54 protein-coding genes (2 of these 54 running past the window's edge) are annotated in these 55,551 nt (G+C 69.6%); 25 read left to right on the top strand and 29 right to left on the bottom strand.

The window, feature by feature from the left end; all coding sequences use genetic code 11:
- The 3 genes in view from ACEN9J_RS10955 to ACEN9J_RS10945 are tightly spaced (at most 45 nt apart) and all read right to left on the bottom strand, a layout consistent with a single transcriptional unit that may run on beyond the window.
- A protein-coding gene (locus tag ACEN9J_RS10955; RefSeq protein ID WP_413764052.1) for a Bug family tripartite tricarboxylate transporter substrate binding protein crosses the window boundary here: on the bottom strand, window positions 1–143 show its 5' portion. The gene continues 829 nt to the left of window position 1, outside the view; only the first 143 of its 972 coding nucleotides appear in the window; it begins with the start codon at window positions 141–143; its stop codon lies off the left edge, out of view.
- A 22-nt stretch (window positions 144–165) separates the two neighbouring features.
- Window positions 166–1,224, bottom strand: a complete 1,059-nt coding sequence (locus ACEN9J_RS10950; RefSeq protein ID WP_261210404.1) for a 3-keto-5-aminohexanoate cleavage protein — start codon at window positions 1,222–1,224, stop codon at window positions 166–168.
- 45 nt (window positions 1,225–1,269) lie between these two features.
- Entirely contained in the window at window positions 1,270–2,118 is an 849-nt protein-coding gene (locus tag ACEN9J_RS10945; RefSeq protein WP_413764051.1) for a TauD/TfdA dioxygenase family protein, read from the bottom strand.
- 158 nt (window positions 2,119–2,276) lie between these two features.
- Between ACEN9J_RS10945 and ACEN9J_RS10940 the strand changes: the two genes are divergently transcribed.
- A complete protein-coding gene (locus ACEN9J_RS10940; protein WP_413764050.1) occupies window positions 2,277–3,269 on the top strand; it encodes an AraC family transcriptional regulator in 993 nt (330 codons plus the stop codon).
- Here ACEN9J_RS10940 and ACEN9J_RS10935 read toward each other — a convergent pair.
- The 5 genes from ACEN9J_RS10935 to ACEN9J_RS10915 form a co-directional block, all read right to left on the bottom strand.
- Window positions 3,256–3,489, bottom strand: a complete 234-nt coding sequence (locus tag ACEN9J_RS10935; RefSeq protein ID WP_412179323.1) for a hypothetical protein — start codon at window positions 3,487–3,489, stop codon at window positions 3,256–3,258. The genes ACEN9J_RS10940 and ACEN9J_RS10935 overlap by 14 nt on opposite strands.
- A gap of 193 nt (window positions 3,490–3,682) precedes the next feature.
- Entirely contained in the window at window positions 3,683–4,141 is a 459-nt protein-coding gene (locus ACEN9J_RS10930) for a nuclear transport factor 2 family protein (protein WP_057589684.1), read from the bottom strand.
- Between the two features lie 216 nt (window positions 4,142–4,357).
- Window positions 4,358–5,461: a phosphatidate phosphatase App1 family protein gene (locus ACEN9J_RS10925; RefSeq protein ID WP_413764049.1), complete on the bottom strand. Its 1,104-nt coding sequence runs from the start codon at window positions 5,459–5,461 to the stop codon at window positions 4,358–4,360.
- Window positions 5,458–5,967 (bottom strand): dihydrofolate reductase, encoded by a 510-nt coding sequence (locus ACEN9J_RS10920; protein ID WP_296735856.1) that lies wholly within the window; start codon window positions 5,965–5,967, stop codon window positions 5,458–5,460. Before ACEN9J_RS10920 ends, ACEN9J_RS10925 begins: the two co-directional genes overlap by 4 nt.
- Window positions 5,968–6,037: 70 nt before the next feature.
- A complete protein-coding gene (locus ACEN9J_RS10915; RefSeq protein WP_172705376.1) occupies window positions 6,038–6,871 on the bottom strand; it encodes a thymidylate synthase in 834 nt (277 codons plus the stop codon).
- Between the two features lie 132 nt (window positions 6,872–7,003).
- Here ACEN9J_RS10915 and ACEN9J_RS10910 point away from each other — a divergent pair, with 132 nt between their 5' ends.
- The 6 genes from ACEN9J_RS10910 to ACEN9J_RS10885 all read left to right on the top strand — a co-directional run bounded on the left by ACEN9J_RS10910 (window position 7,004) and on the right by ACEN9J_RS10885 (window position 12,779).
- Window positions 7,004–7,543, top strand: a complete 540-nt coding sequence (locus ACEN9J_RS10910) for a sigma-70 family RNA polymerase sigma factor (RefSeq protein ID WP_413764048.1) — start codon at window positions 7,004–7,006, stop codon at window positions 7,541–7,543.
- A complete protein-coding gene (locus ACEN9J_RS10905; protein ID WP_413764047.1) occupies window positions 7,540–8,556 on the top strand; it encodes a FecR domain-containing protein in 1,017 nt (338 codons plus the stop codon). Before ACEN9J_RS10910 ends, ACEN9J_RS10905 begins: the two co-directional genes overlap by 4 nt.
- A gap of 112 nt (window positions 8,557–8,668) precedes the next feature.
- Window positions 8,669–11,098 (top strand): TonB-dependent siderophore receptor, encoded by a 2,430-nt coding sequence (locus tag ACEN9J_RS10900; protein WP_413764046.1) that lies wholly within the window; start codon window positions 8,669–8,671, stop codon window positions 11,096–11,098.
- A gap of 24 nt (window positions 11,099–11,122) precedes the next feature.
- On the top strand, window positions 11,123–11,755 hold the full coding sequence (gene nthA / locus ACEN9J_RS10895) for a nitrile hydratase subunit alpha (RefSeq protein ID WP_172705377.1): 633 nt from the start codon (window positions 11,123–11,125) through the stop codon (window positions 11,753–11,755).
- Window positions 11,752–12,411, top strand: a complete 660-nt coding sequence (nthB, locus tag ACEN9J_RS10890) for a nitrile hydratase subunit beta (RefSeq protein WP_413764045.1) — start codon at window positions 11,752–11,754, stop codon at window positions 12,409–12,411. The genes nthA and nthB overlap by 4 nt, the downstream gene beginning before the upstream one ends.
- Window positions 12,408–12,779, top strand: coding sequence for a nitrile hydratase accessory protein (locus ACEN9J_RS10885; RefSeq protein WP_413764044.1), 372 nt, complete (start codon window positions 12,408–12,410; stop codon window positions 12,777–12,779). Before nthB ends, ACEN9J_RS10885 begins: the two co-directional genes overlap by 4 nt.
- 9 nt (window positions 12,780–12,788) lie before the next feature.
- Here the strand turns inward: ACEN9J_RS10885 and ACEN9J_RS10880 are convergent, their stop codons facing one another.
- On the bottom strand, window positions 12,789–14,225 hold the full coding sequence (locus tag ACEN9J_RS10880) for an FAD-binding oxidoreductase (protein WP_413764043.1): 1,437 nt from the start codon (window positions 14,223–14,225) through the stop codon (window positions 12,789–12,791).
- Entirely contained in the window at window positions 14,222–14,689 is a 468-nt protein-coding gene (locus ACEN9J_RS10875) for a DUF2069 domain-containing protein (protein WP_409976509.1), read from the bottom strand. The genes ACEN9J_RS10880 and ACEN9J_RS10875 overlap by 4 nt, the downstream gene beginning before the upstream one ends.
- A gap of 14 nt (window positions 14,690–14,703) precedes the next feature.
- Here ACEN9J_RS10875 and ACEN9J_RS10870 point away from each other — a divergent pair, with 14 nt between their 5' ends.
- Window positions 14,704–15,915 (top strand): YihY family inner membrane protein, encoded by a 1,212-nt coding sequence (locus ACEN9J_RS10870; RefSeq protein WP_261210433.1) that lies wholly within the window; start codon window positions 14,704–14,706, stop codon window positions 15,913–15,915.
- 9 nt (window positions 15,916–15,924) lie between these two features.
- Here ACEN9J_RS10870 and ACEN9J_RS10865 read toward each other — a convergent pair whose 3' ends face one another.
- Entirely contained in the window at window positions 15,925–16,269 is a 345-nt protein-coding gene (locus tag ACEN9J_RS10865) for an Mpo1-like protein (RefSeq protein ID WP_057592409.1), read from the bottom strand.
- 101 nt (window positions 16,270–16,370) lie between these two features.
- Here ACEN9J_RS10865 and ACEN9J_RS10860 point away from each other — a divergent pair, with 101 nt between their 5' ends.
- Both ACEN9J_RS10860 and ACEN9J_RS10855 read left to right on the top strand, forming a co-directional pair.
- The gene (locus ACEN9J_RS10860; protein ID WP_057592410.1) at window positions 16,371–16,766 is read left to right on the top strand and encodes a thioredoxin family protein; all 396 of its coding nucleotides are present in this window, start codon (window positions 16,371–16,373) and stop codon (window positions 16,764–16,766) included.
- A 46-nt stretch (window positions 16,767–16,812) separates the two neighbouring features.
- Window positions 16,813–17,484 (top strand): epimerase, encoded by a 672-nt coding sequence (locus ACEN9J_RS10855; protein ID WP_413764042.1) that lies wholly within the window; start codon window positions 16,813–16,815, stop codon window positions 17,482–17,484.
- 12 nt (window positions 17,485–17,496) lie between these two features.
- Here the strand turns inward: ACEN9J_RS10855 and ACEN9J_RS10850 are convergent, their stop codons facing one another.
- The 3 genes from ACEN9J_RS10850 to ACEN9J_RS10840 form a co-directional block, all read right to left on the bottom strand.
- The gene (locus ACEN9J_RS10850; RefSeq protein WP_057592412.1) at window positions 17,497–18,306 is read right to left on the bottom strand and encodes an alpha/beta fold hydrolase; all 810 of its coding nucleotides are present in this window, start codon (window positions 18,304–18,306) and stop codon (window positions 17,497–17,499) included.
- A 49-nt stretch (window positions 18,307–18,355) separates the two neighbouring features.
- Complete coding sequence (locus tag ACEN9J_RS10845; RefSeq protein ID WP_413764041.1) at window positions 18,356–20,638, bottom strand: hypothetical protein; 2,283 nt, start codon at window positions 20,636–20,638, stop codon at window positions 18,356–18,358.
- A 61-nt stretch (window positions 20,639–20,699) separates the two neighbouring features.
- A complete protein-coding gene (locus ACEN9J_RS10840; protein ID WP_413764040.1) occupies window positions 20,700–22,007 on the bottom strand; it encodes an O-acetylhomoserine aminocarboxypropyltransferase in 1,308 nt (435 codons plus the stop codon).
- Between the two features lie 146 nt (window positions 22,008–22,153).
- Between ACEN9J_RS10840 and ACEN9J_RS10835 the strand changes: the two genes are divergently transcribed.
- Window positions 22,154–22,603 (top strand): CBS domain-containing protein, encoded by a 450-nt coding sequence (locus ACEN9J_RS10835; protein ID WP_057592415.1) that lies wholly within the window; start codon window positions 22,154–22,156, stop codon window positions 22,601–22,603.
- 27 nt (window positions 22,604–22,630) lie between these two features.
- On the opposite strand, the gene ACEN9J_RS10830 is transcribed toward ACEN9J_RS10835, so the two are convergent.
- From ACEN9J_RS10830 to ACEN9J_RS10800, 7 genes are all read right to left on the bottom strand, one after another.
- On the bottom strand, window positions 22,631–24,184 hold the full coding sequence (locus ACEN9J_RS10830) for a sugar ABC transporter ATP-binding protein (RefSeq protein WP_413764039.1): 1,554 nt from the start codon (window positions 24,182–24,184) through the stop codon (window positions 22,631–22,633).
- A complete protein-coding gene (locus ACEN9J_RS10825; RefSeq protein WP_413764038.1) occupies window positions 24,181–25,284 on the bottom strand; it encodes a strictosidine synthase in 1,104 nt (367 codons plus the stop codon). The genes ACEN9J_RS10830 and ACEN9J_RS10825 overlap by 4 nt, the downstream gene beginning before the upstream one ends.
- Window positions 25,284–27,410, bottom strand: a complete 2,127-nt coding sequence (locus ACEN9J_RS10820; RefSeq protein WP_413764037.1) for an ABC transporter permease — start codon at window positions 27,408–27,410, stop codon at window positions 25,284–25,286. Before ACEN9J_RS10820 ends, ACEN9J_RS10825 begins: the two co-directional genes overlap by 1 nt.
- 22 nt (window positions 27,411–27,432) lie before the next feature.
- Window positions 27,433–28,458, bottom strand: a complete 1,026-nt coding sequence (locus ACEN9J_RS10815; protein WP_057592418.1) for a sugar ABC transporter substrate-binding protein — start codon at window positions 28,456–28,458, stop codon at window positions 27,433–27,435.
- A 94-nt stretch (window positions 28,459–28,552) separates the two neighbouring features.
- The gene (locus tag ACEN9J_RS10810) at window positions 28,553–29,530 is read right to left on the bottom strand and encodes an ABC transporter permease (protein ID WP_413764036.1); all 978 of its coding nucleotides are present in this window, start codon (window positions 29,528–29,530) and stop codon (window positions 28,553–28,555) included.
- A gap of 17 nt (window positions 29,531–29,547) precedes the next feature.
- Window positions 29,548–31,827: an AMP-binding protein gene (locus ACEN9J_RS10805; RefSeq protein ID WP_413764035.1), complete on the bottom strand. Its 2,280-nt coding sequence runs from the start codon at window positions 31,825–31,827 to the stop codon at window positions 29,548–29,550.
- 196 nt (window positions 31,828–32,023) lie between these two features.
- Window positions 32,024–32,698, bottom strand: coding sequence for a GntR family transcriptional regulator (locus ACEN9J_RS10800; RefSeq protein ID WP_413764033.1), 675 nt, complete (start codon window positions 32,696–32,698; stop codon window positions 32,024–32,026).
- Window positions 32,699–32,954: 256 nt separating this feature from the next.
- On the opposite strand from ACEN9J_RS10800, the gene ACEN9J_RS10795 reads away from it, so the two are divergent.
- From ACEN9J_RS10795 to ACEN9J_RS10775, 5 genes are read left to right on the top strand one after another with little or no spacing between them, the layout of a single operon-like run.
- Complete coding sequence (locus tag ACEN9J_RS10795; RefSeq protein ID WP_057592421.1) at window positions 32,955–33,740, top strand: SDR family oxidoreductase; 786 nt, start codon at window positions 32,955–32,957, stop codon at window positions 33,738–33,740.
- Between the two features lie 11 nt (window positions 33,741–33,751).
- Window positions 33,752–34,885, top strand: a complete 1,134-nt coding sequence (locus ACEN9J_RS10790) for a pyridoxal phosphate-dependent aminotransferase (RefSeq protein WP_296730165.1) — start codon at window positions 33,752–33,754, stop codon at window positions 34,883–34,885.
- 13 nt (window positions 34,886–34,898) lie between these two features.
- Window positions 34,899–35,780 (top strand): alpha/beta fold hydrolase, encoded by an 882-nt coding sequence (locus ACEN9J_RS10785; RefSeq protein ID WP_413764032.1) that lies wholly within the window; start codon window positions 34,899–34,901, stop codon window positions 35,778–35,780.
- A complete protein-coding gene (locus ACEN9J_RS10780; RefSeq protein WP_413764031.1) occupies window positions 35,777–37,027 on the top strand; it encodes a M20 family metallo-hydrolase in 1,251 nt (416 codons plus the stop codon). The genes ACEN9J_RS10785 and ACEN9J_RS10780 overlap by 4 nt, the downstream gene beginning before the upstream one ends.
- A gap of 25 nt (window positions 37,028–37,052) precedes the next feature.
- Window positions 37,053–38,369, top strand: coding sequence for an MFS transporter (locus ACEN9J_RS10775; RefSeq protein WP_057592425.1), 1,317 nt, complete (start codon window positions 37,053–37,055; stop codon window positions 38,367–38,369).
- A 33-nt stretch (window positions 38,370–38,402) separates the two neighbouring features.
- Here the strand turns inward: ACEN9J_RS10775 and ACEN9J_RS10770 are convergent, their stop codons facing one another.
- The 7 genes from ACEN9J_RS10770 to ACEN9J_RS10740 all read right to left on the bottom strand — a co-directional run bounded on the left by ACEN9J_RS10770 (window position 38,403) and on the right by ACEN9J_RS10740 (window position 45,418).
- Window positions 38,403–39,548, bottom strand: coding sequence for an acyltransferase family protein (locus ACEN9J_RS10770; protein ID WP_413764030.1), 1,146 nt, complete (start codon window positions 39,546–39,548; stop codon window positions 38,403–38,405).
- Window positions 39,545–40,354: a class D beta-lactamase gene (blaOXA, locus tag ACEN9J_RS10765; RefSeq protein ID WP_413764029.1), complete on the bottom strand. Its 810-nt coding sequence runs from the start codon at window positions 40,352–40,354 to the stop codon at window positions 39,545–39,547. Before blaOXA ends, ACEN9J_RS10770 begins: the two co-directional genes overlap by 4 nt.
- 111 nt (window positions 40,355–40,465) lie before the next feature.
- Window positions 40,466–40,837, bottom strand: a complete 372-nt coding sequence (locus ACEN9J_RS10760) for a VOC family protein (RefSeq protein ID WP_057592428.1) — start codon at window positions 40,835–40,837, stop codon at window positions 40,466–40,468.
- A gap of 34 nt (window positions 40,838–40,871) precedes the next feature.
- Window positions 40,872–41,594, bottom strand: coding sequence for a helix-turn-helix transcriptional regulator (locus ACEN9J_RS10755; protein WP_413764028.1), 723 nt, complete (start codon window positions 41,592–41,594; stop codon window positions 40,872–40,874).
- A gap of 11 nt (window positions 41,595–41,605) precedes the next feature.
- Window positions 41,606–43,231: a phospholipase D family protein gene (locus ACEN9J_RS10750; RefSeq protein ID WP_413764027.1), complete on the bottom strand. Its 1,626-nt coding sequence runs from the start codon at window positions 43,229–43,231 to the stop codon at window positions 41,606–41,608.
- Between the two features lie 67 nt (window positions 43,232–43,298).
- A complete protein-coding gene (locus tag ACEN9J_RS10745; RefSeq protein ID WP_413764026.1) occupies window positions 43,299–44,294 on the bottom strand; it encodes a Bug family tripartite tricarboxylate transporter substrate binding protein in 996 nt (331 codons plus the stop codon).
- A gap of 8 nt (window positions 44,295–44,302) precedes the next feature.
- Window positions 44,303–45,418 carry an adenosine deaminase family protein gene (locus tag ACEN9J_RS10740; protein WP_413764025.1) on the bottom strand — a complete coding sequence of 372 codons (1,116 nt, stop codon included), beginning with the start codon at window positions 45,416–45,418 and terminating at the stop codon, window positions 44,303–44,305.
- Between the two features lie 76 nt (window positions 45,419–45,494).
- Between ACEN9J_RS10740 and ACEN9J_RS10735 the strand changes: the two genes are divergently transcribed.
- The 9 genes from ACEN9J_RS10735 (at window position 45,495) to ACEN9J_RS10695 (ending at window position 55,046) form a co-directional block, all read left to right on the top strand.
- The gene (locus tag ACEN9J_RS10735; RefSeq protein WP_413764024.1) at window positions 45,495–46,508 is read left to right on the top strand and encodes a LysR family transcriptional regulator; all 1,014 of its coding nucleotides are present in this window, start codon (window positions 45,495–45,497) and stop codon (window positions 46,506–46,508) included.
- Between the two features lie 80 nt (window positions 46,509–46,588).
- A complete protein-coding gene (locus ACEN9J_RS10730) occupies window positions 46,589–46,948 on the top strand; it encodes a hypothetical protein (protein WP_413764023.1) in 360 nt (119 codons plus the stop codon).
- 134 nt (window positions 46,949–47,082) lie between these two features.
- A complete protein-coding gene (locus ACEN9J_RS10725; protein WP_082321981.1) occupies window positions 47,083–47,727 on the top strand; it encodes an aspartyl/asparaginyl beta-hydroxylase domain-containing protein in 645 nt (214 codons plus the stop codon).
- Between the two features lie 3 nt (window positions 47,728–47,730).
- Complete coding sequence (locus ACEN9J_RS10720; protein WP_413764022.1) at window positions 47,731–49,524, top strand: hypothetical protein; 1,794 nt, start codon at window positions 47,731–47,733, stop codon at window positions 49,522–49,524.
- Entirely contained in the window at window positions 49,521–50,645 is a 1,125-nt protein-coding gene (locus tag ACEN9J_RS10715; protein ID WP_413764021.1) for a hypothetical protein, read from the top strand. Before ACEN9J_RS10720 ends, ACEN9J_RS10715 begins: the two co-directional genes overlap by 4 nt.
- Window positions 50,646–50,654: 9 nt before the next feature.
- Window positions 50,655–51,026, top strand: a complete 372-nt coding sequence (locus ACEN9J_RS10710) for a capsular biosynthesis protein (RefSeq protein ID WP_413764020.1) — start codon at window positions 50,655–50,657, stop codon at window positions 51,024–51,026.
- Window positions 51,023–52,579, top strand: coding sequence for a phosphotransferase (locus tag ACEN9J_RS10705; protein ID WP_413764019.1), 1,557 nt, complete (start codon window positions 51,023–51,025; stop codon window positions 52,577–52,579). Before ACEN9J_RS10710 ends, ACEN9J_RS10705 begins: the two co-directional genes overlap by 4 nt.
- Window positions 52,580–52,582: 3 nt before the next feature.
- Entirely contained in the window at window positions 52,583–53,299 is a 717-nt protein-coding gene (locus tag ACEN9J_RS10700) for a glycosyltransferase family 2 protein (RefSeq protein WP_413764018.1), read from the top strand.
- 70 nt (window positions 53,300–53,369) lie between these two features.
- Window positions 53,370–55,046, top strand: coding sequence for a Mur ligase (locus ACEN9J_RS10695; RefSeq protein ID WP_413764017.1), 1,677 nt, complete (start codon window positions 53,370–53,372; stop codon window positions 55,044–55,046).
- A gap of 1 nt (window position 55,047) precedes the next feature.
- Here the strand turns inward: ACEN9J_RS10695 and ACEN9J_RS10690 are convergent, their stop codons facing one another.
- Window positions 55,048–55,551 carry the 3' end of a polyhydroxyalkanoate depolymerase gene (locus tag ACEN9J_RS10690; RefSeq protein ID WP_057592441.1) on the bottom strand. It continues 717 nt past the right edge of the window, so 504 of the gene's 1,221 nt are visible here — the last part of the coding sequence; its start codon lies off the right edge, out of view; its stop codon occupies window positions 55,048–55,050.

Genomic DNA, 55,551 nt, shown 5'->3' with positions numbered 1-55,551 from the left:
CGCGCGAGCACGTCGATGGTGCCGCCCGGCGGCGCGGGGACGATCATCTTGACCGGCTTGTCGGTGTAGGCATGGGTCCAGGGCGAGCCCAGCGCCGACGCGGCGGCGACGAGCAGGGCGGCGAGGTGCGTGAGGCGCGGCATGGCTGCTCCGGTGCGTGGAGGTTCAGGCGGCCTTGCGCAGGAAGCCCTGCTGGCCGCCGTTGCGGTTGGGCGCGAAGCCGTTGGCCCGCAGCGTCTCTTCCACCGTGTCGTGGAACACGCCGATCCGAGAGATCTCGCGCGCCTGTTGCGCGGTCGCGATCGGGCGGCCGAATTCGCGCGCGATGCGCACCAGCTGCTCGACCTGTGCGGCGGTGCCGATCTTGGCGGTGCGCGACTGGTTCCAGAGGTTGTCCTCGGTGCCGCAGCGCACGTGCAGGCCCATGGCGATGCCCATCATGTTGACCGGCAGCACGTTGAGCACCGAGCTCTCCACCGTGAGCACCGCGCCGTCGGGCACCGCGCGCACGAAGTTCGCGAGGTTGTAGATGTTCGGCGCGTCCATGCCGCCGCCGATCGCGACCCAGTTGAGCACCAGCGGGCCCTTGTAGATGCCGCGGCGCATCAATCGCTCGACCGACTCGAAGCTGTTGATGTTGTAGCACTGGAAGGCGCTCTGGATGCCCGCGGCGCTGAGGCGGCGGATGTGCTCCTCGGCCCAGCCCGGTTGCGCCGGCACCGTCATCTCCTTGTAGGCGTTGAAGACGACCGGGTCCTCCATCGAGGTGCCGCGGATGTCGCGCAGGTCGAACTGCTCGAGGATGTTCATCTGCGAGGTGTTGACCGTCACCGTGACCTGGTCCGGCTTGGGGTCGAGCTCGGCCAGCATGTGGCGCGTGTCGTCCGACAGCCACTTGGCGGCAGCGCCCTCGCTTTCGGGCGCGAACGAGATCGAGCCGCCGACCTGGATGATCATCTCGGGCACGCGGGCCCGCACGCCGGCGATCAGCTCGTTGAACTTCGACAGGCGCTTGGAACCCTTGCCGTCGAGTTCGCGCACGTGCAGGTGCAGCACGGTGGCGCCGGCTTCGTAGCAGTCCACCGCCTTCTGCACCTGCTCCTCCATCGTCACGGCGATCTCGCCGGGGAAGTCCGAGGGCAGCCAGGATGGCGCGTAGGGGGCGGCGGTGATGATCAGCGGCTGCTGGTTTTCGGGGAACAGGTGACCGTCTAGGAAATTCATCGAGGGCTCCGGGGATGCGGGTGGTGCGAAGGGGGAAAAGGCGGGTCAGGCGGTCGGCGTGCCGACGATGCCGGCGCGTTCCATCTTGCGGTGGCAGGGCGGGTAGTCCATCACCGCGTAGTGCTGCGTGGCGCGGTTGTCCCAGATCGCCACGCTGTCGGGCTGCCAGCGCCAGCGCACCTGGTATTCGGGGATGGCGGCCTGGTTGACGAGGTACTGCAGCAGCGCCGACGCGCCCTGCGTGAAATCCTGGCCGTAGCGCACGTTGGCGGGCGTGTGGAAGTTGGTGAAGTGCGTCGTGAAGCCGTTGACGTACAGCACCCGCTCGCCGGTTTCGGGATGGATGCGCACCACGGGGTGCTCCGCATCGGGATAGCGGGCCTTGAGCGCGAGGCGCTGCGCGATCGGCATCGCCGCGCCGAAGGTGCACTCGATGCTGTGGCGGGCGCGCAGCGGCGCGATCAGCTCCTTCACCGGGTCGGGCAGGCGCTCGTAGGCCAGCGCCATGTTGGCCCACATCGTGTCGCCGCCCACGGGCGGGCACTCGACGCAGCGCAGCACGCAGCCCATCGGCGGGGTCTCGCGCCAGCTGGCGTCGGTGTGCCAGCTGTTCTCGTAGCGGTCGTTGGGCGCGTCCGGCGTCTTGTAGATGCGCACCAGCCCCGGGTGCTCCGGATCGCTGCCCGCGACCGGGTGGTCCTCCAGTTCGCCGAAGCGCCGCGCGAAGGCCACGTGCTCGGCCCGGCTGATCTTCTGGTCGCGCAGGAACAGCACCTTGTGCCGCAGCAGCAGCGCCCGGATTTCCTCGAACAGGCCGTCGTCCCGGGCCGCATCGGCCAGGCTGATGCCATCGAGCCGCGCGCCGATGGCGCAGGTCAACGCTTCGATCCGCATGTCTTGTCTCCGTGCTTTTTCTTGGGTCTTTCCGCCCCGGCCTCCGGGGTGCGGGCATGGGGGCGACTGTAGGAGCGAGGGGGCGGCGCCGCTTTGCATTCCGTGCCATTCGCTGTGCATTTGGTGCCAGAATTTCCGCCACCCTGGAAAGGCCCGGCATGACGGCACTGATTCGCGCGGCGGCGCTGACGAACTTCTCGGAGGTTGCGCAGGAACTCGGTCACGACCCCGGCGCGGCGCTGCGCAGGGCGGGACTGCGCGCACGGATGGTCCGCGAGCCGGACCAGTTGATCGAGGCCGATCGCGTGGCCCGCCTGCTCGAGGACGCGGCGCGCGACACGGCCTGCGAGTCCTTCGGCCTGCGCATTGCCGCGCGGCGCCAGCTATCGAACTTCGGGGTGGTCAGCCTGCTGCTGATGCACCAGCCGACGCTGCGGCAGGTGCTGCTCACGCTGATCGAGCACCTGCACCTGCTCAACGAAAGGCTGGCGATCCAGGTGGAGGATGTCGGCAAGCTGGTGCTGCTGCGCGAGGAACTGGTCATGTCCATGCCGGCCCGGCAGTCGATCGAGCTGGCGATCGGCGTGCTCTACCGGATGTGCGCGGCGCTGCTGGGCGACCGGTGGCGGCCCGCCAGCGTGAGCTTCACCCACGGGCCGCCCGTCGACGCGGCCTTTCACCGCCGCTTCTTCCAATGCCCGGTCGAGTTCGACGGCAGTTTCAACGGGCTGGTCTGCCGCGCGGCGGATCTGGACGTGGCCAATCCCGGGGCCGATGCCGTGCTCGCCGCCTATGCGCGCAAGCTGATCGATGCCGTGCCCGGCGAGCGCGAGCGCTCGATCGACCAGGAGGTGCGCAAGGCCATCTACCTGATGCTGCCGGCGGGGCGTGCCACCTGCAAGTCGGTGGCGCAGGGGCTGGGGCTCAGCATGCGCACCCTGCAGCGCCAGCTCGATGCGCGCGAGCTGACCTTCAAGCAACTGGTCAACGACGTGCGCCAGGAACTCGCGCGGCGCTACGTGGCCAATGGCCGCCACAGCCTGGGCGAGGTGGCGGCGATGCTGGGCTACAGCACGCACAGTGCCTTCACCCGGTGGTTCGGCGCCCAATTCGGTTGTTCTCCCGAAGCCTGGCGCGCTACAGCTCGATGAACGCCGAGGTCGCCTTGTTCAGCGCGAGCATGCCCTTGGCCGTGATGCTCTCGACCTGGGCCAGCTGGCGGATCGCGCGGCCTTGCGGGTTGCGCTCCGAAGGGGGAATGAAGGCCGTCACGAGGTCCGCCGCGCGCAGCACGCGCAGCTTGTCGATCTCGGCGGGCGCGTGCACGACGTATGGCAATTTCTGCTCGGCGATGGTCCGAAGAAACTCCATGGGCATATGCCGTCTCCTTGAACGTTGATGGCAATGGGTTCGTGACATTGTGCGCAGAAACTCTTAGGGCAGCCTAAACCCTGCGCCGCTCGTGCCTATGTCAGGTGGTAGTCCGGCAGTACGGAAGCACTCTTTTTCGTAAAGCGTCGCGCGTGGCGCGGCGCTTCGTTTCCAGCGGTGTCGCCAGCGCCTGTCAGAACATGCCGTTCGAATTGGCGCGCTGGATGTTCGGTGCGAGCCAGGGGACCGAATTCTTCGGATGGCCCACGGGCTGCAGCGTGTCCCAATGCTCGATCGCCTTTCCGTCGGCATCCATCTTGTAGATGTCGACGCCGGCAATCCCGGGGTCTTCCGGATCGTCATTGAACAGGTTCAGGAATTCCACGTGGGCCCACACGTGGTCGCCGATGGCGGCGATCTTGTGGACCACGACGCGGGCCAGCACGCGCTCCCTGGTGAGCTTGCCGAAAAATTCCCCCAAGGCCTGCGCGCCATCGCCGATCAGGGGGTTGTGCTGGATATAGGCGGCGCTGACGAACCGGTGCACCGACTCTTCGGCCTTCTTCTGGTTGATCACCAGTTCGTAGAAGCCCAGGATGTTGTTCTTGTTGCGCACGGCACGGCTGTCGCTCGGGTCGACGAGTTCGATCATGTTTGTTTCTCCCTGCATATGAAGCGTTGATCAATTGAAGGAATCCAGAAAAACTCTTTTCGAAGGTTTTTCTGGAGACCGCCAAGGAAGCTATCACCGCGGTTGGCAGGAGGAGAGGGGCCCTCGGCCCCGTGCACGCATCGATCGTGCGGGCCGTCACGCTCGGAGCCAGGGAATTCTTGTGCACCGCAGCGCGAGCGCGCCGTGCACGGAGCCTCAGCGCACGGCCTGGGTCTGCGCCTGCATCGGCCACGCCGTCGTGTCGGGCGCGACGAGGTGCCACATCACCGGGTCGATGCCCTCGAAGGTGGCGCGGTAGCGCTGCGACAGCCGCCCTTCGCCGGTCACGTCGCGGATCACGATGCCGTCGATGCGCCCCGGGTTGTCGCGGAACACCCTGGCGTAGATCTCGGGATCGGCCTCGCCCGAATCGCCGACCAGCACGAAGCGGCGCTGCGGGAAGTCGGCCAGCAGGCGCGCGATCACACCGAGCTTGTGGGCGCGCGAATCCTCGTCGCCCGGGATCAGCGTGCGCCAGGTCGTGCTCTCGCGCAGGTGCATGCTGCCCGGCGGAAAGCCCGCTTCGCGCACGAACTCCGCGAGCGGCGGATAGAGCTGGATCGGGCTGGCCGACAGGTAGTGGAAGCGCGTGTCGGGCGCCTGTGCGAGCGCGCGGTACCAGCCGGCCATGTGGGGCGCGGGTTCGAAGCGGCGCGCGAAGGTGTTGAGCAGCATCTCGCGCCGCTCGCGCACCTGAGTGCGCTTGATGGTGTCGTCGATGTCCGAGATCACCGACAGGCCCTGTGCCGGCACGATCAGCGCGCGGCCGCGGAAACGGTGCAGCAGTTCGCCGGGGCCGGTGACCGCGTGGAACTCGAGCCACTGCTGCGCGGGCGACAGCCGCGGCACCTCGATCACCTGCCGCACGTTCACCCGGCCGTCGGCGCCCGAGGGCGGCATGGTCTTGCGCCCGGGGCTGCCGTCGAATTCCACGTCGAACACCTTGCCGTCCTCCGACTCGGCATGGAACAGCGCGGTGCGCTGGTTGAAGCGCAGCTGCGCGGCCGGCGAGAGCTTCTTAAGATTGAGCCCGAGGTAGCGCGCGAAGGCGGCATTGAGGCCCCAGCGGCGCTCGCGCTCGTAGACCCAGGCATGGATGTCGACCTCGAGCCTGCCGTCGTCGGTGGGCCGCGCGGTGCCGTTCATGAACAGCGCCTCCTCGTCGGGCTCCATCGGCTCGGCCGCCAGCGCGGGCGCGATGCCGCCGGCCGCCAGCGCCGCGCCGGCCAGCAGCGTGCGCCGGCGCAGCGCCAGTGTCATGCGCCGGCCGTGACGCGCTCGTACGTCACGAAGCTGAAGGCCAGGCCGTCCTTGGCCGACACGTGCGATTCGCGCTGCGTCTCGCGCCAGACGCTGGCGTCGAGCACCGGCGCGAAGGCGTCGCCTTCGTAGTCGCGCGCGATCTCGGTGACCAGTGCGCGGCGCGCGAGGGGCTCGGCCTCGGCATAGATCTGCGCGCCGCCGATCACCCAGACATCGGGCGCCTCGAGCCGCTCGCAGGCTTCGATGGCCTCGCGCAGGCTGCCCGCGCGCTGCGCGCCCTCGGCCTGCCAGCCGGCCTGGCGCGTGACCACGATGTTGCGCCGCCCCGGCAGCGGCCGGAAGCGCGGCGGCAGCGAGTCCCAGGTCTTGCGGCCCATGATGACCGGCGCGCCCAGCGTGCGCGCCTTGAAGTGCGCCATGTCCTCGGGCAGGTGCCAGGGGATGGTGTTGGCGGCGCCGATGACGCCGTTGGCGGCGCGGGCGAAGATGAGGTTGAGGTTCATGGCGAGGGGAAGGCGGGTTCGAAGCGGCCCGATTTTGACCGCATCCGCACCCCTTGGCCCCCGCGGACGATCAGACGGCCACCGGCGCCTTGATCGGGTCGTGGTGCCGGTAGTCCTCGAACTCGAAATCCTCGTACCGGTAGTCGAAGATCGAGTCGGGCCGGCGCTTGATGCGCAGCGTGGGATACGGGTAGGGCTCGCGGCTCAGTTGCAGCGCGACCTGCTCGGCGTGGTTGCTGTAGATGTGGCAGTCGCCGCCGGTCCAGACGAAGTCGCCAACGTCGAGGTCGCACTGCTGCGCCATCATGTGCGTGAGCAGCGCGTAGCTCGCGATGTTGAAGGGCACGCCGAGGAAGATGTCGGCGCTGCGCTGGTAGAGCTGGCAGCTGAGCCGGCCGCGCTCGCCGTCGTTCTGTGGCGGCGCCACGTAGAACTGGAAGAAGGCGTGGCAGGGCATCAGCGCCATCTTCGAGAGCTCGGCCACGTTCCAGGCGCTCACGATGATGCGGCGCGAATCGGGGTTGGACTTGAGCGTCTTCACGACCTCGGCGATCTGGTCGATGTGGCCGCCGTCGGGCGTGGGCCAACTGCGCCACTGCACGCCGTACACCGGGCCCAGGTCGCCGTCCTCGCGCGCCCACTCGTCCCAGATGGTGACGCCGCGTTCCTTGAGCCAGTTGTTGTTGCTCGAGCCGGTCAGGAACCACAGCAGCTCCTGGATGATGGACTTCACGTGCACCTTCTTCGTGGTGACCAGCGGGAAGCCTTCGTTGAGGTCGAAGCGCATCTGGTGGCCGAACACGCTCCTGGTGCCGGTGCCGGTGCGGTCGCTCTTGTACACGCCGTGGGTGTCGACGTGGCGCATGAAGTCTTCGTACTGGGAGCGGATGGGGCGTTGGGTCATGGCGGTGAAAACGGCGCGCCCCGGACGGCGGGGCATGGCCCCGAATCTTATTCGGACGCGGACCGGCCTGTCCGGACCCCGGGCGAGCCCTTAAGATGAGAACTATTCTCAACATTCCGCCGCAGCCATCCCGTGTCCGCCCCCGCCATCGACGACAGTCTCCAGGTGCTCTACCGCAGCCATCACGGCTGGCTGCAGGCCTGGCTGCGCCGCCGGCTGGGCTGCGCCGAGGATGCGGCCGACCTCGCGCACGATGCCTTCGTGCGGCTGCTGGTCGCGCGCCCGCCGCAGGCGGCGCCGGTCGAGATGAAGGAGCCGCGGGCCTACCTGACGACGGTGGCGCGCGGCCTGCTGATCGACCGCTTCCGCCGCGCCGACCTGGAGCGCGCCTACCTCGCCGACCTCGCGGCGCTGCCGCCGGCGCTCTATCCCTCGCCCGAGGAGCAGCTGCAGGCGGTGCAGGCGCTGCGTGCGCTCGACGCGCTGCTCGCGAGCCTCACGCCCAAGACCCGCGCCGCCTGGCTGCACAGCCGCCTCGACGGCATGACCCATGCCGAGATCGCGGCGCAGCTCGGCGTGTCGGTGCCGCGGGTGCGGCAGTACCTGGCGACGGCCGCGCGCCGCGGCTACGAACTGCGTTTCGGCGCCGCGCTGCCGGCAGCGTCGGCATGAGCGCGCCGGCCTCGGCGTCGCTGCCGGTGTCCGCGGCCGTGCTCGATGCGGCGATCGGCTGGCAGTTGCGCATGGGCTCGGGTGAGGCCGGCGCGCGCGATGCCGAAGGCCTGCGCCGCTGGCTCGACGCCCACGCCGACCACCGGCGTGCCTGGGCCCAGCTCGGCGAGCTCGACGCGCAGCTGGCGCCCGCGCGCAGCGAGGCCGTGCGTTCGGCGCTGGTGCGCAGCGGCGCCGCGCGGCGCTGGAAGCAGTCGGCGGGCGTGCTGGGGCTGCTGGCCGCGCTGCTGCTGGGGCTCGGTGCCGTCGACCGCTTCGAGCCGCTGGCCACCCTGAGCGCGGACTACCGAACCGGCACCGGCGAGCGGCTCACCGTGGTGCTGCCCGACCGCAGCGTGCTGCACCTCGACACCCGCAGCGCGGTCGACCTGGCCTTCGATGGCAGCCGGCGCGCGATCGTGCTGCGCGCGGGCGAGATCGCCATCGAGACCGCCCATGGCGACGCGGCCGAGCAGCGTCCCTTCGTCGTGCTCACGCCCGAGGGCAGCCTGCGCGCGCTGGGCACGCGATTCGTCGTGCGCCGGCTCGACGACGGCGCCGGCACCCGGCTCACGGTCACGCAGTCCGCGGTGGCGGCACGGCCGGCCGGCTGCGCGGCCGATCCGGCGCAGGCTTGCGAAGGCGAACGCATCGTGCAGCAGGGCCAGAGCCTGGAACTGCATGCCGACGGCGCCGGCGCCCCCGGCCCCGCGCGTCCCGACGCCGATGCCTGGAAGGACGGCATGCTGGTGGTCGACGACCAGCCGCTGTCCGAGGTGGTGGCCGAACTGGCGCGCTACCGGCCCGGCCATCTGTCGGTCGATCCGCGCGTGGCCGGCCTGCGCGTGACCGGCACGCTGCCGCTGGACGACACCGACAGGGCGCTGCTGGCGCTCACCGCCGCGGTGCCGGTCGAACTCGTGGGCGGCACGCGCTGGTGGCTGCGCATCGAACCGAGGCAGGCGCCGCGCTGAAGCCTGGATCGGGGGCGGTACCGGATTTTTTTCGGCCGCCCCTCTCACTTTTCGAACCTCGTCCGGCAAGCAGGAAGAGAACCCTCGTCCTTCCCCTGCCTGGAGTCCTGTCTTGTCCTCGTCCTTCCCGTTCCGTCCGACCCCGCTCGTCGCCGCGCTGCTCTTCGCCACAGCCATGCCGGCCCTGTGGCCGACGGCCGCCAGCGCCCAGGCGCAGGCCGCTCCCGTGCTGCGCGACTACGACCTGCCGTCCGGCCCGCTCGGCGCCACGCTCAACCGCATCGCACGCGAGGCCGGGCTGGCGCTCACGGTCGATGCCGCGCTGGTCGGCCAGCGCGCCTCGGCGCCGGTGCGCGGCCGCTACGACGCACCGCAGGCGCTGCGTCGCGCGCTGGCCGACAGCGGCCTCGAGCTGCTGCCGACCGACGCGGGCGGCTACACCGTGCGCGCGGGCGCGCCGGCCGCCTCCACCGCGCCGCAGGTGGTGGCGCCCGCGCCGTCGGCCATGCTGGCCGAAGTGCGCGTGAATGCCGAGCGCAGCGCCGACGGCGGGCCGGCCGATGGCTACATCGCGCGCCACAGCACGGCCGGCACCAAGACCGACACGCCGATCCTCGAGACGCCGCAGTCGATCTCGGTGGTCACGGCCGAGCAGATCGAGGCCCAGCAGCCCACCAGCCTGGTCGACGCCTTCAACTACACGGCCGGCGTGAGGCGCTCGGAAGGCGCCGACCGCACCACCGACTCGTTCGTGATCCGCGGCTTCCAGGCCGGCGCCGGCACGGGCAGCCTCTACCGCGACGGCTCGAAGTTCATGGTCAACGCCTACGACGGCCAGCAGGAGCTCTACGGGCTCGAGCGCGCCGAGGTGCTCAAGGGCGCGGCCTCGCTGCTCTACGGCACGGCCGCGCCCGGCGGCGTGATCAACACCGTGACCAAGCGGCCCACGGCCGAGCCGCTGCGCGAGCTGGGCGTGGAGCTCGGCAACCGCGATCGCCGCCAGATCAAGGGCGATTTCGGCGGCAAGCTCGACGAGCAGGGCACGCTGACCTACCGGCTCACGGGCCTCGTGCGCGACAGCAACACCTTCATCGACCACGTGCCCGACGACCGGCGCTTCCTGTCGGGCGCGATCCGCTGGCAGCCGAGCGCGGCGACCTCGCTCACGCTGCAGGCCGAGTACCTGCGCAACCGCACCGACTACGTGTACGGGCTGGCCGGCGGCGTCACGATCCTGCCCAACATCCACGGCCCGGTGCCGAGCAACCGCTACACCGGCACGCCGGGGCGCGACCGCTACGCCGGCACCAACACCGCCGTCGGCTACCGCTTCGAGCATGCCTTCAGCGATCGCCTGAAGCTGCGCCACAGCGCGCATGCCTTCCGTTCGGAGGTCGATTTCCCGAGCACCGCCGCTGCCGGCGTAAGCCCCGACGGCGCCAGCTCCACCTTCCATGAGTCCTACGACCGCCGCGACCGCTCGCGCGCGCGCACCACCGACACCTCGCTCGAGTACCGCGTCGACACCGGCCCCGTCGCGCACACGCTGCTGGCCGGCGTGGACACCACCTACCAGTCCTACACCACGCGGCGCGCGTCGCGCGAGATCGCCACGCAGTTCAACTACTACGCGCCGAACTACGTCTACGTCGCGGGTGCGCCGGTACCGAACACCTACTTCCCCGACATGGCCGGCAACGCCACCGGGCTGTACCTGCAGGACCAGATGAAGATCGCCGGGCGCTGGGTGGTGGTGCTCGGCGCGCGGCACGACCGCGTGACCGACCGCCAGGTGCCGGTCGACGGCGAGACCGCGAACTCGAAGGAGAAGACCTCGGCCACCACCGGCCGCGCCGGCCTGGTCTACCTGGCCGACAACGGCCTCGCGCCGTTCGCGAGCTTCAGCCAGTCGTTCCAGCCGCAGAGCGGCGTCGACCGCATGGGCGCGCGCTTCGAGCCCACGCGCGGCGAGCAGTACGAGCTCGGCCTGCGCTACCAGCCGCCGGGCAGCGACACCCTGCTGAGCGCCGCCGTCTACCAGCTCAGGCAGCAGAACGTGCTGTCGACCGACCCCGTCGACACCGGCTTCTCGGTGCAGACCGGCGAGGTGCGCTCGCGCGGGCTGGAGATCGAGCTGCGCACGCGCATCGGCCGCTCCGCCAGCCTGATCGCCGCCTATGCCTACACCGACGCGCGCGTCACCGCCGACACCACCGCCGCCAACGTCGGCAAGCGGCGCGGCAACGTGCCCTACAACACCTTCTCGGCCTGGGGCGAGTACGACTTCGGCGCGGCCGGCGCGCCGGGCCTGCGCGCGGGGCTGGGCGTGCGCTACGTGGGCGCCTCCACCGGGCTCTACGTGAACGGCATCGTGCCCTCGTACACCGTGTTCGACGCGATGGTGTCGTACGACACCGGCCACTGGCGCTACGCGTTCAACCTCACGAACCTGGCCGACAAGGCCTACATCGCCTCGTGCACCTACGGCTGCTTCTACGGCGAGCGGCGCAAGGCGGTGGCGTCCGCGACCTACCGCTGGTAGGTCGCAGCGCTTAGCATGAGGGGCATGAGCGAACACACCCACGACCACGGCGATGACCACAGCGAGCTCGATGAGATGGACCTGCGCGTGCGCGCGCTCGAGAGCGTGCTCACCGAGAAGGGCTACATCGAGCCGGCCGCGCTCGATGCGCTGATCGACACCTACCAGACCCGCATCGGCCCGCGCAACGGCGCGCGCGTGGTCGCAAGGGCCTGGGTCGACCCGGCCTTTCGCGACTGGTTGCTGGCCGACGCCACCGCGGCCATCGCCTCGCTGGGCTACACCGGCCGCCAGGGCGAGCACATGGTGGCGGTGGCCAACAGCGACGATCAGCACCACATGGTGGTCTGTACCCTGTGCAGCTGCTACCCGTGGCCGGTGCTGGGCCTGCCGCCCACCTGGTACAAGAGCGCGCCCTACCGCTCGCGCGCGGTGCGCGACCCGCGCGGCGTGCTCGCGGACTTCGGCACCGTGCTGCCCGAGACCACGCGCATCCGGATCTGGGATTCGACCGCGGAGGTGCGCTACCTCGTGATTCCGCAGCGGCCCGCGGGCACCGAGCACCTGGGCGAGGAGGAACTCGCGGCGCTGGTGTCGCGCGATTCGATGATCGGCACCCGGCTCGCCGATGCGCCGGGGCAGGGGAGCCAGCCATGACTTACCAGACCCAGGCCGACCTCGGCGGCCGCACCGGCTTCGGCGCGGTGCAGCCCGAGCCCGAGGGCGAGTTGTTCCATGCCGACTGGGAACCGCGCGCGCTCGCGCTGGTGCTCGCGATGGGCGCCACCGGTTCATGGAACATCGATGCGAGCCGCGCCGTGCGCGAGACCTTGCCGCACTACCTGCAACTGAGCTACTACCGGATCTGGCTCACTGCGCTCGAGCGGCTGATGATCGAGCGCGGCCAGCTGTTCGAGGACGAGATCGCGCAGGGCCGCATGCTGCATGCGCCCGCGCCCGTCAAGCGCGTGCTGCAGGCGGCCGACGTGGCCGCGGTGCTGTCCAGGGGCTCGCCCACCGAGCGGCCGGCCGCGGCGCCCGCGCGCTTCGCGATCGGCCAGGCGGTGCGCATGCGCGCGGGCCGCGTCGACCATCACACGCGGCTGCCGGGCTATGTGCAGGGGCGGCGCGGCACCGTCGAGCGGCTGCATGGCGCGCACGTGTTCGCCGACAGCAACGCGCAGGGCGCGGGCGAGGCGCCGCAGTGGCTCTACACGGTGGTGTTCGAGGAAGCGGAACTCTGGGGCGGCGCGGCGCAGAAGCTCGCGGTGTCGGTCGATGCCTGGGAAAGCTACCTGGAGGCGGCCGAATGACGCAGTACCCCGACGGGATGTTGGCCCCCGGCATGCCACGCGACGCCGACGGCCCGGTCTTCGGCGCGCCCTGGCAGGCCCAGGCCTTCGCGATGACGCTGGCGCTGCACGAGAAAGGCCTGTTCAGCTGGAGCGAGTGGGCCGAGACCCTGGCCGCGCAGATCCAGGCCGCGCAGGCCGCGGGCGACCCCGATGCGGGCGACACCTACTACCGGCACTGGCTCGCCGCGCTCGAGACGCTGGTGGCGCGCAAGGGCGCGAGTTCGCACGACGAGCTGGCGCGCTACCGCGAGGCCTGGGACCACGCGGCCGACCGCACGCCGCACGGGCAGGCGATCGAACTGCGGCCCGGCGACTTCGGGCATTGAGGCGCCCGTTCAGACCCGAATCACCCGCCCCGGATTCAGGATGTTCTTCGGATCGAGCCCGCGCTTAATCGCGCGCATCATCTCGAGCGCCACCGGCGACTTGTGCTTCTCGAGCGTGTCGACCTTGAGCGAACCCACGCCATGCTCGGCCGAGAACGAGCCGCCGAACTTCTCGACCGCCTCGTAGACCAGCGTGTTGATGCGGTCTTCCTCGTTCTTCAGGAAGGCCTTGGTATCGACGTTCTCGGGCGCCTGCACGTTGTAGTGCAGGTTGCCGTCGCCCAGGTGGCCGAAGTTCACCAGCCGCACGCCGGCGATCTCGCGCGCCAGCAGCGCGTCGGTCTCGGCCACGAAGGCCGGGATGCGCGAGACGGGGATCGAGATGTCGTGCTTGATGTTGAGGCCTTCCTCGGCCTGCGCGAGCGGAATGCTCTCGCGGATGTGCCAGAGCTGGTGCGCCTGCGCGAGGTTCTCGGCCACCACCGCGTCGGTCACGCAGCCGTCCTCGAAGGCGGTTTCGAGCAGGGCCTCGAAGCGCGCGCGCGCATGGTCTTCCGATTCGCTGTCGGAGTTCTCGAGCAGCACGCAGTAGGGCACGTTCTCGTCGCCGATGAAGGGCACGCGCAGTTGCGGCATGTGCTTGTCGACCAGGCTCAGCGCGAACTTGCCCATCACCTCGAAGCCCGTGAGGCCCGGGCCCAGCTGCTTGTGGGCCAGGCCCAGCAGCGTGACCGCGTGGTCGAGCGAGGGCACGGCGGCCCAGGCCGTGAGCTGCGCGGCCGGCAGCGGGTAGAGCTTCATCGTGGCGGCCGTGATGATGCCCAGCGTGCCCTCGCTGCCGACGAACAGGTCGCGCAGGTCGTAGCCGGTGTTGTCCTTGCGCAGGCCGCTGGTGCCGTGCCAGATCTCGCCCTGCGGCGTGACGACCTCCAGGCCCAGGCAGAGCTCACGCGTGTTGCCGTAGCGCACGACCTGCGTGCCGCCGGCATTGGTCGCGAGGTTGCCGCCGATGGTGCAGCTGCCCTCGGCCGCGAGGCTCAGCGGGAACAGGTAGCCGGCCTTCTCGGCGGTCTCCTGCAGCGTCTGCAGGATGCAGCCCGACTCCACCGTCATCGTGAGGTTGGCCGCGTCGATGCCGCGGATGGCGTTGAGCCGCTGCAGGCTCAGCACCACCTGGGTGCCGCTGTCGTCGGGAATGGAGCCGACCGCCAGGCCGGTGTTGCCGCCCTGCGGGATCACGGCGGTGCCGGCTTCGGCGCAGGCCTTGACCACCTCGGCCACCTGCTGCGCATCGGCCGGGCGCACCACGGCCAGCGCCTTGCCGCGCGAGCGCTTGCGCCAGTCCTGTTCGTAGGCGGTGAGGTCGCCCTCGTTCAGCAGGTGGTTGGCGCCGACGATGGCGCGCAGCCGCTCGAGCAGGGCGGCGGAAGAAGCGGAAGGGGTCATGGGGTGGAAGCCTCCAGGGGACGGGCGGCGGCCTTGGCGTGGCGCAGCCGCAGGCGGACATGCCAGGCGCAGGCGACGAAGAGCACCAGGCACAGCAGCACCTCGGCCAGCGCGAGCAGCTGGCTGATGCCGTTGGTGTCGCTCCAGGCGCGCACCACGCCCTCGGTGAAATAGAGCCAGACCATCAGGCTGACCCAGCGGTAGGTGTACATGCGGTTCTTCAGCAGGCCGGCCAGCGGGATGGCGAGCGGCAGCACCTTGAGTGCCATCAGCGAACCACCGGGGCGCAGCGGCGCCAGCCAGAGTTCCCAGGCCAGGCCCAGCACGATCAGCCCGGCGAGGCTGCCGACCGCGAGCCAGCGGGTTGTCGCGACGGAGGAGGGCGGGGGCGGGGAGAGGCTCACGGGCGGCGAAGGTGAAGAGGGCAAGGGGGAGATCCGGGGGCGCCCTCGCTGCGGGAACATGAAAGGCGGATGGCATGATACCGGCCATGAATCGTCGTCAGCTCTGGAGGGATCTCTCCCGTTTCCCCTGGCGAAACACCGCGGCGGTGCTCGGGGAACGTTTTCGCGAGGACCGTCTCGGCCTCACGGCCAGCAGCCTGACCTTCACCACCACCATCGCGATGGTGCCGTTCTTCACGGTGGCGCTCGCGCTGTTCACCGTGTTCCCGATGTTCGCCAAGATGCAGGGCCGCCTGCAGCGCTGGCTGATCGAGAGCCTGATCCCCGAGAACATCGCGCGCCAGGTGCTGGGCTACCTCAACCAGTTCGCGAGCAAGGCCAGCGGCCTGGGGATCGCGGGCCTGATCGTGTTGCTGATCACCGCCATCGCGCTGATCCTCACCATCGACAAGACGCTCAACAACATCTGGCGCGTGCGCTCGCCGCGGCCGTTCGCGCAGCGGGTGCTGATCTACTGGGCCACGATCACGCTCGGGCCGCTGATCCTGGCGGTGAGCCTGTCCACCACCTCCTATGTGTTCGCGGCCTCGCGCGACGTGGTGGGCGTGAGCGCGGTCAAGCTGTTCTTCGACGCCTTCGAGTTCGTGCTGCTGGCCGCCGGCATGGCCTCGCTCTACCACTACGTGCCCAACACCAACGTGCGCTGGTCGCATGCCTGGGCCGGCGGCGTGTTCGTGGCGGCGGCGATCGAGATCGCCAAGCGCGTGCTGGGCTACTACCTGAGCCTGGTGCCGACCTATTCGGTGCTCTATGGCGCCTTCGCCACCTTCCCGATCCTGCTGGTGTGGATCTACGTGGCCTGGGTCATCGTGCTGCTGGGCGCGGTGATCGCGGCCTACCTGCCGAGCCTCCTGACCGGCGTGGCCCGGCGCGGCGGCGGCGCCGGCTGGCCGCTGCAACTGGCGATGGAGGTGCTGCAGCAGCTCGCCCGGGCCCGCGCGACGCCCGACAAGGGCGCGGGCGCGGCGCGGCTGGTGGCCTCGATGCGCGTGGACGCGCTGCAACTGGTGCCGGTGCTCGACACCCTGGTGGCGCTCGACTGGATCGCGCCGCTGGCCGAGGACGGGGATGGCGGCGACCCGCGCTACGTGCTGCTGGCCGACCCGTCGACGCCGATCGAGCCGCTGCTCGAGGCGCTCCTGATGCCCAAGGCCGAGCCGCTCGAGGACCTGTGGCAGAAGGGGCCGCTGCGCTCGCTGCGGCTGGGCGACGTGCTGTTGATCTAGCAGCCGGGCTCAGATCTTCACGCGGCCCAGCCAGATGTCGCGGTACATCGCCCAGTCGCCCATGAAGCTGTAGAGCGGCCGCCTGAACGAGGCCGGCTTGTTCTTCTCGAAGCCGAAATGCCCGACCCAGGCGAAGCCGTAGCCGACCAGCAGCCCGGCCAGCAGCCACAGCGGATTGAGCGTCAGCACCAGCATCGCGAGGCAGGCCAGCGACAGCGTGGAGCCCGCGAAATGCAGCCGCCGGCAGGTGCGGTTGGCGTGTTCGGTCAGGTAGAAGGGATAGAACTCCGCGAAGCTCGTGAACTGGCGCGGATCGACGCTCGCAGCGGAGGGAGTGGCGGTGGAGGTGTTCATCGTGCGTCTCCTGCGCCCCGGAGGGGCTTTGTCCATAATAGCCACGACCTTCCGGGCGCACCACCCGGGTCTTTCTTCCCCCTTCTGCCCACGTACGAGCCTTGAGCGCCCTGCCTTCCACCCCCGATTCCGCCGCGCCGGCCGGCGGCGCGCCCTGGGTCGTGTGCCTGTGCGCCGAGTGGTGCGGCACCTGCCGCGACTACCGGCCGCTGTTCGAGCAGGTGGCGCGCGCGCATCCCGGGCTGCGCTTCGCCTGGGTCGACATCGAGGACCATGCCGACATCGCCGACGAGTTCGACGTCGAGACCTTTCCGACCCTTCTGGTGGCCGATGCCGCGGGCACGCGCTTCCTCGGCCCGCTGCTGCCGCATGCCGAAACGCTGTCGCGCATGCTGACCGCGCTGCCGGCGCCGCAGCCCTCGAGCCTGCATGCCGAGCTGCTGGTGGCGGTGCTCGAGAAGAAGCCCGCGCTCTTTACAGTGCCGCGGGCGGCCTGATCTACTCGGCTCGTCCACACACGCGGCCCGCGGGGCCGGCCCTCCCATGAAAGTCCTCGTCTTCGGCGCCACCGGCATGGTCGGTTTCGGCGTGCTGCGCGAATGCCTGCTCGCTCCCGACGTGGAGGAGGTCGTGGCCGTCGGCCGCCGGCCCAGCGGCCAGCAGCATCCCAAGCTGCGCGATCTCGTGCTTCCCGACATGTACGACTACACGGCGGCCGAGCCGCGGCTCACGGGCTTCGACGCCTGCTTCTTCTGCCTCGGCGTGTCCTCGGTCGGCATGAAGGAGGACGCGTACCGCCGCGTGACCTACGACCTCACGCTGGCCGCCGCCACCGTGCTCGCGCGGCTCAACCCGCAGATGACCTTCGCCTACGTGACCGGCGCCGGCACCGACAGCAGCGAGCGCGGCCGCAGCATGTGGGCGCGCGTGAAGGGCGCGACCGAGAACGCGCTGCTGAAGCTGCCGTTCAAGGCCGCCTACATGTTCAGGCCCGGCGCGATCCAGCCGCTGCACGGCGCGAACACCAAGACGCCGCTGTACAAGGCGGGCATCGTGCTGCTCACGCCGGTGTTCGGGCTCGCGCGGCGGCTGTGGCCGCATCTGGTGACCACCACCGAGAACATGGGGCTCGCGATGCTGGCGGTGGCGCGGCATGGAGCGAGCAAGCGGATGCTCGACCCGCTCGACATCAACGACCTGGCCGCGCGCGGCTAGCGCGGCTTCGCCTCAGCGCGACACGAAATCCCGCAGCGCGAACAGCACCGCGTCGGGCGCCTCGCTCATCAGCGCGTGGCCCGCGTGCACCGTCACCGTCCGCCCGTCGCGCGCCTTGGCGGCCAGGGCCTTCACGGCGCGCGGCGGCGTCATCTGGTCGGCGTCGCCGAGCAGGAACAGCACCGGGCACTGCACCTTCTCCATCGCCGCCTCGCCGCCCGCGTAGTCGTTGCAGGCCTTGAAGCCGACGTGGAACACGTTGGCCTCGCGGTTGCTCGCGAGCACGCGGCGCATCAGCGCGCGCGAGCTGCCGTAGAGCCAGGTGCCCGGGCCGAGCGCCGAGGGCGGCGGCGCCAGCAGCGCATGCGAGAAGGTGTTGACCATCGCGATCGCGCGCTCGGGGTCGTTGAGCGAACTCTCGAGCAGCGCCGGCGACACCACCATCGGGTAGGCGGTGCCGACCATCGCCAGGTGCGTCACGCGCTCCGGCGCGCGCGCGGCCGCTTCCAGCGCGATCAGCGAGCCGAAGCTGTGGCCGATCAGCGCCGCTTTTTGCACGCCCGCCGCGTCGAGCAGCGCGAGCACGAACTGCGCGGCCTCCTCGACGCTGGCCGGCGGCGGGCCCTCGCTCTTGCAGTGGCCCGGCAGATCGACCGCGAGCACGTTCCAGCCGTGGTTGGCGAACCAGCGGCTCTGCAGGATCCAGACGCTGTGGTCGTTGAGCACGCCGTGGACGAAGACCACGGTGGGCTTGGCGGCATCGAAGGGCTTGCCGCCGGTGTAGCAATAGGTGGGATGGTGGTTGACGTCGAACGTGCTCATGCGTGTTCCTCGATGGCTTCCTGTCTTTGTGGTGCGTGCGGGCCGGCGCTCATCGCGCGGCCTCCCAGCGCTGCAGTCGCTGCAGCGCGCGTTCGAACAGCCGCGCGGCCGCCAGTGCGAGCGCCGCGTCGCCGGGCTTGATCTGCCGGCCTTTGCCGGCGTCCTGCTGGAAGCCGTACATCACCCAGGCCGGCCCGGTGTCGGTGGCCGGCACGATCTGGTAGATGAAGTGATAAGGGTCGTAGGCCAGCTCGGGCAGCGTGGGATCGGTGTCGCGCTTGCGGTCCACGCTCAGGCCGACCCAGGCCCCGCCCGAGGCGCCGAGGTACGGGCCGATGCGGCAGATGCCGAGGTCGGCGTCGCGGCCGTCGAGCACGCCCTGCGCGTGCAGCCGGGCGATGGTGGCCTCGATGCGTTCGAGCGGGGCGGCGGCGGCCAGCCGCTGCCAGGCCGCGTCGGCCTCGCTCACGCGCCGCTGCAGTTTGGCCCACACGGGCGGCAACTGCGCGATCGGCGCTTCGGTCCATTCGGCCGGCGGTGCGTGGCCCGTGGGGCTGTGGGCCAGGTAGAGCCGCGCGGTCGGCGCCTTGCCGCGCAGTCGACCGAACAGGCCCGGCGCTTCGTTGAGCACGCCGAACTGCCAGGTGGGCACGGCGAGCGGGGCTTCGTCCTCGCCGTCGTGGACATCGCCGCCGCGCCGGATCTGTGCGTAGATGGGCAGCGTCTCGTCGCCCATCTCGCCGTCCTTGCGCAGCTCGAAGGACCAGCCGTCGTCGGACAGGGCCGCGAAGCGCACCACCGCGTAGCCGTCGTCGAGGAACGGCGCCCGGGCCCAGCCGAGCATGGCGGCCACCTCGGGCGCGGCCGCCTGCGCGAGGGCGGGGCGTTCATGTGGGTCGGGCGTGTCGAGCGCACGCTCGCAGCGCTCGGCCTGGGCCTCGTCGCCCAGCAGGCGCCAGGCCTGTGCCAGGTGCCGGCACAGGCCGTCGCTCAGGCGGTCGCTGGCCAGCAGTTCGCGCGCGATTCGTTCGACCGGCCCGCGCTGGCCCAACCGGGCGGCGGCCTGGGCGCCCAGCGCCATCAGCACCGCGCGGCGCGTCTCGGCCTCGACGTCGGAGATCAGTTCGGACAGCGGCGTGCCCGCGTGCGCGGCGCGCAGGTCCATCAGCTCGAGCACCTGCGCCGGCTGGCCGAGCCGTTCGAAGGCCCAGGCCACCTCGCACGCCGCCTGCTCGACCGGCCAGTCGTCGCCGAAAGCGCGCCGCAGCACGGTCCACGAGTCGACGACGCCGGCCCAGTCCCCGATGCGCGCCTGGCAGCGCAGCCGCCCGTGGTACTGCTCCCAGAACGGCGATACGGCCCAGCCCTTGTCGTGCCAGGGAATGGCCTGCGCGAACTTCTCCTGCCGAAAGCCGCCGGCGATCGCGAGGTTGTTGCACAGCATCGCGTAGATGTGGGGCTCGGCGTCCAGCGGCCCGCCCTCGCCGGTGGCGAAGTAGTGCTCGAAGCGCGCCGCGCCGAGCTCATAGGCCCGTGCCTCCACGGCCTTCACGCGCGCGAGGTCCTGGCTGCCCGTGTATTGGCCTTCCTGCTGCTGCAGCAACTCGACCACCTCCGCCAGTTCGCAGCCGGCGCTGTAATAGTCGCCGCCGCCGAGGTCGGGGTGTTCGGGCCATTGGATGGCCTCGAGGTCGAAGGGCCGGCCCATGCGGTAGTCGAGCAGCGCGCGCCAGACCGGCACGCGCGGATCGGCCGAGCGCGCCATGCAGGCATCGAGGTCGGCCGCGGCGCCTTCGAGGTCGCCGGCGTTGTCGCGTGCCCGTGCGCGGATGCGCAGTGCCGCCGGCAGGCCGCCGGCGCGCGCGTGCATTGCCTCGATGGCGCGCAGGCGCTCGGGCGCCGAGTCTTCACCGGGGTCGCCGAGCGAGGCACGCATGAGCGCAGCCCAGACCCACGGATGGCCATGGTCGTCGCCGAGCGAGCGCAGGCGTTCGACGATGCGCTGCGCCTCCTCTTCGGTGCAGCCACCGGTCTTGAACATCGCGTCGTGATAGAGCCGGCCCGCCACGTCGTGGTCGCCGTCTTCCCAGGCCCAGTCGGCCACCTCGAACCAGGCTTGCGGCAGTGCGATCGAGCCCAGGCGCGTGACCGCCTCGAGCATCAGCGCACGCGATTCGGGGTGGCGTCCGAGTCGGCGCGCGAGGTGGGCCTGCTCGTAGAGCGAGCGGCCGGCTTCCTGCCAATGGTGCGGCATGCGCGGCACGCTGGCGAGCAGTGCGGCGCGCTGGCGCTCGTAGCCGTCCATCGCCTCGGCGGCGTCGTCCACGCTCATCGAAGTACCTTCGTGCTTCGCACTGCGGTGCGAGCTTGCCTGGGGTGGCCCGGCGCGGCGCTCATGCCGCTTTCTCGGCCGCCTTCAGCGCGCGCTTCAGGTCGTCGATCAGGTCGGCCGGATCCTCGAGGCCGATCGACAGCCGGATCGTGCCCTGCGAGATGCCCGCGCCCGCGAGCGCCTCGTCGGTCATGCGGAAGTGGGTGGTGCTGGCCGGGTGGATCACCAGGCTGCGGCAGTCGCCCACGTTGGCGAGGTGGCTGAAGAGCTTGAGCGATTCGATGAAGGCCTTGCCCTGGGCGCGGCTGCCCTTGATGTCGAAGCTGAACACCGCGCCCGCGCCGCGCGCGCCGTGGCGCAGCAGCTTCTGCGCCAGTGCGTGGCTCGGGTGCGATTCGATCAGCGGATGGCCCACGCGCGAGACGAAGGGATGGGCGGCGAGGAACTCGATGATCTTCTGCGTGTTGTCGATATGGCGCTCCATGCGCAGCGGCAGGGTCTCGATGCCCTGCAGGATCAGCCAGGCGGTGTGCGGGCTCATCGCGGCGCCGAAGTCGCGCAGGCCCTCGCGGCGCGCGCGCAGCAGGAAGGCGCCGACCGTGCTCTCCTCGCTGAACACCATGTTGTGGAAGCCGTCGTAGGCCTGGCTCAGCTCGGCGAATTTGCCCGACTTCTCCCAGTCGAAGCTGCCGCCGTCGACCACCACGCCGCCGATCACCGTGCCGTGGCCCGAGAGGAACTTGGTGGCCGAGTGGTAGACCAGGTCGGCGCCGAAGTCCAGCGGCTTGATCAGGTAGGGCGAGGTCAGGGTGGAGTCGACCAGCAGCGGCACGCCGGCCTCGTGTGCGATCTCGGCCACGGCCGGAATGTCGAGCACGTCGAGGCCGGGGTTGCCCACGGTCTCGCCGAAGAACAGTTTGGTCTCGGGCCGCACCGCGGCGCGCCAGCCGTCGAGGTCGCCGGGCTTGACGAAGGTGGTCTCGATGCCGAAGCGGCGCATCGTGTAGTGCAGCAGGTTCTGCGAGCCACCGTACAGCGCGGTGCTGGCCACGATGTGCGAGCCCGCGCCCATCAGCGTGGCGATGGACAGGTGCAGCGCCGCCTGGCCGCTGGCGGTGGCGATCGCGCCGATGCCGCCCTCGAGCGCCGACACCCGCTGCTCGAGCACCGCGTTGGTGGGGTTGCTGATGCGCGAGTAGACGTGGCCCGAACGCTCGAGGTTGAACAGGGCGGCCGCATGGTCGCTCGACTCGAAGACGAAGGAGGTGGTCAGGTGGATCGGCACCGCGCGCGCGCCGGTCGTGGGGTCGGGCGAGGCGCCGGCGTGCAGCGCGAGGGTGTCGAAACCGGGGTCGGAATAGCCGGGCATGGGGTCCTTTCTGGAGCGGCGCTATGGGCCGGGTCGCGTCCGCTGAGTGACAGCGGCATACCGGGCCGTGGGAGTCGGCGCCGATTGTGGGCTATATTCAAAAAAGGCAGGTTGCCGGGAAAGACAGAGTCCGAGAGGAGCACACGATGAAAGTCAGCGACATCCTTCGCGTCAAGGGCAACACGCTCTTCACCATCACGCCAGACGATCTGCTGGCCGAAGCCGTCAAGACGATGGCGGACAAGGACATCGGCTCGCTGGTCGTCATGGAGCATGGCGACCTCGTGGGCATGCTCACTTTCCGTGAAGTGATCGTGACCATCGTCGCCAACGGCGGCCAGGTCGGCGGCACGCTGGTGCGCAAGGCCATGGACGATGCCCCGGTCACCTGCACCCTCGAAACCGACCTCGACGAGATCCGCCGCATCATGCTCGAGCGCCACGCGCGCTACATGCCGGTGATGGACAAGCGCATGCTGATGGGCGTGATCAGCTTCTACGACGTGGCCAAGGCCGTGGTCGACGCACAGAACTTCGAGAACAAGATGCTCAAGGCCTACATCCGCGACTGGCCGGCGGAAGACGAGAAGAACTGAAGCGCCGCAACGCGGCGATCGGCGCGGTCAGTGGATGGCCGCGTACATGATCGCCTCCTGCGTCGCCTCGGTGGCCGAGAACTCCGTCACCACCTTGCCCTGCTTGGCCACGAGGATGCGGTCCGACAGGGCCATCACCTCGGGCAGGTAGGAGGAAATCACCACCACCGCCTTGCCGGCGTCGGCCAGCCGGTTGATCTCGGCGTGGATCTCGGCGATGGCGCCCACGTCGACCCCGCGCGTGGGCTCGTCGAAGATCACGATGTCGGGTTCCTGCACCAGCGACTTGGCGATCACCACCTTCTGCTGGTTGCCGCCCGACAGCTCGATCACCTTCACGTCCTTGCCGATGGCGCGCACATTGAGCAGCCGGCTCCAGTGTTCGCCCACCGAACGCGCCTTCGCGCCCGACACCAGTCCGCGCGCGCCGGCCAGCTTGCCCTGCAGCCCCATGTAGATGTTCTGCGCGATCGACATGGTCTCGAAGAAGCCCTCGAACTTGCGGTCCTCGGTGATGTAGGCGATGCCGTCGCGCACCGCCTGGCGCGCCACGCGGTAGCGCACCGGCCTGCCGCGCAGCAGGATCTCGCCGCCATGGAAGAAGTCGCGCTTGATCAGCCCGGCCACCACCTTGAAGGTCTCGGTGCGGCCCGCGCCCACCAGGCCGAACACGCCCGTGATCTGGCCCGCGAACACCGACAGCGAGTTGTTCTTGACCATCGCCGCCATGCGCAGGTTGCGCACCGACAGCAGGCACTCGCCCTGCGGCCGCACGTGGGTCTTCTTCTGCCCGTAGAGCGTCTGCGAGAGATCGCGCCCCACCATCGCCTGCACGATGCGCTCGCGGTCGAAGTTCGCCTTGTCGTCGGTCACGACGTGGCGGCCGTCGCGCAGCACCGTGATGCGGTCGGCCAGCAGCAGCGCCTCCTCGAGCGCGTGCGAGATGAAGATCACCGACACGCCGCGCGCCTTGAGGTCGAACACCAGGTCGAAGAAGTACTTCTTTTCCTCGGGCGTGAGGCTGGCCGTGGGCTCGTCGAAGATGATGATGCGCGCCTTGTGCAGCACCGCGCGCGCGATCTCCACCATCTGCTTCTTGGCCGCGCCGAGCATGCCCACGGTGGCGGTCGGGTCGACGTCGAAATTGAGCGACTGCAGGAACTGCTGCGCCGAGATGTAGACGCCGCGCAGCCGGTTGAAGAAGGACTCCTGGCCCAGGAACAGGTTCTGCGCCACCGTCATCGTCGGCACCAGGCTGGTTTCCTGGAACACCATCGCGATGCCCTCGTGGCGCGCCTCCAGCGGCGTGCGCAGCTGCACCGGCCGGCCTTCCACCAGCATCTGGCCCGCGCTCAGCGGCACCACGCCGGCCATCACCTTGGTCAGCGTCGACTTGCCGGCGCCGTTCTCGCCGAGCAGCGCATGGATCTCGCCGCGGCGCAGCGTGAAGTCGACCGCCTCGATGGCGGGTACGCCAGCGTATTTCTTGGTGGCCTGGCGCAGCTCGAGCATGGTCTCGACTGCGGCGGGCGCGCCCGGCTCGGCGGCCACGGCATCGGCGGTGGTATCGCGGGCATTCATCGCGCGGCTCCCTGTTCCTCGGCGGTCATGCGCACCCGCAGCAGCCGGCCGCCGCCTTTCGAGGCCGCGAACAGCGCGCCCGCGTGCTCGGCCACCGCGGTGATGCCGTGGTTGCGGCCATCGACCTGGCTGTGCAGCGAAGACACGACCTGGCCCTGCGCATTCACGCGCACCACCAGCCCGTAGGAGCGCGGCGGCGCCCAGGGCTTGAGCACGCCCATCTGCTTGACGCCCGCGCCCTGCAGCGGCTCGAGGAAGCTGTGGCCCGACGAGAGCGCCGGTGCGATCCAGTAGCGCGGATCGATCTCGGCCACCATGCGGCGGCGGTAGGCCTCCTCGCGCAGCACGAATTCGACCAGCTGCGTGCGGCAGACGAAGCAGCTGAGCCAGAAGCCGCCGCCGGCCGCCGCAGCCATGCGCGAGGGATAGCCGGGCAGGTCGGCCACGCGCGGCGCGGTGCCGTTCGGCCCCAGCGCGAGCACGCGGTGCGCCCAGCTCTCGCCGACCAGCACCGTGCCGCCCGCCTGCGACAGCACGCCGAAGGCATGGCGCAGCCCGGCCGCGAGCTGCTGCGCGGCACCGCCGCCCGGCGCCCAGGCGCAGGCGCGGCCACTCGCGCCGTGCGCCATCAGGTCGTGGCACCAGCGTTCGGGCGCATGCTCGGCCGAGCCCTCGGTCAGCAGCCAGCGCCGGCCGGCTTCGTCCCAGGCCAGCGCATTGACGCAGCGCAGCGCGCGGCCGCCGGCCTCCGTGAGCGTGTGGGCGGTGGCGCCGTCGGGCGCGAGCAGCAGAACCTGCGTGCCGCCGAGCGCCAGCGCGAGCCGTCCGCCGGGCGCCGCGGCCAGCGCGGTGATCGGGCGCTCGAAGCGCCGCACCTCGGCGGGCGCGCCGCCGTCGAGCCGGTACAGCGCGGGTCCGGCCGCGATCCACAGCACGCCGTCGGCCACCGCGAGGTCGTCGATGTCGGCGAGCTCGGCCACCACCTCGGCGTTGTCGAGCGCGCGGTTGGGCTTGAGCACGCCGTCCATCACCGGCACCGTGATGGCGGCGCTGCCGCGCCCGAGCAGGCGGTCGGTGAAACCGCGAAGGGTGTCGAGCATCAGGCTGTCCTCCAGCGCCGTTCGTACTGCACGAAGTCGGGGTCGGCGCCCTCGAGCTTGTAGCGGCCGATGCGGTTGTTCGAGATGCCGCCCAGGTAGAGGTGGCCGCGGTGCTCGCGCATCGAGGTGATCATCGGGTGGTTCTCGCCGCCCAGGTCCCACAGCGTCTCGAGGATCTCGCCGGCCTCGCTGAACTTGAGCACGCAGCCGGTGTTGATGTTGGGGAACAGCCATTCGTCCACCGGCACGCGCGTGGCCATGCGGCGGCGAAAGCCCGGCATGCGCATCGCGAGGTCGTAGGCCGGGCAGCGCATGCCCACCAGCGCGAGCCAGTAGTGGCCGTCGGAGGCGAGGTTGATGTTGTCGGGATAGCCGGGCAGGTTGTCGATCACCATCCGCACCTGGCCGGCCTTCGGGCCGTCGAACCAGTAGCGCTTGATGCAGCAGCCCCAGGTCTCGGCGAACAGGATCGACTGGCCGTCGCTCGCGATCGCGATGCCGTTCGGGAAGCGCAGCCCGCGCAGCACGGTGCGCGTCGAGCCGTCGCGCGGATCGAAGCAGACGATGCGTCCGTTGCCGCGCGCCTCCAGCCCGTCGACCGGCCACTCGTGCATCTCGTAGCGCACCGTGGCCTCGCTGAAGAAGATGCGGCCGTCGTCGGCGATGTCGAGGTCGTCGGCCAGCCGCAGCCGGCTGTCGTCGTTGATCGAGGTCCAGCTGCGGTTGGTCTCGTCGGTCACGCGCTCGACCTTGCGATCGGGCGTGACGCGGTACAGGCCCATGCCGCCCACGCACACGTGCAGGTTGTCCTCGCGGTCGAAGGCCAGGCCCAGCGGCTGGCCGCCGATGTGGGCATAGACCTCCATGCGCTCGTAGTCGGGCGCGAGGAAGCGGATCACGTCGCCATGGCGCGAGCCCGCATAGAGGTTGTCGTCGCGGTCGAGGATCACGTCCTCGGGCGACTCGATGCGGCCCAGGCCGATCAGCGTGACGTCGCGCAGCTTGTTGTTGACCGCGTAGACACTCGGGCCCGCGCCCGCGCCGTCGCCGCTGCTGGCCGGTGCCGGCGGCAGCGCGAAGTAGGTCGGGCTCACGTAGACCTTGCTGATGATGCGCTGGCGGTTCTTGAGCCAGCGCACGTCGATCACGGCCGCCAACACCAGGATCGCGGCCAGCACCATGCGGATCACGCCGCCGGGCGCCGACATCGAGGTCAGGCCGTTGGTGATCAGGAGCACCAGCAGCGTGCCGACCAGCGCCTTGGCGACCGAGCCGCGCCCGCCGCCCAGGCTGATGCCGCCGAGCACGGCGGCCGTGAGCACCAGCACCTCCATGCCCACGCCGATGTCGGCGCCGGCCGTGGCCAGCCGCGAGGCGAAGAAGCAGCCGGCCGCGCCGCACAGCGTGCCCGAGGCCACGTAGCACAGCGCCACGGTGCGCCGCACCGCGATGCCGCTGTTGTAGGCCGAGCGGCGCGAGCCGCCGATGGCCATGATGTGCCAGCCCGCGCGCAGGCGCGTGAGCAGCACGTGGCCCGCGATCGCCACCGCCGCGTAGGCCCAGGCCACCGTCGGCAGGCCCAGCAAGGTGCCGTTGCCCAGGAAGTCCCAGGCCGGCGAGTCGGGCAGCGAGCCCGCGATCGCGGTCGAGTACTGCAGGCTCAGGATCTCGTAGAACGAGCGGAAGATGATCAGCGTGATGAGCGTCGTGAGGAAGGCGCGCAGCCGCAGGTAGCCGATCAGCACGCCGTTGACCGCGCCCAGCAGCGCGCCGACGGCCAGCGTGGCGAGCACCGACGCGCCCATCGGCCACTTCAGCACGTGCATGCACATCAGCGCGCAGAAGTTGGTGAGCGCGAAGATGGAACCCACCGACAGGTCGATGCCGCCCACGATCATCACCAGCGCCAGGCCGAGCACGATGAAGCCGATCTCGCCGGCCTGCCGCAGCGTGTCGGCCAGCACCACCGGCGACCAGAAGTTGCCGATGAGCTGGCCCGAGGCCAGCAGCACCGCCACCAGCAGCAGCACGGGGATCGCGGTCTCGGTCCAGCGCTTGGACAGGATCTCGCCGACCCAGTGGTCGGGCCACCAGCGGTAGCGCAGGCGGGTGAGCGTCTCGTTCATCGGTGCGGCTCCGGCGTCGGCGTCACTTGGCGGCGGTGAGCTTCCAGCAGGTGCCGTCGGCACCCGCGTTCTCCTTCGTGATCGGGATCAGCGTGGTGTAGATGTTCTGCTTGGCCGCGCCGGGCTTCATGCCGCCCTGCACCAGCCACTTGATCATGGCGGCCATGTTGGCGGCCTGCGTCGGCACGTCGTAGCTCACGTCGAGGTCGAAGGCGCCCGACTTGACCTGGTCGCAGGCGCCTTTCTGCTCGCCGCCGCCCGAGGTCGCGAGGTAGACCTTGCCGGTCAGGCCGGCTTCCTTGATGGCGGCCGCGGTGCCGATGTCCATGCCGTCCCAGAAGCCGACGATGCCGCACAGGTCGGGGTTCTGCTTGAGCACCGTCTGCGTCAGGCCCTTGGCCTTGGCCGCGTCCCAGTCGGCGGCCTGGTTCGACACCACCTTGATCTGCGGATTTTTCGCCAGCACGTTCTCCACGCCCTTGAGCGTGTAGGCGCTGGTGGCCGCGGTCGGCGCGCCCTGCACGATGGCGATCTTGTTCGACTTGCCCTTGCAGGCCTGCACCACGGCCTCGGCGTTGCGCTCGCCCACGTCGACCCAGTCGGCGCCCACGAACACGGTCGAGGGCTGCACCGAGCGCATGTTGATCTGCACCACGTAGATGCCGTCTTCCTCGGCCTTCTTGATCAGCTTGGCGTAGGTCTGCACGTCGGGGTTGTGGATCACGATCACCGCGGGCTTCTCGGCCATCAGCGCGGTGAAGGCCTGCGCGCCGGCGTTGGTGTTCCAGTTGGGATCGCGTGCCACCACCTTCATGCCGGCGGGCTCGAGCTCCTTCTTGAGGCCGTTGTACCAGCCCTGCGCGAGGTCGAAGCCCATGGCCACCGGGATGTAGCCCACGGTCTTGCCGGCCAGCGCCTTCTTGTAGCCGTCGCGGAAGGGCTCGTCGAGGCCCTTGCCCTGCGCGGCCGCGTGCTGCGATACGGCGGCCAGCGCCAGCGCGATGCCCGCGAGCTTCGCGGATGCGGCGAGTGTGCGAACGAAGTGCATTGCATGTCTCCTTTTTTCGGTGGTCTCGGATGACGCCAAAATCGCCTGGCGCCCGGCTTCGGAAAACAGGTGGATCCGCTCGCGGACCCGGGGATCAGATGTCGCCCTGCTGCGCGGTCTCTTCGTTGCGCGGGTTGAGCATGGAGTCGATCAGGATCGCGGCCAGCAGCACCACGCCCTTGACGATGTTCTGCACGGAGTAGGAGAGGTCCATGATCGTCATGCCGTTGAGCATGGTGCCGATCAGGAGCGTGCCGATCACGACGTTGAACACGCCGCCGCGGCCGCCCGACAGGCCGATGCCGCCGAGCACCACCACCAGCACCACGTCGTAGATCATGGTGGAGTTGAAGATCCGCGTCGGCATGCTGCTGACCGAGGCCGCCATCACCACGCCCGCGAACAGCCCGATCAGCGCCGCCAGCACGTACTGCAGCAGCACCATCGGCCGCGTCGGCAGACCGGTGGCGCGCGCGGCGAAGGGGTTGTCGCCGATCGCGTAGACGAAGGCGCCCGCGCGCATGCGGCGCAGGAAGAAGGCCATGGCCGCAGCCGCCACGCCGAACATCACGACCGGCGTCGGCACCCCGGCCAGGGTGCCGCGGCCCAGCCAGGCCGCCGGGTCGAGCGCGGCCGGCCACTGCACCACCTCGAGCTGGAAGAAGTAGGCCTGGCCCAGTCCCGCGAGGAAGAGGCCCGAGGCCAGCGTGGTGAAGAGCGAGGGCACCTCGGCATAGGCGATCAGCCAGCCGTTGACCAGCCCGAAGGCCAGCGCCAGGCCCAGCGCGATCGGGAAGGCCGAGCCGAGCGAATGGCCGTTCTGCACCAGCTGCAGCAGCAGGCCCGAGGGCACGGCCAGCGCTGCGATCATCGAGATGTCGATGCCGCGGCCGATCACCACCACCGCCATGCCCAGCCCCAGGATGCCGAGGAAGGCCACGTTCTGCACCAGCGTGAGCAGGTTGTCGATCTGCGCGAAGCCCGGCAGGAACGCCGCGAAGCCCGCGAACAGCAGCACGAACAGCGCGGACACGATGCCCTGCTGCGTGGCCTTGAATTTCTTCGTCGTCATGGTGGGGGCGCTCCGCTTCAGCTCAGGGCAGCGTGCAGCGACTGGCGCAGCTCGCGCTTCATGACCTTGCCGTTGAGGTTGCGCGGCAGCGCCTCGGTGCCGATGGTCCAGGTCTCGGGCACCGCGTAGTCCGACAGCCGCTCGGCGCAGAAGGCCTGCAAGGCGGCGGCCTGGGTGCGCTCGTCGAGCTCGCTCACGCAGACGAAGGCATGCACGCGCTCGCCGAGCACCGCGCAGGGCACGCCCACCAGCGCGGCCTCGACGATCTGCGGATGCTCCATCAGCGTGTTCTCGACCGTGGCGCAGAAGATCTTGTAGCCGCCGCGGTTGATCACGTCCTTCTTGCGGTCGAGGATGCGCACGTAGCCGTCGGCGTCCATGCTGCCGATGTCGCCCGAGCGCCAGTAGCCGCCGCGGAACTCGCTGGCCGTGGCCTGCGGGTTGCGCCAGTAGCCGGGCACCACCATCGGGCCCGCGATCCAGATCTCGCCGACCTCGCCGCGCGCCACTTCGTTGCCGTTCTCGTCGACCACGCAGATCTCGCCGCAGGGCACGGCCAGGCCCACGCTGTCGCGGTGCTCGGCCGTCATGCCGGGCGGCATGATGGTCGCGGGCGAGCAGGTCTCGGTCGCGCCGTAGGCGTTCATCAGGGTGAGGCCCGGCAGCCGCGCCGCGATGCCCTCGATGGTGGCCGTGGGCATCGAGGCGCCGCCGTAGGCACCGATGCGCCAGGCCGAGAGGTCGTGCGCCTGCAGGTCCGGCAGCAGCAGGCACAGGTTGTACATGGCCGGCACCATGATCGTGTGCGTGATGCGCTCGGCCGCCGCCAGCCGCGCGAACTCGGCCGCCTTGAACTGGGTCATCAGCACCGCGCAGCCGCGCGCATGCAGCATGGTGTAGAGCTGCGCCACCAGGCCGGTGACGTGGCTCAGCGGCACCGCGACGATGCTGCGGTCCGATTCGCCCAGGCTCATCGCGTGCACGAAGTGCATCACCGAGTGCGCGATGTTCAGGTGCGTGAGCATCGCGCCCTTGGGCTTGCCCGTGGTGCCCGAGGTGTAGAGCAGCACCGCGAGGTCTTCCTCGGCGGCCGCGTGCGCGGTGGCCAGCGGCTCGGCCTGCATCAGTGCCGTGAAGGATTCGAAGCCCGGCTGCGCGGCACCGGTGCAAAAGCGCAGGCGCAGCAGCGGCAGCGCCTCGAGCGAGGGCACCAGCGTCTGCAGCTCCTGCGAGCAGACGATCGCCACCGCCTCGGCGTCGGCCAGCGAGAACTCGAGCTCGGCCGTGCGCGCCCGCGCGCTCACCGGCATCGCCACCGCGCCGAGCCAGGCGCAGGCGTAGACCGCGATCGCGAACTCGGGCCCGTTCGAGAGGTAGAGCGCCACCCGGTCGCCCGGCCGTACGCCGCGCCGTGCGAGGCCGCCCGCGCACTTGGTGGTGGCATGGTGCAGTTCGCGCCAGCTCAGGCGCAGCGTGTCGCAGACCAGCGCCTCGCCATCGGGCGAGAGCCGCACCGCGTCGGCCAGCATCCGGGCCACGTTGGCGGGGCGCTCGGCGAAGCAGCGCACCACGCGCTCGTTGAAGTGCACTTCACGTCGCATCTTGGGCATGGAATCTCCCCACTGGGACCACGAGGACGCGGAGCTCTGCGAGGGCCGCAGCTCCGTCGGGGCGCTGAGCACGCCGTGCATGAGCATCTCGATGCAGTGCCGCACGGCATCCTGCAGGCTGCGCGCCGGATGGCTGTCGGGCCGGTACCAGCGGCCGATGCCGCTGAGCGCGCCGACCACCGTGTACGAGGCCATCGCCGCGTCGCCGCGCGCGATCCAGCCCTCGGCCATGCCGGCCTCGATCAGCGCGCGGAACTCGGTGTCGATCTCGCCCTTGAGCGCGCGCAGCTCGCGCCGCCTGGGCTCGGCCAGCGGGTCCTCGCCGACGCGGATCACGCACAGGCCGAAGTCGCTGGTCACGATGCCCGCGTAGTTCTCCATCGCCACGCGCAGCCGTTCGCGCGGCGGCAGCCCGCGCCGCGCCGCCTCGAGGATGCCCGCGCGCAGCGCCTCGAGCCCGCGCTGCACGCACTCGAACAGGATCTGTTCCTTGTTCTCGACGTAGTGGTAGACGGTCGGCTTGGTCACGCGCAGGGCCCGCGCGATGTCGTCGAGCGAGGTGCCCTGGAAGCCCTTGGTCGTGAAGAGGCGCGCCGCCGCCAGCAGCACCGCGTCCTTCTTGGCATGGCGATCCTGCTGCCGCTCTCCGCGGCTTTGCCAAGGCGATTCGACCAGCTCGGTAGACATTCGACTCCTGCGGCGATGACCAGGGACCGATGCCGCGCGGAGGCCGCGTGGCGCCAGGAAAACCGGGGGTTACTCGAAAGTACCCTGGTTGACTGGCGCGATTATTCGGAGCGACCGGGAAGGGTGGTTCGGGGAATTTCCCTTAGCTGCGGCGCACCAAAAAAAGGGAAGGCGCGGGCGCTCGCCGAAGCAGGCTTTATCTGCGGAAAGCCTCGTCGCTCTCGGGGAAGAGCGCGATGAAGTCGAGCAATTTCTCCCCCAGCAGATTGACGTGGGCCGTCATCGTCTTGTCGGCCTTGTCCTCGTCGCCGCCGACGATCGCCTCGAGAACCGCGGCATGTTCCGTCAAGGTGTCGGTGCGGCGGCGCGGTCGCTGCGTCACCAGCTTGCGATAGGCGGCCACCCGGTTGCGCAGGCTGCGCGTCTGCTCGGTCAGGAACTCGTTCTGGCTGGCCTCGTAGATCACTTCGTGGAACTCGCGGTTGATCTCGTAGAAGAGGTCGACGTCGTCGGACTGGGCCAGCGACTCCATGCGCGCATGTGCCTGCTTCAGCCGCTCGATCTGCGCCGACGAAATTCGGCGTGCCGCCAGGCGGGCGCACAGGCCTTCCAGGTCGGCCATGACCTGGAACATCTCGATCAGCTTGCGCGCCGACAGCGCGGCGACCACCGCCGGCTGCCTGGGCTTGACCGTGATCAGGGAGGCGGCGGCCAGTTGCCGCAATGCCTCGCGAACCGGCGTGCGCGAGCAATTGAACCGGGCGGAGAGGTCCACTTCCTCGAGCCGTGCCCCAGGGGCGAGGACTCCCGAAAGGATCTCCTGCTCCAGCGTTTGCTGGATGTTGAGGGCATGGGTCTGTGGCTCGGTCACTCGTGGTCTCTTTTCCTGCGCAAACGCGTCGAGTGTAGCCATGCGATGCCCGTGCGAAACCGAATCATGTATTCGTATAGGTCGAATATGGAATACATGATGTGGATGCCGAAGAACGGCGAGGCCGCTCTTGCTGCTGATTTAGCGACAAGTGAGAAGCAAGGGTTTTTCCCCGGCCTGGCTCGGCGAAGCGGTCGGTAGCATATGTATTCGTTAAGTTGATTTTCTGAATACATTAAAAGCAAGGAGCGGATACATGAAGCTGGATCTGGAAGGCAAGTCGGTCCTCGTCACGGGCGCGTCCAAGGGCATCGGCCTGGCGACCGCGCACAGTTTTGCCAGGGAGGGAGTGAGCCGCCTCCACCTCGCTGCGCGCTCCGAAGAGGGGCTGGCGCGGGCCAGGAAGGAAATCGAGGAGGCCTACGGCGCCAAGGTCGAAATCCACCCGATGGACCTGTCGGTGACCGCGAATGCCACCGCACTGGCCGAGCGTTGCCGCGACGTGGACGTGCTCGTGAACAACGCGGCCGATTCCACGCCCGGACCCCTCGACCAGATGAGCGACCAGGACTGGCGCTCCAGCCTGGACATGAAGATCTTTTCGTATGTCACGCTGACGCGCGAGCTCTACGCGCACATGAAGAAGCGCGGCTCGGGCGTGATCGTCAACGACATCGGCAACTCCGGCGAGAACTGGGATGCCAACTACATCGTCGGCACGACCGGCAACGCCGCCATGATGGCTTTCACCCGCGGCGTGGGTGGGCGCAGTCTCGACGACGGCATCCGCGTCGTCGGCGTGAACCCGGGCCCGGTGGCGACCGACCGCATGGTCAAGATGATGAAGCGCCGCGCACTCGACTGGTATGGCGACGAGGGCCGCTGGGAAGAGCTGTTCGACAAGTATCCGGCCAAGCGCGCGGCGCAGGCGGAAGAGGTCGCCGACCTGATCGTCTGGCTGGCCTCGGCGCGCGCCGCGTACATCACCGGCACCATCGTCACCATCGACGGCGGCATCGCATCGCGCCGCTCCATCATCTGAGGCGGCCCGTCATGCGCAAGTTCGAAACACGCAACGCCTACTTCGACAAGCTCTGCAACACGCCCGGCCTGATGTGGCTGGGGCAGAACACCAACCACTTCGATCCCCATCCGTCCGTGCGCGAAGCCGTCATCGAGGCGCTCGACGGCGGCGAATACCACGCCTATGCGCCTCCGGTCGGCTTCGAGGAACTGCGGGCCCTCGTCAAGGAGGACATGGGCCTGCCGGACGCGTCCGTGCTCGTCACCGATGGCGCGGTCGAGGCGCTCTACAACGTCTGCAGCAACATCTGCGCGCCCGGCACCGACTTCGTCACCACCGACCCGAGCTGGGCCTGGCCGATGCACTTCGCCCGCAAGGCGGGCGCCAACGTCATCGAGCTGCCGATCTACGATGCCGCGCAAGGCTACAAGCTCACCGTGGAGCAACTGCGCGCGGCGGTCACGCCGAACACGCGGGTCATCTACCTCGTGGATCCCAACAATCCGCTGGGCACCTGCCATACCGAGGACGAGATCCGCGCGATCGCCGACATCGCACGTTCCGTGGGTGCCTACCTCATTCACGACGCGACCTACTGCCACTTCGCCGACAGCTTCACCCCGGCCTTGCGGTTCTATCCCGAGAAGACCATCGTGACCTACAGCTTCTCGAAATGGCTGGGCCTGGCGGGCATGCGCCTGGGCGCGGTGCTCGCGAGCGCGGACATCATCGAGATGCTCGCGACGGCACCGCCCAACAACCTCGGCAGCAATGTGCTCTCGCAGCGCGCCGCAATCGCCGGGCTGCGCACCAAGGCGGACTGGTTCCCCGAGATCTTCCGCCGTCAGCGCCGCAACCAGGCCGAGGTGGCCCGCGCCGCATCCGCCATCGCGGGCTTCTCGGTGCCGGTGTATCCCTCGCAGGCCAACCTGCTGATCGTCGAGACGGTGGAGGCGGGATTGCGGCCCGAGTCGCTGGTCGCGGCCTACCAGGAGAAGGGCGTGATGATCCGCCAGGGCGCCTATCACACCAAGCGATTCGGCGACCGTTTCGTGAAGGTCAGCCTCACCGTGCCCGAGGCCTGGGCCGACCGCTTCTGCGAGCTGCTGCCGTCGATGGTCGAGCGGGCGCGAAAGATCGACGTGCCGGCGGACTTCTTCTGAGCCGGGAGATCACATGCCGTACCTGAAGACTTCGGACGGGGTCGATCTCTGCTACGAGGAGGCTGGCGAAGGCGAGCCGATCGTGTTCGTGCACGAGTTCGGCGGCGACATGCGCAGCTGGGAGCCGCAGATGCGCTACTTCTCGCGCCGCTATCGCTGCATCTGCTTCAATGCGCGCGGCTATCCGCCTTCGCAGGTGCCCGACACGCTGGAGAGCTACACGCAGGAGCGCGCCGCGCTGGACATCGGCGCGGTGCTCGATCACCTGGGGCTCGAGCGCGCGCACATCGTGGGCTTGTCGATGGGTGGCTTCGCCACCCTGCACTTCGGCTTGATCGCGCCGGCGCGCGCGATCTCGCTGGTGGTGGCGGGGGCCGGCTATGGCGCGGAGAAGCAGCACGAGGCCTACTTTCGCGACGTCTCGCTCGAGGTCGCGGCGCAGTTCGAGGCCCAGGGCTCCGAGACCTTCTCCAGGACCTACGCGCTGGCCGCGTCGCGCATCGCCTACCTGCTGAAGGATCCGCGAGGCTGGGCCGAATTCGCCGGTCAGCTGGCGCAGCACTCCGCGACGGGTGCGGCGTTCACGATGCGCGGCGTGCAGGCGCGACGGCCTTCGCTCTACGATCTCGAGGACCGCCTGAAGGCGATGCAGGTGCCCACGCTGGTCGTGGTGGGCGACGAGGACGATCATTGCCTGCAGCCGGGCATCTTCCTCAAGCGGACCGTGCCGGCCTGCGGGCTCGCGGTGCTGCCCAAGGCCGGCCACACGCTGAACCTGGAGGAGCCCGCGCTGTTCAATCAGCTCGTGGGCGACTTCCTGGCCACCGTCGGCCAGAACCGCTGGCTCGCGCGGGATCCACGCGCGGTGCCGGCCCAGATCATGAAGACCTCATGAGCACGCGGCCATCGCGGCGGGTGGACCAGGCCCGGCTCTGGCAGCGGCACGAGGCGATGGCCAGGCTCGGTGCGACCGCATCGGGCGGCGTGAACCGGCCGGCGTTGTCCGACGAGGACGTCGCCGCCTGCCGGCTCCTGATCCGGTGGGGCGAGGCGATCGGCATGCAGGCCTCGCGCGACGTCGCGGGCAATGTCTTCCTGCGCCTGCAAGGGACGGATGCCGCGGCTGCGCCGGTGCTCTCGGGCTCGCACCTGGACAGCCAGCCCACCGGAGGAAAGTACGACGGCGTCTACGGCGTCCTGGCGGCACTCGAAGCCTGCGAAGCGATCGTCGAATCGGGTGGCCGTCCGCGGCGCTCGATCGACGTGGTGGCATGGATGAACGAGGAAGGCTCCCGTTTCGCGCCCGGCATGATGGGCTCGGCGGCCTTCGCGGGCGCGCGCAGCCTGGCGGACATCGGGGCCTCGGTAGACAACGGGGGCGAGAGCGTCGCGGGAGCATTGGCACGCGTCGCCACGGCGATGGCCGACGTGCGGTTGCGGCCGCTGGGAGGCAGCGTCCACGCCTATGTGGAAGCACACATCGAGCAGGGCCCGCTGCTCGAGCGCATGGGCAAGACCATCGGCGTCGTCAGCGGCATCCAGGGCAAGCGCACCTTCCGTGTCTCGGTGGTCGGCGAGGCGGCGCACGCGGGGACCTCCCGGCGTGCCGAGCGGCGCGACGCGTTGCTGGCGGCGGTCGACATGGTCAAGGCCCTGGCGGGGCGCATGCACGATCCGCAGGACATCGTGAAGTTCACCGTCGGGCAATTCACCGTCACGCCCAATGCGCCGTCGGTCGTGCCCAGCGCCGTGAGCTTCTCCATCGATCTGCGTCATCCCGATTCCATGCTGCTGCGGCAACTGGGCGACGCCATCGAGGGCCTGTGCCGGGAGGCGGCCGGCCCCTGCGAGGTCCGCGTGCAGGAGCTTTCCACCGCGATGTCCCTGGAGTTCCCGTCCGGGATGCGCCAGTGCATCGAGGCCGCGGCCGCGCGCCTGGGCCTTCCGCACACCGAACTGCATTCCGCGGCGGGCCACGACGCGCGTTACCTGCACGGCATCTGCCCATCGGGCATGGTCTTCATCCCCTGCCACCTCGGCATCACGCACAACGAGGCCGAGTCGATCACGCCCGAGGACGCCACCGCGGGGGCGCGGGTCCTGGCCGACGTGCTGGCGGAACTCGCGGACCGGTCCGCCTGAGAAAAATACAACCAGGAGACAAGCAATGACTGACGCAACCCTCACGGCCGCGACGCCCGCCAGCGCGCACGCCGCCGAAGACCGCATGTACCGCCGGATCACCTGGCGGCTGATTCCGTTCCTGATGTTCTGCTACGTGGCGGCCTACCTCGACCGCGTGAACATCGGCTTCGCGAAGCTGCAGATGCTCGATGACCTCAAGTTCAGCGAGACCGTCTACGGCCTCGGGGCCGGTGTCTTCTTCATCGGCTACTTCCTCTTCGAGGTCCCCAGCAACCTCGTGATGCAGCGCGTGGGCGCCAAGATCTGGATCGCCCGCATCATGATCACCTGGGGCGTGATCTCCGCGGGCTTCTCGCTGGTCTCGACGCCGACCCAGTACTACGTGCTGCGTTTTCTGCTGGGTGCCGCGGAAGCGGGTTTCTATCCCGGCGTCATCTTCTACCTGATGTCCTGGTATCCGGCGCATCGCCGTTCGCAGATCATCGCGCTCTTCATGGTCGCCATTCCGGTGGCGGGAATCATCGGGGGGCCGCTCTCCGGCTGGATCATGCAGGCCTTCAACGGCGCCCATGGCATGGCCGGCTGGAAATGGATGTTCATCATCGAGGCCGTACCCTCGCTGGTTCTCGGCGTGATGACGCTCTTCTTCCTCGACAACAACCCTTCGCAGGCGAAGTGGCTCACGCCCGAGCAGAAGGCGCACATCCAGCGCGCGCTGGAGATTCCCGTGAGAGCCCACGCGCGCATCCTCTCGACCGTCGGCAACGTGTTCAGCGACCCACGCATGCTGCTGCTGGCGGTGATCTACTTCTGCGTCATCATGGGCCAGTACGGCCTGACCTTCTGGATGCCGACGCTCATCAAGGCTTCGGGCGTGCAGGGCGTGGTGAACATCGGACTGCTGTCGGCAATACCGTACGGCGTAGCCGTGATCGCCATGCTGTCGTTCGGACGGAGTTCGGATCGCACGGGCGAAAGGCGATGGCACCTGATCGTCCCGATGCTCATGGGCGCCGTCGGCTACACGATCGCGGCGCTCGCTGGGCACAACGTACCGTTGGCGCTCGTGGGCCTGTCGCTCGCGGCCGCGGGTGTGATGACGCCGGGGCCGCTGTTCTGGGCGCTGCCTTCGGCCTTCCTCGTCGGCAGTGCCGCCGCCGCCGGCGTGGCCGCGATCAATGCCTTCGCGGGGCTCGCCGGCTTCGTCAGCCCCTATTTCATCGGCTGGCTGCGCGACCTGACCCAGAGCTCGACCATCGCCATGTATGTGTCGGCCGTGGTGCTGGTGATCGGTGCCGGCCTCATCCTGCTCATTCCGGCCAGGCTGGTGAATCGCTAGCAGGCCGCGCGGGCACGGAAGAAGAAGCCCGGGTCAGGCGGGTGCAACGGACAAGCGGCTTCGCAGCCAGCGGTTCAGCGGCTCGCTGCAGCAGCGCGCGATGGCATCGCACAGCGCCATCGACAGCAGGAGGTAGCCGCCGAGCAGCCACATCCTGTCGCCGCCGCTCGCGTGCGCGGGCGGGAACAGGGTCCGCAGCAGGCCGAGCACGATCAGGTGGAACAGGTAGAGCTCGTAGCTGCGGCGGCCGAACCATCCGAAGGCGGTGGAGAGCCAGCGACCTCGCGTGGGCGCCGTGCCGTCCGCGGATCGATCGCTCATCGTCGCCAGCAGCACGGCCGTGCCCAGCGCCATCGCCGTGACGCCGAGCACGTGGCTCTGCGAGATCGGCCATCGCAGGTAGAGAAACGCCATGGCGATCGCCACGGTCCACGACAGCAGCGTCTTGAGTCGCGCGGAGAGAACGACCGAGTCCGCGAGCAGCGCCGTGCAGCAACCGATCGCGATGCCGTCGAAGGCCGCGAAGTAGGCATAGAGGTAGCCGCCTTCGTCGTCCTGGCGATGGAAGCGGTAGACCGGCGCCAGCACCGCGATCGCGAGCCAGAAGGCGATGAGCCGGCGCTCCCGGCGCAGCAGCACGCAGAGGATCGGGAAGAAGAGATAGAAGACCTCCTCGACCGACAGCGACCACAGCACGCCGAGCGCGTAGTTGGTCCAGCCGTACCTGTCGACCACCACGTTCATCCAGAAGGTCAGCGAGGCGAGGTTGACCAGCCACAGCGGCAACGGGGTCGCACCTGCCGGCGCCCGGTTCTGGAAGACGGCCACGCCGCCCCAGGCCAGCAAGTCGACCGCGACCAGCAGGAGCAGCAGGCACGGCACGATGCGCGCCACGCGCAGGCCGTAGAAGGCGCGCGCCTTCACGTCCTGCAGCGCGCCCCAGCGGCGCCGCGCGTTCGATGTGATCAGGAAGCCCGAGATCACGAAGAACATCGTGACGCCGTAGTTGCCGTTGCGCGCCACCGCGCGCACCGCTTCCCAGCCGAAAAGTTGCGACAGCACGCTGCCGTCGAGCCGGTAGGCGATGTTGAAGTGGTGGAACAGCACCAGCAGGATCGCGATGCCGCGCAGCACATCGATGCGCGTGCTGCGCGGCCCGAGGCTCGGTGCCGTCGTCATCTCGCGCCGGAACCGATCAGCGCGGGCAGGGCCGGCAGCAGCGCGTCGCGCGTGCGGACGCCCGGTGTCGTCGCCTGCTTCCGATCGTCCTGCGTCAGCCGCGCGAACACCACGGTGCGCTCGCCGCGCGTGGCCCAGCCGACATACCAGCCATAGCCATGGGCTTCATCGAGCGAGCCGTCGGCCTTCTTCGGGTAGGCCGCGCCAGTCTTGCCCTGCACGGTCCAGCCCTCGGGCAGCTCGGTCGTTTCCATCGACCGTCGCGTCATCTCGATCGCGTGCGGCGATACCGGCAGCCGGTTCGACAGCAGCTTGCGCAGGAACTCGACCTGCTCGCGCGGCGAGATGCGCAGCGAGGAGGCGACCCATGAACGCTCGAGCCCGTTGTGCTTGCCCGGGTCGCCCGACACGTCGGCATTGCCATAGCCGAAGTCCTTCGCGTAGCGCGCGAAGCGTTCGGCACCCAGCGATTCGGTCACCCGCTGCGAGAACCAGAACACCGAGAGCGCGAGCCAGCGCTGTGGGTCGGTCGGCTGCTTCCAGCCTTCGACCCAGGCCGGATAGCCTTCCTTGAAGGGCAGCACGGGGTCGTGCTCGTTCTTGAGGAAGCCCGCGTCGAAGCCCATCAGCGCGATCGCGATCTTGAAGGTGGAGGCGGGGGTGACGCGTTCGTCGCAGCGGCCTTGCTTCACGATGAACTGGCCGGTGGTCGCGTCGGCGATGGCGGTGCAGAGGGTGCGGGCGTGGGGGGTGGCTGCGAGGGTGGCGAGCAGGGCTGCGGACAGGAGGCGAAGCGGACTTTTCATGGGAGGGACGGGGATTGGGCCGTCATCGTAGAAAAGGCCGGGCTTCGTGTCCTCCAGCTCGCACGCGAGGGACGTCTCGGCCGTAACGCGTGTAACGCCGAAGGGCCCTCGCTAGCCCGCCGGCCTCGAAAACACGTTCACCAGACTCCCATCCGGATCGCGAAGCAACAGCGACCGGTTGCCCCACGGCATCGTGGTCGGCCGCATCACGACCTCGGCCGCTTCCTCCATGCGTGCCAGAGTTTCTTCGACATCGGCGACCTCGAACTCGAGGATTGCCGAGCGGTTCGATGCGGCCGTCGCGGCCCCGGCGTTGAAGCGCTGCACGAGATGCTCCTCGGAGATCGCCAGCGTCGCGCCCGCCAGCCGGATCTCCGCGAAGCCGTCGGCCAGCCGGGTGGCCTCGGTGCCCGACAGGCGCGCGTAGAACGCAACGAGGGCTTCGAATTGTTGAGTGACTAGACGCACGGATGCAAACTTCACGCCGATCTCCTGATGAATGAACGATGGCGCGAGCTTAGGAAGAGGGCATGTCAGATTCCGGCAGTATCGTGCGGCCGCTCTCGCGCACGCGTTGCTGCCAGGCCTTGAGCAGCGCCTGGCGGCGCTGGGGATAGCGTGCATCGAGCATCTCGGCGGCGACGATGCGGTCGGCGCGGAAGTTGCGGAAGTCGTTGCGCAGTTCGCACCAGGCGCTGAGCACGCGCGACTGCTCGAAGTACACGAGCGCGAAGGGCCAGATGACGCGTTGCGACGCGGTCCCGCCGGGATCGTCGTAGCCGATCCGCAGCTTGTGCTCGGCACGGATCGCGGCGCGCAGCAGGTCGGGTTCGACCGCGGCCGGCACGCGCTTCGCCCCCACGGCCACGAGCAGCGCGGAGGCTTCGAGCTCGCGCTTCAATTCGGGCGGCAGCACGGCGGCGATCTTCGCCATCGCATCGTGCGCGCCGCCCGACAGCGCCCTGTCGCCGCGGTCGGCCACCCAGCGCAGGCCCAGCGCGAGCGCCTCGATCTCCTCGGGGCCGAACATCAGCGGCGGCAGCACGTAGCCGGGCTTGAGCACATAGCCCAGGCCGGGCGAGCCTTCGATCAACGCGCCCTGGGACTGCAGGCTCGCGATGTCGCGGTAGAGGGTGCGCAGGCTGATGTCGAGCTGGGCCGCCAGGGCCTGGCCGCTGACGGGCCGGCGATGGCGGCGCAGGGTCTGGACCAGGGCGAGCAGGCGTTCGGAGCGTGACATGCGTGCGGCTTCTACAACTGGCTCTGTGGAATCAACGGCCCCAGCAGCCTCAGCTTGAAGCGCTGCCATGCCGTCGTCTCGGGCGGCACGTCGAACACGCGCGAGTCGTCGTCCTGGTCCACCCACTCGACGTTGCGGCCCTTCGCATCGAGCCGCAGCCGGTAGAAGCTGCGCGTGTCGGCAAAGCTCTCGAGCTGGCGCGCCATGTCGGGGCTGTCGATGATGAGGCCGAGCTCGGTGTTGAGACGCGCCGAGCGCGGGTCGAGGTTCATCGAGCCGAGGAAGACCTGGCGATGGTCGACGATGCCGTTCTTCATGTGCAGCGCGCCGGTGCCATGGCCGAACAGGCCGAGCTTGCCGCGGTGCACGCTCAGCGAGGGGCTCAGCTCGTAGATCTCGACGCCGGCCTCGAGCAGCCGGTGGATGTGTGGCCAGTAGCCGACGTAGACCCAGGGCTCGTCGGTGGAGGCCAGCGAGTTGGTGACGAGTTCGACCTCCAGGCCCGCGGCCCGCGCCTCGGCGAGGCTGGCGACGGCCGCGTCCGAGGGCACGAAATAGGGCGAGACCATCTTGATGGTCCGCTGCGCGGTACGGAACCAGCGCACGACGGATTCGGTCACGGTGCCCTTGTTCGAGTTCTCGCGCTCGTTCCAGCCCTGGGTCTTGGTCAGCGGGTCGAACAGCACGCGCGCGTCGGCCGCGAGCAGCGGGCTCAGCCTGCGCTCGGCCAGCTCGAAGGGCAGGTTCATCATCGGCACCATCTCGAGCGGAATGGCGCTGGGCTCGCCCTCGGTGGCGTTGGGAATGACGCCGTCGTCGGGGATGCGCGGCGCCTGCGGCGGCCTGGCCGTTGCGGTGCGTTCCTCGAAGCGCTGCCGCAGCTGCGCCGGCGTCAGGCTGCTGCGCGCGATGCGCTGCACGGGATAGACGGCCTCGCTGTTCCAGTAGTGGTCGAAGGCGTCGGAGAGTTCGCGCACCACCGGGCCCGCGGCGAACACGTCCATGTCGATGAAGTTGCTGGCGCTGGCGTTCATCACGTACTCGTCGGCCATGTTGCGTCCGCCAGCCACGGCGGCGGCGTTGTCGGCCACGAACAGCTTGTTGTGCATGCGCCGGTTGATGCGTTCGAAATCCATGGCCGACGCGGCGAAGCGCGTGAGGTCGCTGCCGCGGCCGGCCGGGAAGGGATTGAACAGGCGCACCTCCACGTTCGGATGGCTGGCCAGCCCGAGCAGCAGTTCGTCCTCGCCGGTGGTGTAGAGGTCGTCCACCAGCAACCGCACGCGCACGCCGCGCGCGGCCGCATCGCGCAGCGCGCGCATCAGGGCGCGGCCGGTGTTGTCGCCGGCCAGCAGGTAGTACTGCACGTCGAGGCTGCGGGTGGCGAGCTTCGCGAGCTCAATGCGGCTGGCGAAGGAGGTCGGGCCGTAGGGCAGCAGGCGAAAGCCGGACTGGGGGCCCGGTGCCAGTGCCCGTTGCGCGATGGCGTTCAGCGGCGTGGCGGCGTAGTCGCCGATCGCGGCGACGGGCGCCTGTACCACGGGCGGCGGCAGGCTGGCGCAGGCGCCGAGCAGGGCCGGCAGCAGGAGGGCGGCCAGCAGCAGGCGAAGGCGTGGGGCCAGGGAGGCGATGGGCATGGCGGCGATCTCCGATGACCGGGTCGCCGCGAGTGTATGCAGAAGAGCAGGCGGTGCGCGCCCCCGCTCACTCCTTGATATTGGCCGTCTGCACGATCTTCTGGTTGCGCGCGTACTCGGCCTGCACGAAGCGGCCGAAGGCCTCGGGCGTGCCGCTGCCCGGCAAGGCGCCCTGCTCGGCGAGCTTGCTGCGCACGCCTTCTTCCCGCAGCACGGCCTCGAGTTCCTGGTTGATGCGCGCGACGACGGCGGGTGGCGTCTTCGCGGGCGCGAAGATGCCGGTCCAGCTCACCATGTCGAAGCCCTTGAGGCCGGGCATCTCGTCGAAGGTGGGCACGCCGGGCAGCGAGGGCAGCCGCTTGGTGCCGGTGATGCCCAGGGCCTGCAGCCGCTTGCCGTTGACGTGCGGGATGGCGCTGGTGCTCACGAGCATCGCGAGGTCGACCTGGTCGCCGATCACGTCGGTGGCGATCTGCGCGCCGCCGCGGTAGGGCACGTGGGTCACGAAGATGCCGCTGCGCTGCTTGAGCAGTTCCATCGCGAGCTGCAGCACGGTGCCCACGCCCGAGGTGGCGTAGTTGTACTTGCCGGGCGCGGCCTTGGCGAGCTGCACGAAGTCGGCATAGCTCTTCGCGGGCAGGCCGGGGCGCGCCACCAACACCATCGGCGCGGTGTTGAGCAGGCCGACCGGCGCCAGGTCCTTGAGCGGATCGAAGCGGAAGGCCGAAGGATTGACCAGCCGGCCGATGGCGATCGCGCTGTCGGGACCGACCACCAGCGTGTAGCCGTCGGGCGCGGCGGCCACGGCCTTGGCCACGCCGATGGCGCCGCCGGCACCGGCCACGTTGTCGATCACCACCGACTGCTTGAGGCGCTCGGCCAGGCGCGTGGCGACGAGGCGCGCATTGACGTCGACGCTGCCGCCCGCAGTGTAGGGAACGATCAGCGTGATCGGCTTGGCCGTGGGCCAGGCGGGCTGGGCCGAGGCCATGGTGGGCAGCAGGGCGGGCAGCGCGGCGCAGAGCGTCGCGGCCACGAGCAGGGGACGGCGGAGTTGGTTCATGGCGGGCTTCATGCGTGGGCTGGGGAAGAGGGCGGCGCGTCGCCGAGGCGGCTGCGCAGGTGGTCGAAGGCGTCGCTCCATTGCGCGCGCCAGTCGCGGCGCTGCGTCTCGTCGATCCAGGCGCCGTCGAGGCCGTTGAGCATGAAGCCGCGCAGGTCGTCGAGGCCGAAACCGAAGTCGCGCACCATCATCAGCCAGGCCTGCGTGGGCGTGACCTTGTGCAGGGTCGGGTCGTCGGTGTTGGGGTGGATGCGCAGGCCCAGGCCCGGCATGCGGCGGATCGGATGGTCGAGCGCCCAGCGCTCGGGCGGCAGGGTGCGCAGGTAGTAGGAGTTGGTCGGCACCACGGTGAACAGCACGCCGCGCTCGGCGCATTCATGCGCGAACTCGGGCGCGTCGACCACGGTGTAGCCATGGTCGATGCGGTCCACGCGCAGCACGTCGAGCGCGGTGCGCACGTTGGTCCAGGGCATGCCGAACTCGCCGGCATGCGCGGTGGTGCGCAGGCCGGCCTGCCGGGCGCGCGCATAGGCCTCGGTGAAGAGCTCGGGCGGGCGGTCGACCTCGCGGTAGTCGATGCCGATGCCGATCACCTCGTCGCAGCGGTTCGCGGCCATCCACTCGACCATCTCGAGCGCGGCCGCGGGCGAGGCCTCGCGGTCGATGGCGCCGATCAGCCGGCCGTCGATGCCGAACTGCTGCTTCGCATCGCGGATCGCGCGCACGATCGCGCCCTGCGCGAGCGCATAGGGGATGCCCGATACCTGCACCGTGCCGGTCGGGTTCCACGAGAACTCCGCATGGCGCACGTTGTGCTGCGCGGCGTCCTGCAGGTATTCGAGCGTGAGCTGGTGCAGGTCGTCGGGGCCGCGCACCAGCTCGGCGTCGAGCGCGCGCAGCACGCGCAGCACGCCCACGGGTTTCTCGCCGCGCGTGTAGAAGCCCTCGATCTCGTCGGCCGCCAGCGGCGAGCCGGCGCGCAGGTTGAGCTGCTTGAAGGTCTCGTGGCGCACGGTGCCGAACAGGTGGCAGTGCAGCTCGACCTTGGGAATGGCGCGCAGCATGGCTTCGAGGTCGAAGCCGTGGGCGGCGGAAGACGGGCTGGCGGAGGGGCTGGCGGTCATGCGGGCCAGTCTAGTGAGGGCGATGCGATAAGGAAAATTTTGAATTTCTATAATTTGATTCGCTCGATCTATAAGCATGGCCACCTCTTCGCGCGCTCCCAAGTCCCCGGCCGCACCCGAGCCGGCCGCGTCCTCGCTGCCGCTGCGTGCGCTCACGCTGCGCCAGCTGCAGTGCTTCTCGGTGCTGGTCGAGGAGGCGCACTTCGGCCGCGCGGCGCGGCGCCTCGCCATCACGCAGCCCGCGCTCAGCAACGCCATCAAGCAGATCGAGAAGCTGCTGGGCGCGCAACTGCTCACGCGCTCCACGCACCGCGTCGAGCTCACGCCGCTGGGCGCCGAGGTGCTGGCGCGCACCGACTTCCTGGTCCGCACGGTCGAGGTGGCGCTGCGCGACATCGAGAGCACGGTGCGGCGCGGCCGGGCCTTCGTGCGCATCGGCGTGATCCCCTCGGCCGCTGCGCGCGTGGCGGCGGCCGCCGCCGAGTTCGCGGCCATGCCGGGCCGTGGCGAGGTCGAGCTCGCATGGCGCGACGCACCCTCGACCACGCTGCTGGCGGAGTTGCGCAGCGGCCAGCTCGACATGGCGGTGGCCGCCATCACCGAGCCGCCGGGCGGGCTCGAATGCGTGGACCTGTTCCGCGACCCGCTGGTGCTGGTGGTGCGGCGCGACCATGCGCTGGCCGCGGCCGGCGAGACAGAGTGGGAACGCATCGGCCGCGAGCGGCTGGTGCTGTTCGAGAGCGGCAGCATGCCGGCGCTCGGCAATCCCGCGCGCGCGCAGTTCGCGCAGGGGCTCGAGCCCTTGCGCGTGAGCTATTCCGAAACCCTCTATGCGCTGGTGCGCGGCGGCCAGGCGCTGGGGCTGATGCCGCGGCTGTACACGGCCTCGCTGCGCGATCCCGAACTGGTCGTGCTGGCGCTGTCGAAGCCGCGCATCGAACGCCGCGTGGTGCTGGCCTATCTGCCGGGGCCGATGCGCAACGTGGCGGCGCAGGCGCTGATCGACTTCCTGCGCGAACGCCTGCCGCAGGCCGGCGAGTTGCCGGTGCGACGCGTCGCGAAAGGCGCGAGAAGCTACCGAAAACCGTAGTTCTCACTGCGCCAAACACCGTTGTAAAGGTGAACGAATTGTTTCCGAGGTGGAGTATCTGCCGCTAAGATTTGGCGGTCATGTCCCGCTCGCTCGTTGCGTTCGTCCTCGCGGTCCTTCTGTGCTGTCAGGCCGTGGTGGTGTTCGCGCAAATCCTCGTCGAGGCGGGCATGCACCGCGACCTCGTCGCGCAGACCCTGTGGTCCGATGCTTCGGCCTCCTCCGATGACTATCCGCGCGGTGCGGGCACGTCGGTGTCCGCCTCGGCGTCCGCCGACGACGCGGACCTCGGGCACGGTATCGAGGTCCTGTTCGAGGGCTACGCGATCGACCTGATGGCGCTGAGCAGCGTGCTGCCGCTGTCCTTCGCCTTCTTCTCCTCCTCGACCTTCTTCGCGCCGCCGAAGCGGCCGCCGCGCCTTTCCTCCTCCCTCGCCTAGGTCCGGCCTCGTGCTCGGACCGCGCTGCGCTTTGCCGTGCAGCGCCTGCGCAGCCATTGCGCATCGCCCGCCGCGCGCGGGCCGGCGCCATCGCTTGCGATGGCCATTCATCCAGGGAACCGAGGAGAGAGACCGTGAAGCAATCCAAGGACGTCATGTTCGCCCGGCTGGCGAACTTCAAGATCGACATCGACGCGCTGCGCGCGCATTTCCTCCACCACGTGAAGACGCTGCCGTCGACGCCCTACCGCGACAACCGCGTCGACTACATCGGCTGGGCCGTGACCAGCCGCGACGGCACGCTGATCGACGGCATCCGCCGCATCAACCCCAATGCCGCCATGCCCAGCCGCGGCACGCAGCCCACCGACGCCTGCTCGGGCAGCCTCGCCGAGGTGATGGACGCGCTGTCCGCGCGCGGCCTCAAGCCCTTTCGCGCGCGAATCATGCAACTCGAGAGCGAAGGCGACGAGATGCCGCTGCACACCGATGCCGTGCGCGAGGCCTGGCGCCTGCACGTGCCGATCATCACCAACCCCAACTGCTTCTTCGAATGGCAGCGCGCCGACGGCAGCATCGAGAGCGTGCACCTGCCCGCCGACGGCTCGGCCTGGCTGGTGCGCGTGGACGTGAACCACCGCGCCGTGAACCGCAGCAACCAGCCCTCGAGCCGCGCCCACCTGCTGATGAGCCTGGAGACGCCGCCGCCGATCGGCATGCTGACCACCCCCTGGCTGCCGGTGGTGCGCGAGGCCGAAACCGCGGCGCTGGCGGCCTGAGCGATGTGGCGGGAAGACGCTCCGCTCGAAGCGATCGCTTCCGAGGCCTGGACCTCGGTCGCCGACATGGAGGCCGCGCTGGCGGCCTTCGCGCGCGCGGACCAGCATGAGCTGAGCCTCTACCGGCTGCGCCGCGCCCTCGGCGAGGGCCATGCCTTCGAGAAGGAGATCGTGCTGCGCTACCACGAGGCGCTGGTGCTGTCGGGCAACGTCGCGGCGGCGCTCGAGCTGCGCGGCGGCGAGATCTGGGCGCGCCACTTTCCCGCCAAGGGCGAGATGGATGCGGGCGCGGTGCAGATGATCGCGGGCCAGATCGATGGCCATGCGGCCCGGCTGGCCCGGACCCTCGAGGCCTTTCCCTTCGCCTTCGCGAGCTTCCTCGCGGGCCTCAAGCGCCACCAGGGCGCGAGCTACCGCAGCCTGGCCGGCGTGGCGCGGCCGCTGTTCGAGCACCGGGAATTCGCCGAGCCGCGCGACCGCACCGCGCTGATGCTCGCGGTCGAGGGCTTCCGCGGCTATGGCGACGACCTGCGGCGCGAGATGCTGGTCGAACTGTTCCAGAGCTGCGACCACGAGACGCTGTGCCGCTTCTTCCAGAGCGTGCTGCCCGCGAACGGCGCGCTGCTGCGTGCTTTCGCGAACGACCTGCTGCAGGACGACAAGGGGCTGCGCGCGCTGAGCGACGCGGCGATCTGCCGGCTGCTGATCCTCGGCTATGGCCTGTTCGACGAGGCGCTGTACGAGCGCATCCTCGCGCAGGTGCGCCACCTGCCGCCGGCCGAGGGCGGCAAGCAGGCGAGGCAGGCGCGTGCCAGCGCGAGGATCGCGCGCGCCTTCGAGTCGGGCGCGGCACGCTCCGATGCAACCGCGCCGGCCACCGGCGCGCCGCTGCGCATCGCCGTGTGCGTATCGGGCCAGATGCGCGGCTATGCGGCCGCCTTCCAGACCTGGAAGCACCTGGGCCTGGACGGCCACCAGGTGAAGTACTTCGTCCATACCTGGGAGGACACGGGCTGGCGCTTCCCCGATCCGATGTCGGGCAACGGCGTGGACCGGATCTTCAAGTTCGCGCCCTTCGCCGAGGCCTACCGGCAGGCCGGTTTCCGCTACGGGCTGGCCGCGATGAAGAAGGCCTATCCGAACTTCTTCGCCAGGCTCGAGGTGTCGTCGACGCTCGGCGAAGCGGACCTGCGCGCGGTGTACGGCGCCGACGCGGTGGTGGCGATCGAGAGCCACCGGCGGCCCGAGTTCGAGAACGATACGAACAACCAGCTCAAGATGTTCTACAAGATCCAGGAGGCGCACCGCCTGATGCTGCAGGACGGTGGCGACTACGACCTGGTGATCCGCATCCGGCCCGACCGCGCCTTCCGCGCCGGCACGGCCGCGCCCGACTGGGCCGGCATGGCCGAGGCCTGCCGCCGCCAGCGCGTGCTGTTCTTCAACCACCTCGCGGTGACCAAGACGCTCTATGCCGGCGACCAGTTCGCGGTCGGTTCGCCCGAAGCCATGGGCTGCTATGCCAACACGCTGGGGCTGCAGACCCAGGCCATCCGCGAGAACTGGTTCGGCTTTCCGAAGCGGCTGCGTTCGCACTGTTCGCTCGCGCATGCGCTGCTGTTCCAGGGGGTGCGGCGGCGGCCGCTCGAAAACATCCATGCCGTCGAGGCCGTGCCCGCCGCCGCCTATGGCCGCGGCGAGCTGCGCGCGATGCTGGCGGCCGACCTGCCCGCGGGCCCGGCCAGCGAGATGGACCGGCTGCTGTGGAACGCCCTGGCCGGCGCGGCGCCGCGGTGACACGGGTGCGTCGCATGCAGGCCGTGCTGGCCCTGTCGATGCTGTGGGGCCTGTTCCTTGGCTTGCTGCCGGGCGCTGCGCGCGCGCAGGACCAGGCCGACCGCGAACCGGGCCTGCAGCAGGGGCCCGAAGGCGCGGGCTGCCGCATCTCGAAGAATGCGCACCGGCTGGCGCTGACGCAGCGCCACGAGTTCAACGGCATCCGCGTCTTCTATGCGCTCGACGGGCCGCATGCGCTCTACACCGGCGTCGACCTCAACGGCAACGGCGTGCCCGACATGGTCGAGGACGCCGCGCTGCACCTGGACACCGTGCGCCGCATCTACCTGGCCAACGGTTTTCGCGATCCGCTGCGCAGCCCGCGCTTCCGGCAGGCCGAGACCATCGACATCGACCTGCTGAACTTCGATGCCTACAGCCCCGGCGTCGCGGACAAGCGCGGGCTTTCGTTCTCGGCCGTGATCCGCTACCCCGACAGCCGCGCGCGCGCCGACCGCTGCACGCTCTCGATCGCCATCAATGCCGCGCTCGCGGGCAACCACGAGCGGGTGAAGGACTACCTGATCCCGCACGAGCTGTTCCACCTGTTCCAGTACGGCCATGCGATGTTCCGCGCCAGCTGGTACCTCGAGGGCATGGCGAAGTGGGCCGAGTGGGTGACGCTGGCCGAGAACCGGCGCAACCCCACCTTGTGGAGCACGCCGCTGCCGGCGACGCCGGCCGAACTGCGCGCGCGCGTGTTCGCCAATCCCAATCCCTACGACGTGCGGCATTTCTGGAACCGGCTGGCCGAGCTGGCGAAGGCCGGCGAGCCGCCGATGGCGCTGCCCGACGAATTGCGCGCGCGCCGCTTCGCCGATGGAACGCCCGTGGTGCGCGACGAGATATGGCGCGGCCATGCGCTGATGCTGCGCATCCTGCAGGCACTCGGCGAGGAGACCGAGGCCGTGGCGCGCGAGCGCGGCCTGCCGCCCTACCAATGGCCCGATGCCGACCAGCGAGACCCGGCGCACAACCCGCGAATGATGCGAGTGGTGCAACGCGCGGTGGCCGCCGCCGGCGTGCGCAACAACGACGAACTCTCGCGCTTCCTGGCCATCGACCCGGCCGCCGCGAACTAGGAGCCCTGTTTGAAACGCCTGATCTTCGACCTGGACCACACGCTGTGCGTGGTGGAACGGAAGGACTACCCCAATGCCCGCCCGCGCGAGGACATGATCGAGCGGCTGCGCAGCTACCGCGAGCAGGGCTTCGCGATCTCGATCTACACCAGTCGCAACGTCAACAGCTTCGGCGGCAACGTCGGCCGCATCAACGCCCACACGCTGCCGATCATCATCGACTGGCTGGCCCGCCACGACGTGCCCTACGACGAGATCCACGTCGGCAAGCCCTGGTGCGGCGAGGAGGGCTTCTACGTCGACGACCGCGCGATCCGTCCCTCGGAATTCCTCAAGTACAGCCGCGAGGAGATCGACCGGCTGCTGGAGCAAGAGAAGTGATCGTCGTCACCTCGGCGGCCTACGTCGACTCCGAGCTGCAGTCGGAGTTCGGCCGCCTGCCGCCGGCCTTCCTGCCGGTGGCCAACCACCGGCTGTTCGTGCACCAGGCCGCGCTGCTGGCAAGGCACTTCCCGGGCGAGCCCATCTACCTCTCGCTGCCCGAGAGCCATGCCGTCTCGCACCGCGACGCGCAGGCGCTGGAAGCGCACGCGATCCAGGTGCTGCGCGTGCCCGACGGGCTCACGCTGGCCGACTCGCTGCTGTTCTCGATCAACACCGTGGGCCGCTACGACGACGGTATGCGGCTGCTGCTGGGCGACACGCTGATCAACGACCTGCCGACGGGCTGGGACTGCCTGAGCGTGGCCGAGTCGGCCGACGACTACGACTGGCAGGTGGACCACGGCACGGAGACCGCGGTGCGCGTGTGGTGCGGCTACTTCGCGTTCCAGTCGGTCAGCCGGCTCGCCAAATGCCTGGTGGCCGCGCGCGGTTCGTTCGAGCGCGCGGTCTCGGCCTACGACGAGGCCTGCTACCTGCAGCGCGTGCAGACCGCGCAGTGGTCGGACTTCGGCCACGTCAACACCTTCTACCGCTCGCGCGCGCGCATCACCACGCAGCGCGCCTTCAACGACCTCGCCATCGGCGACCGGCGCGTGCGCAAGACCGGCAGCCAGCCGCGCAAGCTCGAGGCCGAGGCACGCTGGTTCGACGCGCTGCCGCCGCGGCTGCGCGTGTATGCGCCGCAGCTGCTTGACCGCGGCGCGGTCGAGGAGGGCTACGGCTACGAGCTCGAGTACCTGTGCATGGCGCCGCTCAACGAGCTCTACGTGCACGGCCGCAACTCCACCGCCTTCTGGTCGCGCGTGTTCAGGCACCTGGCCGACTGGCTCTCGGCCTGCCAGACGGCGGTGCCGCTCGGCGAGCGCGAGCACCAGGCGGTGGCGCAGGACAGCCGCGGCATGCTGGGCGACAAGACGCGCGCGCGGCTCGATGCCTACGCCACGGCGAGCGGGACGAGCCTGTCGTTGCCCACGCGGCTCAACGGGCGCGCGCTGCCCTCGCTGGCCGAGATCCTCGAGCGCTGCCTCGAGGCCGCGGCGCGCGTGCCGCTGGTGCCGGGCGTGATGCACGGCGACCTGTGCTTCAGCAACATCCTGTTCGACACCCGCTCGGACTGCATCAAGCTGATCGATCCGCGCGGCCTCAATTTCCGCGACGAGCCGCGGCTCGTCGGCGACCTGCGCTACGACCTCGCGAAGCTCGCGCACTCGGTGCTGGGGCTGTACGACTACATCGTGGCCGATGCCTTCGAGATCGACGACGGGACGGGGCTGGATTTCCGCCTGCGCATCCATGCCGACGAGGACGTGGCCGCGATCCAGAAGCTGTTCGCGGCGCTGCCGCTGCTCAACGGCATGACCGCGCGCCATGTGGCGCCGATCACGGTGCTGTTGTTCCTGTCGATGCTGCCGCTGCACCAGGACGCGCCGCGTCGCCAGCGCGCGATGCTGGCCAATGCGTTGCGCCTTTACGAACAGATGGAGCACTGAGGGATGTTCGTGATTCCGATGATGGGCCAGAGCCGCCGTTTCACCGAGGCCGGCTACACGTTGCCCAAGTACCGGCTGCCGCTGCGCGGGCGCACGGTGTTCTTCCATGTGGTGAAGTCCTTCGAGCGCTACTTCCAGGACGACCTGTTCCTGTTCGTGGTGCGGCGCGACCACGACGTGGTCGAGTTCCTGGTGCGCGAACTCAAGGCGCTGGGCGTCAAGTCCTTCCACATCGTCGAGCTCGACGGCGACACGCTGGGGCAGGCCGACTCGGTGCACCGCGGGCTGCAGGCGCTGCGCAGCGACGAAGCGGTCTACGTCTTCAACATCGACACCATCCGGCCCGGTTTCCGCAAGTCGGCGCTGGCCGATGGCGCCGCCGGCTACCTCGAGGTGTTCGAAGGCGAGGGCGAGCACTGGTCCTTCGTCGAACCCGGGCCCGATCGCACGGTGCTGCGCACCACCGAGAAGGAACGGATCTCCAACCTGTGCAGCGACGGCCTCTACCACTTCGCCGACGCGCGCGTCTTCGACGAGGCCTTCGAGCACCAGCAGCGCCACCAGCTGCTGACGCGCGGCGAGTACTACATCGCGCCTTGCTACAACGCGCTGATCGAGCGCGGCGCGCGCGTGGCCTACGAACTGATCGGCGCCGAGCAGATCGTCTTCTGCGGCACGCCGCGGGAGTACGAAGCGGCGGTTGCCCGGCCCTGGGAATGACACTCGGACGAGGGACAATGCGCGCAGCCATCGCATCGCCAGCCGATGGAAGCCATGTGAGGAATCTTCGATGAGTCTGGGTGAACTGCTCGCGTGCGCGAAGCCCGCGGTGGCCGCGACGTGGGCCGAGTGCATGGAGGCGTCGGCGCCCGAGGGCGCGGGCGTGCTGTTCCTGTCGGCCTGCAACGGCAAGGAGCGCGCCCACGTAGTGACGGTGCGCGGCAGGAACTTCGAGGAGGTGTGGCGCCGCGGCGCGCAACTGCTGCAGACCTGGCTGCGCAAGCAGAGCACGGCGCCGATCTGGCTGCGCGCGGACGTGGTCCACACGGTGCAGGCGATGCACTGGAAGGGACTGCAGCAGGCGCTCTCTACCACCAAGCGCAACTACTTCCGCAGCGGCATCGCCTTCGACGCCGACCTGTCGGTGGCCATGCTCGAGCAGGACATCGGTGCCCACGCCGTGCTCTACGACGGCAAGTTCGACGAGGCCACGCCCAACGCGGCGAACCTCCGGCTGTTCGGCCAGCACCGCTACGGCCGCGAGCTGAGCTGGCCCACCGATCCGCAGCAGCCGGTGTGGGTGTTCGACACGCGCGCCGTGTTCACCGACGGCAAGGAGGCGCACCGCATCGAGCACGAAGGCGTGGGCCGCGGCTATCGCCGGCTGCCGGCCTGGGACGCGCCGCGCGTGCGCCAGATCGTCGAGACCAGCACCGCCTACCTCGCGCGCCAGGTCAAGAGCGCGGGCGCCTACCACTACGGCTGGTTTCCCTGCTTCGACCGCGCCATTCCCACCTACAACGCGCTGCGCCACGCGAGCTCGACCTATGCGCTGATCGAGGGCTGGGAGCTGACGCGCAAGCCCGAGCACAAGGCGGCGATCGACCGCGCGCTGGGCCACCTGACGGGCGAGCTGATCCGGCCCGCCACCTTGCCCGATGGGGCGCGGGCCGCGTTCCTGGTCGACATCGAGGACGAGATCAAGCTCGGCGGCAATGCCGTGTGCCTGCTCGCGATGGTCAAGTACACCGAGCTCACGGGCGAGCAGGCCTACCTGCCGCTGATGGAGCAGCTCGCGCTCGGCATCCTGCACATGCAGGACCCGGCGAGCGGCCGCTTCGTGCACGTGCTCCACCATCCCGACCTGCGCGTGAAGGAAGAGAATCGCATCATCTACTACGATGGCGAGGCCGCCTTCGGACTGATGCGCCTCTACGGCCTGACGCGCGACGAGCGCTGGCTGCGCGCGGTGGAGAAGGCCTTCGCGCACTTCATCGAGGCGCGCCACTGGGAGGCGCACGACCACTGGCTCAGCTACTGCGTCAACGAGCTCACGCTGTACCGGCCGGAAGAGCGCTACTTCCGCTTCGGCCTGGACAACGTGCGCGACCACCTCGAGTTCGTGCTCAATCGCATCACCACCTTCCCGACCCTGCTCGAGCTGATGATGGCGGCGCAGAAGATGGTGACGCGGCTGCGGGCCGACCCCGCGCATGCGCACCTGCTCGAGGGCTTCGACATCGAGAAGTTCTACCGCGCGCTCGAGCAGCGCGCGCGCTACCTGCTCACGGGGCACTTCTGGCCCGAGCTCGCGATGTTCTTCCGCAATCCGCAGCGCATCGTGGGCAGCTTCTTCATCCGCCACCACAGCTTTCGCGTGCGCATCGACGACGTGGAGCACTACCTCTCGGGATACGTGGCGTACTGGAAATACCTGGAGGCGGGAGGGCGGCCGGCGCAGCCGTAGTTCAGTGCAGCTCGGCCGCCGCGTGGATGGTCTCGCGCACGCGCGGATAGATCTGTGCGTTCCACTTGCTGCCGCTGAACACGCCGTAGTGCCCCACGCCGGCCTGCAGGTGGTGGGCCTTGAGGTAGGGCCGCACGCCGGTGCAGAGGTCCTGCGCCGCCACGGTCTGGCCCACGGCGCAGATGTCGTCGCGCTCGCCCTCGACCGTGAGCAGCGCGGTGCGGCGGATCGCGGCCGGGTTCACGGTGCGGTCGCCCACGGTGAGCTGGCCGCGCGGCAGGTCGTAGGTCTGGAACACGCGCTCCACGGTCTCGAGGTAGAACTCCGCGGGCAGGTCGTTGACCGCCAGGTACTCGTCGTAGAAGTTGCCGATGGTGCGGGCCTTCTCGAGCTCGCCCTCGACCAGGTGGCGGTACATGTCCTCGAACTGCTTCTTGTGGCGCTCGGGGTTCATGCTCATGAAGGCCGCGAGCTGCAGGAAGCCCGGGTACACGCGCCGCATCGC

It is taken from the genome of Variovorax sp. Varisp41, from assembly GCF_047325085.1.
Lineage (GTDB): Bacteria > Pseudomonadota > Gammaproteobacteria > Burkholderiales > Burkholderiaceae_C > Variovorax.
This window is presented reverse-complemented; position numbering and strand designations above follow the sequence as displayed.

Bases quoted from the DNA above. Each gene is read 5' to 3' on its own strand.
- nthB (WP_413764045.1), top strand. From the start codon at position 11,752: ATGACTTACCAGACCCAGGCCGACCTCGGCGGCCGCACCGGCTTCGGC.
- ACEN9J_RS10755 (WP_413764028.1), bottom strand. From the start codon at position 41,594: ATGTCACGCTCCGAACGCCTGCTCGCCCTGGTCCAGACCCTGCGCCGC.
- ACEN9J_RS10930 (WP_057589684.1), bottom strand. From the start codon at position 4,141: ATGATCGAACTCGTCGACCCGAGCGACAGCCGTGCCGTGCGCAACAAG.
- ACEN9J_RS10945 (WP_413764051.1), bottom strand. From the start codon at position 2,118: ATGCGGATCGAAGCGTTGACCTGCGCCATCGGCGCGCGGCTCGATGGC.
- ACEN9J_RS10810 (WP_413764036.1), bottom strand. From the start codon at position 29,530: ATGACGACGAAGAAATTCAAGGCCACGCAGCAGGGCATCGTGTCCGCG.
- ACEN9J_RS10790 (WP_296730165.1), top strand. From the start codon at position 33,752: ATGCGCAAGTTCGAAACACGCAACGCCTACTTCGACAAGCTCTGCAAC.
- ACEN9J_RS10940 (WP_413764050.1), top strand. From the start codon at position 2,277: ATGACGGCACTGATTCGCGCGGCGGCGCTGACGAACTTCTCGGAGGTT.
- ACEN9J_RS10700 (WP_413764018.1), top strand. From the start codon at position 52,583: ATGTTCGTGATTCCGATGATGGGCCAGAGCCGCCGTTTCACCGAGGCC.
- ACEN9J_RS10770 (WP_413764030.1), bottom strand. From the start codon at position 39,548: ATGACGACGGCACCGAGCCTCGGGCCGCGCAGCACGCGCATCGATGTG.
- ACEN9J_RS10825 (WP_413764038.1), bottom strand. From the start codon at position 25,284: ATGCTCGACACCCTTCGCGGTTTCACCGACCGCCTGCTCGGGCGCGGC.
- ACEN9J_RS10850 (WP_057592412.1), bottom strand. From the start codon at position 18,306: ATGAGCACGTTCGACGTCAACCACCATCCCACCTATTGCTACACCGGC.
- ACEN9J_RS10865 (WP_057592409.1), bottom strand. From the start codon at position 16,269: ATGAACACCTCCACCGCCACTCCCTCCGCTGCGAGCGTCGATCCGCGC.
- ACEN9J_RS10915 (WP_172705376.1), bottom strand. From the start codon at position 6,871: ATGACCCAACGCCCCATCCGCTCCCAGTACGAAGACTTCATGCGCCAC.
- ACEN9J_RS10840 (WP_413764040.1), bottom strand. From the start codon at position 22,007: ATGCCCGGCTATTCCGACCCCGGTTTCGACACCCTCGCGCTGCACGCC.
- ACEN9J_RS10880 (WP_413764043.1), bottom strand. From the start codon at position 14,225: ATGACCCCTTCCGCTTCTTCCGCCGCCCTGCTCGAGCGGCTGCGCGCC.
- ACEN9J_RS10925 (WP_413764049.1), bottom strand. From the start codon at position 5,461: ATGACACTGGCGCTGCGCCGGCGCACGCTGCTGGCCGGCGCGGCGCTG.
- ACEN9J_RS10695 (WP_413764017.1), top strand. From the start codon at position 53,370: ATGAGTCTGGGTGAACTGCTCGCGTGCGCGAAGCCCGCGGTGGCCGCG.
- ACEN9J_RS10805 (WP_413764035.1), bottom strand. From the start codon at position 31,827: ATGTCTACCGAGCTGGTCGAATCGCCTTGGCAAAGCCGCGGAGAGCGG.
- ACEN9J_RS10795 (WP_057592421.1), top strand. From the start codon at position 32,955: ATGAAGCTGGATCTGGAAGGCAAGTCGGTCCTCGTCACGGGCGCGTCC.
- ACEN9J_RS10950 (WP_261210404.1), bottom strand. From the start codon at position 1,224: ATGAATTTCCTAGACGGTCACCTGTTCCCCGAAAACCAGCAGCCGCTG.
- ACEN9J_RS10855 (WP_413764042.1), top strand. From the start codon at position 16,813: ATGAAAGTCCTCGTCTTCGGCGCCACCGGCATGGTCGGTTTCGGCGTG.
- ACEN9J_RS10735 (WP_413764024.1), top strand. From the start codon at position 45,495: ATGGCCACCTCTTCGCGCGCTCCCAAGTCCCCGGCCGCACCCGAGCCG.
- ACEN9J_RS10720 (WP_413764022.1), top strand. From the start codon at position 47,731: ATGTGGCGGGAAGACGCTCCGCTCGAAGCGATCGCTTCCGAGGCCTGG.
- ACEN9J_RS10905 (WP_413764047.1), top strand. From the start codon at position 7,540: ATGAGCGCGCCGGCCTCGGCGTCGCTGCCGGTGTCCGCGGCCGTGCTC.
- ACEN9J_RS10785 (WP_413764032.1), top strand. From the start codon at position 34,899: ATGCCGTACCTGAAGACTTCGGACGGGGTCGATCTCTGCTACGAGGAG.
- ACEN9J_RS10875 (WP_409976509.1), bottom strand. From the start codon at position 14,689: ATGTTCCCGCAGCGAGGGCGCCCCCGGATCTCCCCCTTGCCCTCTTCA.
- blaOXA (WP_413764029.1), bottom strand. From the start codon at position 40,354: ATGAAAAGTCCGCTTCGCCTCCTGTCCGCAGCCCTGCTCGCCACCCTC.
- ACEN9J_RS10920 (WP_296735856.1), bottom strand. From the start codon at position 5,967: ATGAACCTCAACCTCATCTTCGCCCGCGCCGCCAACGGCGTCATCGGC.
- ACEN9J_RS10870 (WP_261210433.1), top strand. From the start codon at position 14,704: ATGATACCGGCCATGAATCGTCGTCAGCTCTGGAGGGATCTCTCCCGT.
- ACEN9J_RS10830 (WP_413764039.1), bottom strand. From the start codon at position 24,184: ATGAATGCCCGCGATACCACCGCCGATGCCGTGGCCGCCGAGCCGGGC.
- ACEN9J_RS10750 (WP_413764027.1), bottom strand. From the start codon at position 43,231: ATGCCCATCGCCTCCCTGGCCCCACGCCTTCGCCTGCTGCTGGCCGCC.
- ACEN9J_RS10885 (WP_413764044.1), top strand. From the start codon at position 12,408: ATGACGCAGTACCCCGACGGGATGTTGGCCCCCGGCATGCCACGCGAC.
- ACEN9J_RS10815 (WP_057592418.1), bottom strand. From the start codon at position 28,458: ATGCACTTCGTTCGCACACTCGCCGCATCCGCGAAGCTCGCGGGCATC.
- nthA (WP_172705377.1), top strand. From the start codon at position 11,123: ATGAGCGAACACACCCACGACCACGGCGATGACCACAGCGAGCTCGAT.
- ACEN9J_RS10745 (WP_413764026.1), bottom strand. From the start codon at position 44,294: ATGAACCAACTCCGCCGTCCCCTGCTCGTGGCCGCGACGCTCTGCGCC.
- ACEN9J_RS10820 (WP_413764037.1), bottom strand. From the start codon at position 27,410: ATGAACGAGACGCTCACCCGCCTGCGCTACCGCTGGTGGCCCGACCAC.
- ACEN9J_RS10845 (WP_413764041.1), bottom strand. From the start codon at position 20,638: ATGAGCGTGGACGACGCCGCCGAGGCGATGGACGGCTACGAGCGCCAG.
- ACEN9J_RS10775 (WP_057592425.1), top strand. From the start codon at position 37,053: ATGACTGACGCAACCCTCACGGCCGCGACGCCCGCCAGCGCGCACGCC.
- ACEN9J_RS10835 (WP_057592415.1), top strand. From the start codon at position 22,154: ATGAAAGTCAGCGACATCCTTCGCGTCAAGGGCAACACGCTCTTCACC.
- ACEN9J_RS10780 (WP_413764031.1), top strand. From the start codon at position 35,777: ATGAGCACGCGGCCATCGCGGCGGGTGGACCAGGCCCGGCTCTGGCAG.
- ACEN9J_RS10740 (WP_413764025.1), bottom strand. From the start codon at position 45,418: ATGACCGCCAGCCCCTCCGCCAGCCCGTCTTCCGCCGCCCACGGCTTC.
- ACEN9J_RS10935 (WP_412179323.1), bottom strand. From the start codon at position 3,489: ATGGAGTTTCTTCGGACCATCGCCGAGCAGAAATTGCCATACGTCGTG.
- ACEN9J_RS10730 (WP_413764023.1), top strand. From the start codon at position 46,589: ATGTCCCGCTCGCTCGTTGCGTTCGTCCTCGCGGTCCTTCTGTGCTGT.